Source organism: Mycolicibacterium stellerae (assembly GCF_003719305.1).
GTDB classification, from domain to species: Bacteria; Actinomycetota; Actinomycetes; order Mycobacteriales; family Mycobacteriaceae; genus Mycobacterium; species Mycobacterium stellerae.
Map to the genome: position 1 here is coordinate 343,480 of NZ_RARC01000001.1, position 55,647 is coordinate 399,126.

Here is a 55,647-nt window from a genome sequence, read left to right on the forward strand (position 1 = left end):
GCTCAGCGACAACAGCAAACACGTCTTCTTCATCGGCACCGACAACCACGTCCACGAGCTCTACATCGCCGTCGGCGGGAGCTGGGTCGATAACGACCTCACGGCGCTCACATAGCAGTAGCCATTGCGCTCGAGGCCGTTGTCCACCGACCGGTCTTGGCCGTGGACAAGACCTCCGCCACCGAGGCGCCCGCTTATCGTGGGTGGTGCGCGTCGGTCGTCGTCCGGGAAGGGGCCGCGGTGAGGGTGAAGACCGTTATCTGGGCGCGAGTCATGTTGATTCTGGCCGTCGTAGCGGTCGTGACCGCCGCCGTCGTGGCCGTCGTGCGGGTTGTGTTAAATCGCGATGGGGGTTCGGCACCTGCAGTTGCTCCGGTAGAAACAACCGAGCCGGTCCCTGTTACATCCCCTGCGGTTCCGACTGCTGCCATGGCACCGCCGCCTCCGGGGTTTCCCGACCTGGATGGGTTCACTGACGTGTCGCCGGATCACGATGTGTCTCGTTACTACCCCTTGGCAACATTCACGAGTCCGACGGGCTTGCAGTGCGCGATGTGGAGCAGCCGCGGAGATACGGCAGCATTCTGCTTCGGGGCCATTCCCGGCCTTGATCATCCCGCAAACCAGGTCTATGCAGGGGACTACAAATCATCTTTCGATCAGAACAGGCCTCCCGACACAGACAAGCTGAACGGGAAGCCGTTGGCATCAGGCGAGAAGGTGGTCTTGGGCGCCGGAGGAAACCTGATGGGTGGCGACCAGATCACCTGCGGTGTAGAAGATCTCACAGTCGCGTGCATGGTGATCAGGGGATTCCGTCAGAATCACGGCGACGGCACCGCCCAACGACACGGCTTTGTCCTCAGCCCACAAACCAGCTGGACTTTTTAGGCTCGCGGCCCGCGCACGTCACCAAAGAGACGGGCTCGTTGCAGCGATGCCACCGATCACCTAGCGGTCATCTGCCATAAGAATCGACTCTCTTGCGCGCCGAGACCCATTCGCCGCGCGAGAACGATGTCCTTTTTGGCCGGCCCGATTGTGAAAGTCGGTCTCCTACAACGAATTCTTTCAGTAAATTGACGTCTACCTGCCGTTTCTCAAACCGGTGAAGGGGATCACATGCCGGAAAAGAAAGCCATGAAAAAGGCCGCCTCATCGGGCCGTGCGACGAAAGGCACCGCATCGAAGAAGACTACAAGACGCGCCGCACCGAAGAAGGCGACACAACGACGTCTAGGCGCAGCCAACCGGCCGTTGGCGATACCCGACTTGGAGCTGCAGCAGCTGCCTCGGCCCGTCCGAGGCGACGCCATAAATTTGGGGTCGATTGCCGGGACCGGCTCAGTCACCGGCACGCTGGGTGCGGGGGGCACCGACCTATGCGAAATATCTCCCGGCGGGCAGGTTGCCCTGGCTGGTGACACGTTCGCGGGCAACGGTGCCTATCAGGGCGCGTGGAGCCCATCGATGGGCCTGCATGTCCGGCCGGGCACCCTCAACAGCAGAATCGAGTTCGACCGCTCGTTCGGCGGCAATAACACGCTCTACGCCGAGACCCAGCTTCCTGTGCCACGCGGTAGCCAATTGCCGGCCGGTACCGTCCAGGTCTACGGCATCGACTATGCGTTTGTGGCAAGGGTCGCCGACCTCCAACCCAGGGATACGCGTCTGGTACGCATCGACCCCAACAACGGGGGTTGGCCCACCGTGCCCGGGTCTGTGAGGGACGCCAGTTGGCAGGACTTCAACCAAACGCAGATCAGTGGTTACCACGCGCCGGACGGTTGGGTGTATATCGTCGCCGACGGGTTCGCCCGCGATAAAAAGGTGTTTCTTTACCGGTGCCCGCCGGCGAATTTCACCGACCGGAACAGTTGGCGCGCCTGGGGAATCATTGGCGGTGGCCCAAACTGGGGTTGGGATGTGCCCCCGACACCGCTGAGCAATGACTTCTTTGGCGAGTTGAGTCTGCGCTTGATCGAAGGCAAGGCGGTGGTGTCCGGATTCAACTGGAGCACAGGGAATGTCGAAGTTCGAGTGGCCAACGATGTGACGCAAGTGTTGGCGCCGTGGACACCGGTCACTGTTATTGCGACGCAACTAACGGTTCCGCAGAACTACGGCGGCTACATCGTTCCAGGCTCCACCCTGGACCAGGCGATCATTCTGGTGAGTCAGTGGAATACCACGACGCACAATCCGTACAACGTGCAACAGTTCGTCGCCAATCTCCATCGCTGATTCACCCGAACCGCGGGATGTTGCGCTGACCGCGCCATAGGCCTAAGACGAAGTCGGTACCGAAGCGGATCACCCCGACCGGTAACTAACGATGCCAAGGCCAGATCAGCCGTTGGTGCGTGGGTGCGCCAGGCTCAAGTCGACGCCGGCGACTACGTCGAAGATTGGCCGGCGCCAGGCTTCTCTGCGCTGCCGTCGTTCCGTTCGACTTCCGAGATATCGGCGTCGGCAGGCACATCGACAATGGCGTACGGCCCCTCTGAGATATCGGCGTCGGCACGCACATCGACATCCCAGTAGCTTCCTTGCGAGAAGAGGACGCCTTCGGCCCGACGGCGCCGGACCAGGCCGGGTTGCTGTGCACCGCCGGAATTAACCCACCTCATGAGCTCGGATGGCACAGCGTCGTATTCTCCCCCGTTCAGCCGGCGCAACAGCGTCGATCCGCCGAAGGCGCCGGTACCGACGTTGAAAACAAAACTCACCAGCGCGTCAAACTGAGATTGACTGAGCACTACCCGAGCCCGTTGGTTTACGGCACGTTCCGCGACATCGGCGTCCAGCCCCAGCAGCTCCAACCCCCGCTCTTGAGAAATCCCTTGCTTGAATTCGTTTGGCTCGTTGCCATTACACCGACCGTGATGGACGAGGTGTCCATAGCCAATCATGCAATGGCCACCGGGATCGTTATAGAGGCGAGACCTAAACCCTTCGAAGCCTGCAATGAACCGCACGCCGGCGTCACTCAGAGATTGCTCAGCCGTTACGGCTGCTGGCATGTGTGCCAGCTGCGTCAGTGCCGTCGTCAGCGTCCGACGGAGATCCTGTGCCCAGTCCGTACCGCCGTCGAACTCTGCCGTCACCGGGATCGGCTCGTCCGGATCGGATACGAGGTAACCCAGGGTTTGTTTCCAGGTTTCGTTGCCAACCTTGCCGTCGACAACAGGGCCCATCGCCGCCTGGAAAACGTGCACGGCCTGCAATGTGTTCTGGCCGAAGTCGCCATCTGGTGTCAGCCGGTCCGTGTCGCCTTGCGTCTGTTTCCAATTGTTGAGGCGGCGCGCATGCGCGCGCCGGTGCCCGTGCTTCGAAGCCTCGACGAAACCTGCGCCCGCGAGTTCTACATCGACTACCTGCACTTCACCATCGAATGGGAACACCGGTTCGATTACGCAGAATCAATCCTCTACACGCGGTTGCGCCGAGACCAATTCGTCCTCGACCTCTCCGAACACCACGGCGACGGGACCGCTGGCTCGACCGTGTGGGTACCGGTCAGCGACGTCACGGCCTTGTACAAAGGACTCCACGCCACGGGATACGACCGCATCAGTCCCGGTATCGAAGCCGATTCCCCCGGCGGACCCACCATGGAAGTCATCGACCCGTTCTCCAACACGATCCGCTTCTGCCAAGGCAAGCCATAGAACCGCAGGCATATCGACAGGTCGGACAGGGACCGTCCAGACACGATTCAATGCGTGGTGAGCGAAGATCCCACACGCGGATCTCGTCCTAGGCTGGCGGGGTGGACGCTCAGAGACCATCAAGCGGCTTGAACGCCAGTGCAGATGACCGCAAGCGCACTCTGATCATTCAGGTCGGTCTCACGGCAGCTGTGGTCGTGGTTGCCGTCGTGCTGGTGATTTGCATCGTGATGTCGTCCGGCGATAAGAAGCCTGCTGCCGCAGCCGATCATGCGAAATCGATCCGGGTGACCTCGAGCAGCCTCATCACGAAGGAGGGCAGCACGGAGCCAAAGGTCGTGGTGTCGCTCTACGAAGATTTCTTGTGTCCGCACTGCGCGAGTTTCGAGCAGGAGTTCGGCCCAACCGTCAATGAGCTGATCGACGCTGGGACCGTGGCGGTGGACTACTACATGGTGGCAATCCTGGACCGGCCGCAGAACCAGAATTATTCGTCTCGCGCCGGAAGCGCGGCTTATTGCGTCGCAGACACTTCGACGGACGCATTTCGTCGATTCCATGGAGCGCTGTACGCCAGACAGCCCAGCGAAAACTCGCCCACCTTTCCAACAGACACGCAGCTAGCCGAGACTGCGCGCCAGGCCGGCGCTGACGTGGCCGACTGCGTCAACGGCGACGACTACTCACAGATGGTGAAGAATCTAGCGGACGCAACGGGCATCACCTCGACACCCACCGTCCGGATCAACGGGCAGGATTATCAATTCACCACTCCAGAAGCGCTAGCGAGCAACGCAAAGGAGATTGCCGGCCAGTAAGCCTGTAGCGCTTCAGCGCTCCGCATGTTGTTGGCGGCAGTCGGGCTTCGCCCATCGCTTTTCATCGAGTGTGTCGAGATTCATCGAGATCAAACCCGTATCGTTCAGCTTGCACCTGAAGTCAGGCTTGCAGCTCAGGCCCAGAAATCGCGAAGGATCGCGCACCCGCAAGAATCTAGAAGTCCAAAGCCGTGTCGCAGGTTCAAATCCTGCCGGGGGCACTTTTGTGATGTATGCCGTCGGCTGGTGCTTGACGTTTTATGTCGGTTGATGGCTGACAGTGTTTCGGCTGATGCTTTACATCTACTTCGGTTGATCCTTGACACTGCCGATATGAGGGAGTTGAGCGTGGCCGAGCAGCGGTATCAGGCCGTGTTGGCGGTGATCAGTGATGGCCTGTCGATTTCGCAGGTCGGGTTACGCATTGCCGGTTGTCCCTCGGAGCGGCGATGATGCTGCAATGACTGCGGCGGCGGCGAACGCGACGATCACACCGATGAGCGTGAGACGCTCACCGATCAGCCCGACGCACAGGCCGCCAACGAGGGCTCCCAGTGCAGCCATCGTGCGATTGACCGAGCGTCTGGTGGCGTTCGCACGGCCGAGCAGCTCGTCCGGGGTCAGCGCCTGCCAGAGGCCCATATCGTTGGAGTTCTCCACGCCGGCGGCAAGGCCTTGCAGAGCCAGCGCGACGAACAAAAAGCCATGGCCGACGCCAGTCGCAGGGGCGAGTGTCACAATCACCCATGCGATCGGGAACGCGATACGCGCGAGGATGATCACCCGTCCCGATCCGATTCGGTCGCCCGACCAGGGGGCAATCGAGGCGCCGAGCAGGCTCGCGATACCGAAGACGGTCAGCAGCATCCCGAACGCAAAGGCAGTAAACCCCAGCGAGCGCAAAGCAAGAAGCGAAAGCACCGTCAGCGCAGCGCCATTGGCGAGAAACCACATGTGCGTCGATACCGCCAAAGGGCCAAGCGTGCGGTGGCGATAAGTCCATCCGAGGCCGTCGCGAATCTCCCTGCGAAGGTTGCGCGTGCGGGAGTCGGGCTGGGGCTCGTCGACCCGGATGCTCGCGTTAAGTGCCGCATCGACGAGGTAGCTGATCGCGTCGATAACGATCACCGCAGGGGCCCCCAACAGCCCGACGAGTCCGCCGCCAATCGCTGGTCCAAGCGTTTGGGCGGCTGCGTCAGCCTGATCGAGGCGGGCGTTGGCCGCGACCAGTCGCACTCGGGGCACCAGACGGGGAAGTAATGATTGAGTGGCGGCGAATCCGAAGACGGAGAAGGTGCCAAACGACAGCAGCGCGAGGACCAACATCCAGATCTGCAATTGCCCAACGAGCCACAGGACGGGGATCGCACCCAGGCAGAGTGCACGCCCCACGCTTGCCCACACCAACACGGGCTTGCGGCGCCACCGATCGGTGTACACGCCAGCGATGAGCCCAAGCACCGCATAGGGCGCGAATTGAGCTGCGTTCACGACGCCGACCTCAAACGGTGAGGCACCAAGGAACTGGACCACCAGTACCGGCATCGCGACTGCCGTCACCGGCGAACCGAACGAACTGATCGCGGAAGCCGACCAGTAGCGAAGAAACGAAGAACGCGGGACTGGACCGAAAGCGTCCCCCATCACCTCACTCTCTCACGCCACGTCACTCGATCGAGAGAACCAGCGGCCAGCGCCACCTCAACGGCCACGAGCCGCCCATCTGTGCGGTTCCTAGAAGGTTGCGAGCAGCGACGGAGGCACTGCCTCAACCACGAAGAATAAGACGTTCGGCTGGGTCGAAAGGGCTTCGAAATCGTTAGGGAACAACTCCCTCGCGGCCGGGTCTGGTTGCGGCTCGCTGATTCGCGAGAGGCGGAAACCGGCGCTGGCGAAGGCGTCGGTCATTGCATGTAGCGGCCTGCGCCAGAACGTCATCGGCACGGTCTGCCCGTCAAACGTCCAGTGGAACGAATAGCTGTTCGTTGCAAGATAGTTGGGCCACGGTTCCTGAATAATGTATGCGATAACAGGGTGTTCCACCGACACGATCAACCGGCCGCCGGGCTTGAGTACTCGCCGCAACTCGGCCAGCGTCGGCCCCCAGTCCTCCAGGTAGTGCAACACCAGCGACGCCGCTACGTCGTCGAATGTTTCATCCCCGAACGGCAGAGGATCGCGTAGGTCCACCACCTGCAGCGCCACATCCTCACCAAGTCGCCGCCTGGCTAACGCCAGCATCTCGACACTGGAGTCGATACCGGTAACGACTGCGCCACGGTCTCGCAGCGCAGCGGCCAAGGGGCCCGACCCACAGCCGGCGTCGAGGATATGGTGGCCGGCCACGTCGCCGGTGAGAGCCAACATCGCGGGACGCTCGTAGTATGCGTTCACCAGGCTGTTCTCGTTCTCCGCCGCATAAGCCTCGGCGAAACCGTCGTAGTCATTCGGCCGGACATCCATTGCCACACTGTACCTTTCAGTTAAACCGTAGCTGCCCACGTCAAAGCCGCGGCGAAGTTCGTCGACGATATGGCGCCCGTAATCCGGCGCCCGGAAGGTGTCGCCAGCATCCTTGTTTTCGAGACTGCAGCGGCGTGCATCTGATGCCTGTCACTGTCGAAGACCGTGTTTGATCAGAGGAGAGGAGAAGCCGCGCGGACAAGAAAGAAGGGCGGAAGCCCCGCCCGCTGTGGATTCTCGGTCTTCACCCTGTTGTTGGGCGCTGGCTCGTCACAGAGTTGGAGCACGAATCCGTGATCGATGACAACAGAGAGGTAGGTGGAGAGCAGTCGATGGTAGTTGCCCGCTCGGCGGACACTTTGTGGGTGCGTCGACCTCCAAAAGCCTTGGCTTAGGTAGTCGCCGATCACACGGCGTTGCCCACTTTCCGTGGTCACGGAGCTGCTGTTCGGTGCATCGAAACAGGGGTGGGGCACGGTGAACGCCAGGAAGCCTCCGGGTTTGAGCACACGTCTGATAGACGAGACCGCGCGACGGAGATCGGGAATGTTGTTCAGCGAGAGCCCGGCGGTAACTCCGTCCATCGAGTCGTTAGTGACCGTCGACAGTGTCAGGCCATCGTCGTCTCGGTATAGGGCACCGGTTGGTTGAGATTCTTCGAGTGCTTGTGCGTGGGTGATTAATAACCGCGTGGGATCGATACCAACCGCGTGAGCGCCGCGGTTAGCGAGGGCCCGGGTGACGATGCCTTCTCCGCAGCCGACGTCGAGGATGTGCAGCCCGGCAAGGTTGGCCGGTAGCGCACTTAGGAGAATGTCTCGAGACCATTCATGCATCGGCGATGAATTACGCACGAGCTCGGCATACCAGCCGGCGATGCTGTCCCAATTTTCGTCCACCAACCCCACATCCTATTCGTGTGGGCGTCATCAATTATCAGCCTCGCTCCAGACATCAGCGAGAACGACAGCTCGAGCCGGGCGTTTACGTGTTGGTTCACGGGGTCAGGACAAGGCTCACGCGGTCGTCGCGACTGTGACTTTTGAACTAGGTGGACGCGCGCCCGCGCTCTCGGGACGCAGTTCTAGAAATCCGCCATTCTTTCGGGTTCCGGACCAGTTCGCCCCTGTGGCCACCGGTTTCCGCTTCGCGGGCCACACAATCGCATCGACGGCAACGGTTCACGCCCGTCGCGTCAACAACTGGCAATACGCCACCGCGGAGCTACTGCAAATCCGTTGCAGCTGGCCACTTCGACGACAATCCCAGGAGACATTCATGACCGCACCGACGAACATCAACCCCGTCATCTTCATCCACGGACTGTGGATCCACTCCGCCTCCTGGCACCCGTGGATCGAGCTCTTCGGCCAGCACGGCTATCGTGCGTCGGCTCCCGGCTGGCCCGGTGACGCCCCGACAGTCGAGGCGACCCGGGCGAACCCCGACGCGCTGAACGACGTCGACATCGAGATGCTGGTGGACCATTACTCCCGCATCATCGGTGCCCCTGAGGTCAAACCCATCGTGATCGGCCACTCCTTCGGCGGCCTCATCGCCCAGGAGCTCCTCGCCAACGATCTCGCGGCAGCCGCCGTCGGCATCGACCCGGCGCAGATCAAGGGAGTCAAAGCACTCCCGTTCGCACAAATACGCTCGGCCTTCCCGGTTCTCGGCAACCCCGCCAACCGGCACCGCACCGTCGGGCTCACCCCGGAGCAGTTTCGCTACGCCTTCGGCAACATGCTGACCGAAGAGGAATCCGATGCGTTGCATGCCAAATGGACCATCCCCGGCCCGGGCAAGCCGCTGTTCCAAGGTGCCGCCGCGAATTTCTCACGCCACTCACCCGCCAAGGTCGACACCAACAAGGCCGACCGTGGCCCGCTACTCCTCACGTCGGGCAGCGACGACCACACCGTCCCGCTCAAAGTGACGGAAGAAGTCTTCGCCCTGTACGAAAAAGGCCCCGGAGAAACCGACCTGCACGTCTTCGAAGGGCGCGGACACTCACTGACCATCGACAGCGGTTGGAGCGACGTGGCCCACGTCGTCCTGAAATGGCTCGCGCAGAAGGGTTTCTGAGCGACGACGAACGGTCGACAGATCCGATTGATCGTTTTGATTGCCGAATCCGCTTGAGCCACTTCGACTCACAAGAACGTCGTGACCGGCGTGCGGGCCGCTGAAACCCCGCACGCCGGTCAGTGAAAAGCCACCATGCGCACCATCACCGCACCCGACAACAAACACCGACGTTGGATGCTGCGCGGCATTGCCGCCGTAGTCATCTGCGTCGCCGCCGACACCTGGCCGCACGCCATGGCAACGGCGACTGCCGAATCGGATCCGTCCTGTCCCTACGCCGAGGCGGTGTTCGCCCGCGGCACCTTCGAAGCGCCAGGCGTCGGCGACACCGGGCAGGCGTTCATCGACGCTCTCAACTCTCGCCTTGACGGCAAGAACGTCTTGCCCGCCGTCATCAGCGGACCCATGCCTGCGGCCATCGCCCCGCACGTCGCAGCCGTGACACTGTTCGGAAAGCCGTCGAACGGCTTCCTGGATCTCGTCGACCGCAGTGCTCCACCGGCGACGATCGGGAAGCTGTGCTCGGCAAAGACCATCGAACTATGCGCACCGGGCGATCCAGTCTGCGGTGGTGGCCTCAGGCGGGCTGCACACAGCGCATACAAGAGCAACGGAATGGCAGAGCAGGCTGCCGATGTCGCCGCCCGCGCCCTCTCCTCGTCCCCCCTTTTGGCCGCGGCCCAGTTCTCAGGTGACTACCTGCCTTCTTTCAGGTTCTCCGATCAATCCAGGCGGACGATGTGGTTGGCGCCAGCTTCAAGAGGAGGACGTGTAGTCGTCAGAGCCGGCGCAGAACTGCAGTGGCGCATCGTCTCCAGGCAGCGTCCTCGAGGTGAAGGAGGCGAACGGTGACCGAATCGGTGAGCACCACCAACTTCAGCACCGCCGGACTTCCGCCTGAACAACGCGTCGCCTCGTGGCAGCAATACCTTTCAGATGCGCTCGCGAATCTGCGGTGCCGATCCGTGCAGCCGACGGAATTCGAAGCCGCGACAATCAACCTGCAACTGGCTCATACTCATATAGCGCACGTCAAGACCGCGAAACCAATCGTAATCGAGCGCCACCCCAAGAAGATTCGTCAATGTCCGGCAGACGCAATCGTTCTGCAATTCGTGTTGGCCGGAGAAGCGTTCATATTTCTCGACGATGGAATTCGGACACTGCGGCCAGGTCACCTTGTGGTGTGTGACGCTGACCAGCCGTTCCTCGGCGGGTACTCGGCGGGATTCGTCGAGTTCTTGCTTGGTGTGTCCAGACAGGCATTTCACGAGCACAGCGGGCTGACGTATGTCGAAGCACCGATGTTCAAGTCGTTCTCCTCCAGACACGGCGCGATCGCCGCATCGTTGGCGCAACAGATGAGGCAGGTCCTTCGCCCGACCGATAAGCACGTGCCCGACGAAGGCGAGCTATTGCGTTTGGTCGGCGCGACGTGCAGCCCTGACGCCGAACCGCATTTCTCATCGTATTTGGCAGTCGCCCGGTCGTTCATCGATAGTCGGCTGAGCGATCCGTCACTGTGTGCGACAAAGATCGCGCAGGCAGTGGGGATCAGCCCACGCCACCTGTCACGGATCATGTCCCGCGCGGCGTCGACCGTTCCGCAATATGTGCTCGGCCGACGACTGGACGCGGCGCGAAACATGTTGGAGCAGCCGTCATTCGCAACGATGACCATCGCTGACATTTCGGCGCGCTGCGGATTTCGGTCCAGCGCCTACTTCTCCAGCGCGTTCACGGACCGCTTCGGACAGCGGCCATCCGACGTCCGTCGGAAGGCGCCCCACTATCGCATCTCCAGCCAGTTGAACCGAACCGCCTAGAGGCCGCGCCTGCCGTTCTCCTACAGCACGTCGAACCCCGCCGATCCACGACACGGCACGCTGACCGGCTACCAGTGCGGGTGCAAGTGCAACCGCTCGAACAACGCGGCGTCGAACAACGTTCGGATCGGCGTATATCGCCGCTCAGGACGGTCGGTCCCGTTGACTGCGTCACGCGTTCACACCACATTTAGCGTCCGGGCCGTGGAGTCCTTAGTCGGCGGCTCCGTTCCGCACGCTCACCCGATGTCCCATCAAATCGCCCCACCGACCGATCGCCGCCGACTGGTGGGGGGACGGGGCCTGCGAGCCGTCGACGAGACCCACCAAGCCTTCAGCCAGGGCGCCCGGGCCGACACCGGTGTGATGCACAGCGGCGACGAGTTCGTCGAACGCCTGCTGCTCGGAACATCCGCGCAGTCCCATCAGAATCCCGATCGCCACGTCGATCACCCGCCGCGACGCAGGATCCCCGCGTCGGCCCACTTCGCTCATCGGTTCTGCCCTCCTCAACACTCGCCATCCATATGTACTCCGCGCAGATGAACGCAAATCGTCGCATCGCCGCCGTCTCTCTTCAATCGTCTCTGCGGTCCATGGCGCAGTAACTGGGGTGCCCGGGGCGGTCCAGCCGTTTGATCATCGGCGGTGAGGCGGGTGTGCCGTCGGTGTGTAGTTGCCAGACGGCATGAAACTCGCTGTGACACCCGAAGCCGAACGGGAGAAACGCGCGAAAATCATCGGAGCCGAAGGTGAGGCGCGCGCAGCCGCAGCGCTGGGAGCCGAGAAGCACCACCGTGGTGTTCCTGCACGCTATGAGCGCTATCGGCAAACTCACCTCGTGTGTCACCCACGAAACGGGCGCCGTCAATCTAGAAGCCGCAGAAGGCAACGGTCACAACAGATCTGTTGACTACGTAGGCGCGCCGATGCCACGAGCAGCGATGCTCAAACCCGTGCCGTTCAGCCCCATCGGCACCACAAGATCCGCAGAACGGAGCGTAGCCCAAGCGCCGCGTACAATAGAGTTGACTGCCGTTACGCTGCGGCCCCGGACGATCAGCATGGTCGACCGGTTGCCCCCTGAACCTCGGTCTCACCGGTCCAAATCGCGGGCCGCAATTTTGATCGATCGAGGATCCCAAGTGGCCATCACTGATATCGCTGTATATACACATCTAAGCCCCTCCGACATCCAGGCCTTCGGCGACGAACTTGACCTGATTCGCCGCGACGTCGAGGACTCGCGCGGCGCACGCGACGCCGCCTACATCCGCCGGACTATCGGATTCCACCGAATCCTCGAGGCCGGTGCGCGTCTACTCATCGCCGGCAGCCGAGCGAAAGTCGGCTGGGCACTGGGCACCGCGGCGCTGGCATCTGCAAAAAGCGTGGAGAACATGGAGATTGGCCATAACGTGTCCCATGGCCAATGGGATTGGATGAACGACCCAGAGATCCATTCGACGACTTGGGAATGGGACATGGCGGCTGTCTCGTCGCAGTGGAGGTTCTCGCACAACTACCGCCATCATGTTTTCGCCAACGTGCTCGGCATGGACGACGATCTCGGCTTCGGTGTGATGCGGGTGAGCCGCGACCAGCCCTGGCAGCGTAAGTACCTTTTGCAGCCGCTGCAAAACCTGTTGCTGGCCTTGACATTCGAATGGGGTATCGCCCTGCATGGTATCGACCTAGAGCGCAATCGAGCCGAGAAAGTCACCCAGGTGAGGGCGTTGATCGACAAGATCGTCCGCCAATCGCTCAAGGATTACGTCGTCTTCCCGCTGCTCAGCAGGTCTCGATGGCGTCGAACGCTGATGGCGAACGCGTCCGCAAACCTGCTGCGCAACCTTTGGACCTACGTGGTCATCTTCTGCGGGCACTTTCCTGACGGTACGCAGAAGTTCACCCCCGACGTCCTGCAAAAGGAGACCCGACCGGAGTGGTACCTGAGGCAAGTGCTGGGTGCGGCGAACTTCAAAGCCGGCCCGCTGCTTGCCTTTTCGAGCGGCAACCTTTGTTATCAGATCGAGCACCATTTGTTCCCCGATCTCCCGAGCAATCGCTACGCCGAGATCGCTACGCGGGTGCGGCCACTTTGTGAGAGGTATGGAATCCCTTATAACACGGGTTCGCTGGGACGCCAGTACCTCTCCACGCTGCGGGCCATCCACAGACTCGCGCTTCCTGACCGCGATTCGGCCACGGCGTGCGACACGCCTCAAGTACAAGCGAAGAGTGCGGTCGCTCAGGAGCGGTTTGCCCGCCGAAGTGACCGGCATGCGCCTCGGCGGCACCGGGCATTTCGCAGTGCATCGACCGGACGAGTACTGCTTCACGATCGCCCCACCTCGCCTGGCGGCTTACTTCCCGGGGTGCACCCGGAGACCGCGGACGCCGCGACTGTCAGCGCTTAATGATCGTCGAAGGCCGACGTACGTTTCGGCCGGCGAGCCCGGCATGGTTGGCCGGGAGCTGCGCGTCAGGCTGAGAATTCCCTGTCGTTGATCTTCACCAGCAAAAGCACGACACCCTGTCATATACGAGGTGCTGCAATTGGTGAGGATTACTCCTTGCCTTCAGAGGCAATTGGGCGGCGACCATTAGCCAGTCTTAACAGGAGCTGCAGCGATTTGTCCGGACCGGGCCAGTGTTTCGTAATCATTGCTTCGCCGCTGTTATTCAGCACCATTCGTAACACCAACGCCGCGATGATGGCGTCGTCCAATTGACCCGCAACGGGGATGAAATCCGGCACGATATCAAAGGGTAAAGCCAGGTAGCCAATCAAAAGCACGATGGGCAGTTTGGTGCGAACGGGTATGGACTTTTCGCCGAGCAGTCGTTTGAAAAGCACGATGCAGTCGGGAATGAGACCGCCCCACGCCCGGGCGTCTTCGCGGCGCCCCATGAGGAGCAGCACAAGAATGAATGCCGCATAGATCAATACGGTGGCGGCCAAGATAATGAAGGCAAGCTTCACGCTCGCAGTGTAGCAAATCGGCCTTTTCATTCGAATCGGTAATTGCGGTGCAATTTTCATGGAAGAGGTTATGAAATGAGTGACAGGCTTTTCTAGACCACACAGTGAAACACCGTGACCGGCGAATTCTGGGCTATGCGGAAATTGGTGCCGCCAGCGGCAAGCCGCTGTCGTATTTTCACGGTCACCCGGGCGGTCTGGCGAATGTTTCGATGACGCCTAGCCCGTCGCGTGATGCGCTTCGCAGGTGACGTCGTTACACGCCAAGATCGTGATCGGTTCGACCCCTCCGCGCCAGAACTCGACTGTCACCTCAGCCTCATCGGCTGGTCCGCCACAGATCGGGCACCGGGCGCTCGGTGTGTCGGTGGAATCCACGAGACGGAGGTTGCCCACATCGCGTGCGCCCATGCCTTGGCTGTCGTTCTATTGCGCGAAATGACCGAGGACGTAATATTTGCGGCCCATCCGTCGTGGCCGGTTGCCTTATTCGGGACCGGAGTCTGACCGGCTCATAAGGCAGTGATCGACGGGTGCGCGTAGTCCGGGAGAACTTTCGGCAGCTTCGGCATGTCAGCGACCGAGGCGTGCGGCGACGGTCGACAGCTTCACATTGGTTTGATCCGGCCGAAACGACGTCATCGCCGATGCTCTCGGCGGCCCCGACGGCCAACCGGTCCCCCATGCGCCGGTTCCCTCCTCGCGCAGCTGGGTACTCGCATGTATCAATGTCGATTCGTCCGGGAAGGCAGCATCAAAATGGGTCGTGAAGAAGGCAGTCGCTGGGATGTCGGCACTAAGGACAACGTCATCACCCTCGAGCGTTTCGACGAGAGCAACGAACGCGTATCCGAAGACGTGTTGGAAGTTGACGAAGCACGCGATCTGGCCGCGCTCTTGACGAAGCACGCGGACAAGCTGGACTCGAAGGACTCGAAGGACTCGAAGGACTCGAAGGACTCGAAGGACTCGAGCGAGGATGACTCCGAAGAGGACGACTCGAGCGACGATTCCTCCGCCTAGGAGTCACCGGCTGGAAAGCGGTTGTCGAGCCTGCCGATCAAGCGGTCCAGATGGCGGAGCTCGGCTTCGGCGCTATGCACCGAGGCGCGTTGCCGGCGGGCGGCGTCGGATGGGCGGTCGATGAGCGCCTGCCGCTTCCCGATCTCGTGCAGCAGGAGCCTGCGTTGGGCGTGTAGCTCAACCCGAAAGTACGCCGCTTGCGCAACGTTAGCGGCGCTGTCGTCGTCGTAGCTGACTGTCACCGGGACCTCCAAATCGGGCACCCGACACCGCACGCCGCAACGGCCATCGCCGTCGCGAACGCCGCGACGTCGGCTCGGGCTTCACCCAGAATCTCAACCTGCACTGCGGCATTACATACACGCGCGCGCCAGTACGGCAAATGCTGAGGCGGACCGGGTGCGGTCGGCCCGCGCTGCCGGCGCAAACATGATGCCGCCGAACCCGTCGTAGGAGAGATCGCGCCGGACTCGACCCGGACGCAACCTTCGGAGTCGGCTGCCGGCAACGAGCGCGCAGGCGAACGCCAGACAGACCGCAACTGAAAAGTTCGGATACGTTCGCTGGGAGTCCTCGGTTCCTGCTGCTCAGGCACGTGCGCACCGATTTCCGTAGGTGGAGATTCGGCGGCGCCATGGATACTGTGCGCCTGTCAAACCTGTTGTGCTTCTTAGGAATCGGGAGTTGCCGTGAAGGTTCGCCAGTCCGCGTCGTTGCTTGCCGGGGTTTGCACGGTGTGCGTAGCGGCATCCACGTCGGTCACTCCCGTCGCCGCCGCCGCCACGCCAGAGGCGAAGACCCCCGTCGTGCGTCCCGTCGAGCTGACGGCCGCGTCGGACGTACTGGTAAACGCCGCGAACGTCGCGAGCCTGCCGCTGCAGAACTTCGTCACCGCCCTCAACGCGCTCGCCGGCGCGGCCGGCGGCGGCAACGGAACGGGCGGCGGCGGGTCCACCAGCCTCCAGGCCCTGGCCAACGTCTTGTATGCCCAGCTCGTCGCGGGCACGTTGACGTCCGCCTCGGCCACCACCGCGATCAACGCCGCCCTGGCCACCGAGCAGACCGCGCTCACCAACCTGGCAGCCACCCCGGGCAAGATCATCGCCACCGACATCGCAGCCCTCAGCGCACTTTTCGGCACTTCGAACGCCACGTCGCTCACCGCCAAGACCACCTCCGTCGAACCCGGCCTTGAGTCGGTGGCGGCCGTCACACAGGGTGACACCGGCGCCATCGTTGTCGATGCCGTCAACGTTGCAAGCCTGCCGCTGCAGAACTTCGTCACAGCGCTCAACGCGCTCGCGGGCGCGGCCGGCGGCGGCAACGGAACGGGCGGCGGCGGGTCCACCAGCCTTCAGGCGCTGCCCAACGTCCTGTACAGCCAGCTCGTGGCGGGCACGTTGACGTCCGCCTCGGCCACCACCGCGATCAACGCCGCCCTGGCCACCGAGCAGACCGCGCTCACCAACCTGGCAGCCACCCCGGGCAAGATCATCGCCACCGACGTCGCGGCCATCCAGAAGCTTGCGAGCGACTTCGGCGCCAGCACGCTGTCTGCCAACAACGCCCTTGCCACCGCACCGGCGGACAACACGCCCAAGCTCAAGGCGTCAACCGCCGTAACCAACTCAACCGTCGCGACCAACTCAACCGTCGCCGACCACAAAGACACCAAGGACACGGCCGCCGGTTCGACGACGCCAGCCCGTCACGCCGCCAAGGCCAACGACAACAACCCCGTCTCGGACGCCATCACGGCGATCAAAGAAGCCTCCAAGGGCTCCTACGTCGGCAAGCATCGCGCCGACACGGTTGGCGCGAAATCCTCCACCGACAACGGCGACAACGGCTCGAAGGATTCGACCGGGGCGGCCTGATGCCCGCGACCATGGGTTAGCCCCCTCCAAGGGTCACCTTCTCGATTCCAGCGCAGCGATCGCGTCTGCTGCGTAATGATCGTGATGACCCAAGGAGGAGCCCGTGACAGCACTTCGTGAACAAGTCTTGCGCCGTAAACCGGTGGCGGAGATGGCCGCCGAAACCGGCGCCGACACCGGAACCAGTGAGCTCAAACGCACGATCGGTTTGTGGAGCCTCTCGGCGATCGGCATCGGCGGCACGATCGGCACCGGCATTTTCTTCATCCTCAGTCAGGCGGTGCCGTTGGCGGGACCGGCGGTGATCTTCTCGTTCCTGCTTGCCGGACTCGTCGCCGGGCTGACCGCGGTGTGCTACGCCGAACTCGCGGGGGCAGTACCGGTGGCCGGCTCGTCGTATTCGTACACCTACGCGACGTTGGGCGAGTTCGTGGCCATGGGGGTCGGCGCCTGTCTACTGCTCGAATGGGGTGTGGCAGGCGCGGCGGTCGCGGTCGGCTGGTCGGAGTACCTCAACCAGTTCATCGGCAACGTCTTCGGTGTCCAGATACCCGAGGCGCTGTCGAACGCGCCGGAACAGGGCGGCATCATCAACCTGCCTGCGGTAATCCTGATCATCATGTGCGCCATGCTGTTGATCCGCGGCGTCAGCGAGTCGGCGAAGACCAACGCCGTCATGGTCGTCATCAAGATCGCGGTGCTGATCATGTTCATCGTCATCGGTGTGCAGGGCTGGAATGCTGACAACCTGGACAATTTTGCCCCGTTCGGCTTCGCAGGCATCACGGCCGCAACTGGCGTCATCTTCTTCAGCTTTGTCGGCCTGGACAGCGTCGCCGCCGCGGGCGAGGAAGCAAAAAACCCGAGGCGAAACCTCCCGCTCGCGATCATGATCGCGCTTGGCACCGTCACACTTCTATACGTGCTGACGGCGCTCGTCGGGGTGGCGGCCCAGTCGACCGAGGAGTTCGACGGTCAGGAAGCCGGGCTGGCCCAGATCCTCGAGAACGTCGTGGGTGCATCGTGGCCGGGCACCGTGCTCGCGGCGGGCGCGATCATCTCGATCTTCAGCGTGACCCTGGTGTCGATCTACGGACAGACCCGCATCCTGTTCGCGATGTCGCGTGACGGCATGATCCCCGAGATCTTCCACCGGGTGAATCCGCGCACGCTGACCCCGATCCACAACACGGTCATCGTCGCCTGCGTCATCGGCCTTATGGCCGGCCTCATCCCGATCAACTTCCTCGCCGAGATGACGAGTATCGGAACGCTGGTGGCCTTCATCGCCGTCTCGATCGGCGTGATGGTGCTGCGAAAGCGGGCGCCCGACCTGCCGCGCAGCTTCAAGGTTCCGCTGTATCCAGTCACCCCGATCCTGTCGATCGCCGGCGCGCTGTGGATCGTCTATAACTTGCGGCCAATCACGATCTACGTGTTCCTGATCTGGGTCGCCGTGGCGTTCGTGTGGTACTTCTTCTACTCGCGCCACCACTCTCATCTGGGCCGCGACGAGCACGTCGGCCTCGCCGCGGAGGGCAACCAACCGTGACGATCGTCGTTGGTTACCCGCCGAACCGGAAAGGCAAGGCGGTGCTGAACCTCGCCGCCCTACTGGCCCGTTCCAGCGGTGAGGATCTCGCCGTGTGTGTCGTCGCACCAGGGTCGTGGCTGCCCGGTCTGGTCCGGGAGGATGCCGCCTACCAGAGTCAGATCGACGATATGACCGACGGTGCGCTGGCCCAGGCCCGCTCCGAACTGCCCGCCGACGTGTCGGCGACCTTCACAACGGTCAAGGCTCGCTCGGCTCCCACCGGCTTGCTTGAGGCGGCCGAGCAGCACAAGGCCAGCATGATCGCTGTCGGCTCGTCGGCGGCCGGGCTGTTCGGCCACGTCGCGCTGAGCAGTGTCGCCGACCGGCTGCTGCACAGCTCACCGATCCCGGTTGCGTTGGCGCCCCGCGGTTTTCGATCAGGCGATACGGCCAAGTTCACCCGCGTGACGGTCGCGTACACCGGCACCGAACATTGCGATTCGATGTTGCGCACCGCTGCCGATCTGGCCGGCAAAATCGGCGCGAAAATGCGTCTGGCGTCGTTCGCCGTCCAGCACGCACCGCCCGTGACGGCCATGTTCCGGACCGAGTCGGCGGGCGTGCTCGCCGAGTGGACTACGAACATCCAGGAGTCGGCGCACCGAGTGCTTGGCGACTCGACAGAGCCGGGCGGTCACGATGTCGTGATCGGTCACGGCAGCGACTGGGAGGCTGCACTGCACGACGTCGACTGGGGAGACGGCGATCTGCTGGTGGTCGGATCGAGCGAATCGGGCCCCATTGCCCGGGTGTTCCTGGGATCTCGCGCCGCCAAGATCATCCGGCACAGCCCGGTGCCCGTCCTCGTCGTACCCCGTGAGGCGGCCGAGTCGCCGTAGTCGCGCGAACCATTCGGCCGTCGTCGATCACGGGAAGGTGCCCATACCATCACCGATGTAGATCCACGCGTCACCAGGCACCTCGGGGGCGACGACATGGCACCAGTTGCTCCGGCAGAGCTCGGGCTCGACGAGTTGAACCTGACCCGGCTGCTTGGCGATCGGAATGCCGTTGGCGTTCCGGTACTCGGTGCCGTTGCCGTCCGGCTTGTCGAAGATATCGGTGGCCATGATCACCGTCGCGGTCTTGCCCGCCTGGCCTGCCTGGCCCCCGCACTCGAGCGTGTCGGTCGACGTCCATGGGCCGGGATTCCACAGGTTGTACGGTATTTCGGGCCCCGTCGCTGTGCCGCGGGCGATGCCGTCGTCGCCGATGGTGCCCTTGAATTGGGCGGTTCCTTTGTTGTCGCGCCAGACGATGGTGAATTGGATGTCGCGGCCGGTGATGCTGCCGGTGACATCTCCGTACGTGGGATTGATCCCTCCCGAAGCTGTGCCGACCCCAGGCCCGATGCTCGACCCGTTCGCCTGCGGAAACACCGTCGTGCGCGTGCCGTCCATGTTGATGTGCAGCAGGTCCCCTTTGACCGTGCAATTGTCAGCGGCCTGCGCTGTGGGCGCCACTTGCAGTGCGGCCCCACATAGAGCGGCGGCGGCGAACGCGAACTGGGCCTGTTTCTTGATCGGTATGGCGGACATAAGAATTGCCTTTCGGTGAATTTCAAGCACACGCATTTACAGCCCGACCTGTCGGCAGTGTAAATACATTCAGCCGGTTCAATTCTGTTTTGGACTATTTGCCCGGAACGCCATCGCGATTTATCTGAATTGTCAATTAGTCAGCGGTTCCCGTCGCCGCGCGTCTCGATCACGCGCGCGGCGACATCGACGAGTTTGGTATTGCTGTCCTGCGACAGGCGGCGCAGCATCTCGAAGGCACGGACGTCGTCGACGCCATAGCGCTCCATGATGATGCCCTTCGCCTGACCGATGCGGTCGCGGGTGGACAGTGCCGACTGAAGCTCCTCCCCCTCGCGGCTGGCCAGGATCGCCGCCGCCGCATGGGCCGCCAACACGATGCCGATCGTCTCGGCTTCCCCGTCGAACGCGTGCGGCTTGAACGCGAACAGGTTGAGCGCGCCTGCGGTGCGGGCGGCGGTGTACAGCTTGAAGGACAGCCCGCTGAGAACACCGAGCTCAACCACCTCGGGCGAGTACTGCGGCCAGCGTTCTTCGGTGCGGAAATCGTCGGTGCGCACGATCACCTCGTCGAGCGCCGCCTCGACGCACGGCCCCTCGCCGTACTTCATCTGCAGTTCGTCCAGCTGGTGTGGCAGGTCCGAGGTGGCGCCGAACGAGTCCCATTTACCGCCCTTGCCGATCATCAGCACTCCGGCGCTGTCAACCCCGGGGATCAGCTCCTTGGCGGCGGCGGTGACATCGCCAAGCACCTCCTCGACGGTGCGCGGCGCAGCGGCCGCGCGCGCGAGCTCGGCCATCCGCACTGCCAGATCGTGGTTCCGCGGTTCGGTCATGATCAAAGTGTTCCCATTCGGGCATTGACACACACACGCGCTGGTCGGCGAATGACACGAAGTGCCTGATCAACGTTTGTCTTCTGCTGAGCCTGGTAATGCTGCGGGGCAGGTGGGTGCGACGGTCGACCGCCGCGCCTGCTGAGGTCTCGTCGGTTCAGACTACGAGCCGGCGGGGCCGCCCGTTTCTCTCTGATCGCCAACGCCCTCCAGTCACTCTGTTAGTTGTAGTATCGTCCGCTCATGGGCAGCTCCACAAGTGTCTGGATCCTCGGCGGCTACCAAAGCGACTTCAGCCGAAATTTGACCCGCGAAGGCCTCGATTTCGCCGACCTGACCCGCGAAGTGGTCGAGGCCACCCTCACCGCCGCGAGCGTCGACGCCGACGCGATCGGCGTCGTGCACGTTGCCAACGCGTTCGGTGAGCTGTTCGCACGTCAGGCGCACCTCGGGGCGATGCCCGCGACCGTGCACGAAGGGCTGTGGGACACACCGTCGTCGCGGCACGAGGCGGCGTGCGCGTCCGGCAGCGTCGCCACCCTGGCCGCGATCGCCGATCTGCGGTCCGGTGCATATGAGACCGCCTTGGTGGTCGGCATCGAATTGGAGAAGACCGTGCCCGGCGACACCGCCGCCGAACACCTCGGTGCCGCGGCCTGGATCGGGCACGAGGGCGCCGACGCAAAGTTCATGTGGCCGAACCAGTTCGCCCGCGTCGCCGACGAATACGACAAGCGGTACGGCCTCGACGAAACCCACCTGCGCGCGATCGCGCAATTGAACTTCGCCAACGCACGATTGAACCCCAACGCCCAGACCCGCGGTTGGACCGTCCCCGACCTGCGGGCCGGACGCGACGCAGACTCCGACCTCGGCAATCTCGACGATGAGCTCAACCCCGTCATCGACGGCAGGCTGCGCCGCTTCGACTGCAGCCAGATGACCGACGGCGCCGCGGGCCTCGTCCTTGTCACCGATGACTACCTGCGCGAGCACCCCGGTGCCCGTCCGATCGGGCGGATCGACGGCTGGGGGCACCGCACCGTGGGGCTGGGCCTGCAGCAGAAGCTCGACCGCTCCGCAGACCAGCCCTACGTTCTGCCACACGTGCGCGGTGCGGTGCTCGACGCGTTCGACCGCGCCAACGTGACCCTCGACGACGTCGATGGTTTCGAGGTGCACGACTGCTTCACACCGAGCGAATACCTCGCCATCGACCACATCGGGCTCACCGGCCCCGGCGAGTCGTGGAAGGCCGTCGAGAACGGCGAGATCGAGATCGGCGGGGCGCTGCCGATCAACCCCAGCGGCGGGCTCATCGGCGGCGGCCACCCCGTTGGCGCATCGGGTGTCCGGATGCTCCTCGATGCCGCCAAACAGGTCAGTGGCGCTGCCGGCGAGTATCAAATCGACGGGGCAAAGACGTTCGGCACGTTGAACTTCGGCGGGAGCACCGCAACAACGGTGAGTTTCGTCGTCGGATCGGCAAAGGAGTTCTGATGGATGTTGAGGTGGTCGGCAAGTTCCTGTCGACGCTGCCCGAAGACGATGACCATCCCTACCGCACCGGCCCGTGGCGGCCGCAGACCACGGAGTGGGATGCCGACGATCTCACCGCCGTCGAGGGTGAGATTCCGCGCGATCTCGACGGGGTGTATCTGCGCAACACCGAGAACCCTTTGCATCCGTCGCTGAAGTTCTACCATCCGTTCGACGGCGACGGCATGATCCACATCGTCGGGTTCCGGGACGGAAAAGCGTTCTACCGCAACCGATTCGTCCGGACCGACGGGCTGGCGGCCGAAGACGAAGCCGGTGGCGCACTGTGGCCCGGGCTGGCCGAGCCCGTGCAGGTCGCCAGGCGCGACTACGGCTGGGGTGCGCGCACGCTGATGAAGGACGCGTCGAGCACCGACGTCACCGTGCACCGCGGTACCGCGCTGACCAGTTTCTACCAGTGCGGCGATCTCTACCGCGTCAACCCGTTCACCGCCGAAACCCTTGGCAAGGAAGACTTCAACGGCGGCTTCCCGGTCGACTGGGGCGTCTCCGCACACCCCAAGGTCGACGACGCCACCGGCGAACTGTTGTTCTTCAGCTACAGCAAGCAGGCCCCGTACATGCGCTACGGCGTGGTCGACGCCGACAACAATCTGGCACACCTCACCGATATCCCGCTGCCGGGCCCGCGGCTGCCACACGATATGGCCTTCACGCCGAATTACGCGATTCTCAACGACTTTCCGTTGTTCTGGGATCCAAAGCTGCTCGAGGCCAACATCCATCTGCCCGGATTCCACCCGGATATGCCGTCCCGGTTCGCGGTCATCCCGCGCCGCGGCGGCCCGCAGGACATCAGATGGTTCGAGGCCGACCCGACGTTCGTGCTGCACTTCACCAACGCCTACGAGGTCGGCGACGAGATCGTGCTCGACGGCTTCTACGAGGGCGACCCCGCGCCGGTGGACAGCCTCACAGGTGACAGTCCCCCGCAAGCGGGAGGTGCCCCCAAGGAGAAGGCGTTCCGGTTCCTCGCTCTCGACCGGCTGCAGACCCGACTGCGGCGGTGGCGCTTCAACCTGGTCACCGGCGCCACGACCGAAGAGCAGCTGACCGAGAGCATCACCGAGTTCGGCATGATCAACTCCGCCTACGGCGGTCTCGACTACCGCTATACCTACGCCGCGACGGGAAAGCCCGGCTGGTTCCTGTTCGACGGACTGGTCAAACACGATCTTCGCACCGGCTCCGAGGAGCGGTTTGCGTTCGACGACGGCGTCTTCGGCAGCGAGACCGCGATGGCGCCGCGGTCAAGGGTCGCCGGCGGAGCGGTGCCAGCGGAGGACGACGGCTATCTGGTGACCCTGACCACCGACATGAACGACGACGCGTCCTACTGCCTGGTGTTCGACGCCGCAAGGGTGGGCGACGGCCCGGTGTGCAAACTGCTTTTGCCGGAACGGATCTCGAGCGGAACCCACTCGACGTGGGCGGACGGATCGGCACTGCGGCGCTGGCATCAGGTCGACGACGCGCCCGCCGCAATCGGGCTTTAGGTGGCGCAGCGCGAGCCCAACGCCGTCGCCCACATGCTCGGGCTGCTTGGCGACGAGTGGACGCTGCTGGTGTTGCAGCAAGCGCTCATGGGCGCCACCCGGTACGGCGATTTCCAGACCCGGCTGCCGATCTCACACTCGGTGTTGTCCAGTCGACTTCGGTCACTTGCGGAAAACGAGTTGTTGAAGCGTCGGGTCTACCAGACGAACCCGCCGCGCTCCGAGTATCTGACCACTGCGCGAAGTCGTTCGTTGTGGCCGATGCTGGTGTCGATCTGGAGCTGGGAATGCCTCTGGGTGCCGGAACACCCGGACCCATTGCCCCTCATGCACCACGCCGTCTGCGACGAGACCTTTGCTCCGGTGGTCGCCTGCGGTTCGTGCAGCGAACCCGTCAGCGAGAAAGATGTTGTCGCGCAGTGGGGCCCGAGCGGTTCGTGGCCGCGATCGATCCCTGCGGCGGTGACCCGGCGACGGTCGGCGACGAGCCAGGCCGGGCTTTTCCCGCAGACGATGACCGTGCTCGGCAATCGGTGGGCGTTCGCGATTCTGGTCGCGGCATTCGTCGGCGTCAGCCGGTTCACCGACTTTCAGACACAGCTCAACGCCCCGCCGGGCTCGATAGCCGACCGCCTCGGGATTTTTGTGGCGAACGGGGTACTGGTCGGCACGGACAACCGGTACCGCCTCACCGAGAAGGGCCGCGCCCTCTTCCCGGTGCTGATATCCGCGCTGCAGTGGGCCCAGCGATGGTTCCCCGCGCCAGAGGGTCCGGCGGTGGAGCTGACACACACGGCATGCGGCGGGCGGTTTTCCGCCGTCATGACCTGCGACAAGTGCACCCGGCCGCTGCGCGGAGCCGACATCTCGGCGGCCTAGCCGTGTGACCCACTCTTCGAGCCTGCTGGGAGATCGTGAATTCGCGTCAAAACACGATCTGTCAGCAGTTTCGGTCTAGCACTCTCGGGGTGAGAGTGCTAATATCGGCGGTGCACAGTGATTGGCTGCCCGCCGGGGTGGCGGGCTTCTGAGTCGCTATAGGAGGTGAATTACTGTGCTTCGTTTTGATCCGTTCAGTGACCTTGATGTTCTGACCCGGGGCTTGCTGACCAGCCAGACCGGATCAAATCGCGCACCCAGGTTCATGCCGATGGACCTGTGCAAGCTCGACGACCACTACGTCCTGACGGCCGATCTGCCCGGCGTCGATCCGGGCTCGGTCGACGTCGACGTGGACAACGGCACGCTGACGATCTCGGCGCATCGCACCGCCCGCAGCGACGACTCCGTCCAATGGCTGACCAACGAGCGCTTCTTCGGCAGCTATCGGCGGCAACTCTCGCTCGGTGAAGGCATCGACTCGGCCGCGATCTCCGCGACCTACGAGAACGGCGTGCTGACCGTCACGATCCCGATGGCAGAACGCGCCAAGCCGCGCAAGATCGACATCGCCCACGGCGGAGACCAGAAGAGCATTCCGACCACGGTCGACGCCGAGTAAACACACCTCGAAACTGCGGGCGGATCGCGGATCGGCACGATCTCGCGATCTGCCCGCAATCTCGGCCCACCTACGCGTTGCGGTCCAACCGGAACCGCAGATGCGTACGGACAGTCGGCCATTCGACGTCCAGAATCGAGTAGACCACGGTGTCCCGCCGCGTCCCGTCGGGCACCAGCTGATGGCTGCGCAGGATCCCGTCGAGCTTCGCGCCGAGTCGCTCGATCGCTGTGCGGCTGGCGAAATTGAAAAAGTGCGTGCGGAATTCCACTGCCACACAATTCAATACGTCGAAGGCGTGGCCCAGCATCAGTAGCTTGGTCTCGGTGTTGACGCCGCTGCGCCGCGCCGATGCGCCATACCAGGTATTCCCGATTTCGAGTCGACGGTTGGGCGCGTCGACGTTCAGGTAGCTCGACGAGCCGATCAGCGCGCCGTCGAATCGGCGCACCACGAAGGTCAACCCGGTGTCGGGCCTCTGCAGAGCGAGTCGCATGTCCACCCATTGCGAGGCGGTCTGCGGAGACGGCGCACCCGTGAACCACAGGCTGCCGACGTCACCGTCGGCCGCCGCCGCCGCGATCTCCGGGACATGCTCACGGCTAAGGGGTTCCAGCGATACCCAGCGCTCACCGGCCAACCTCACCGGCTCGACGAAGCCACTCATGATCGCCGCCCGCCAGCCGCCCACGCCGCCACCATCGCCCACACCGACAACACAATCGCAAAGCCCGTCACGACCGCACCGATGTAGAAGCCATAGCCCGCCGACACCGGGGCCTGTACATACAGCCGGTAGTACCACATCGTCAGAACGGCGATCAACACCGAGATCGCCAGCGCCGCAGAGGATGCCACCCGGGCCGACAAGCCACGCGCCGCCATCGCGCCTGCGACGATCAGCGCCGAAGCCAACAACGCGATGAGCTGACCCGCACTGAAATGCGGCGGCAACGACAGGTTTCCGACCACACCGCCGACCGCGTTGGCGTGACCACCACCCGCCGCACGGGTGGTCAGCCACGGCAGCCACACCGCCACCGCGAGGATCGCGGCGCAGAACGCGACCAGCCAGCCCGGGCTCAGTCGAACCATGTGTTGAGACTATCGGGTGTGCACCGCCGTCCAGCTCAGCGCGTGATCCGCCACGTCTTCCCAGCCGTCCAGCACCGTGATGAGGTGCGGGCTGCCGCGGAAGACCTTGAAGTCCGTCGGCGCCGACGAACGCCGGTAGCGATTGAAGTTCTCGTAGACCACCGACGCCGGCATCAGGTGGTCACGGTCACCCGCGATCAGCAGCAGCGGTGCGCGGTCGGCGTTCGCGAAGTCGACCGCACTGGCCGCCCTCGACTTCGGTAGGAGGTCGGCGGTGGACACGTCGAACAGCGCAGCGCCGGGAGCCGGTATCGCCAGCTCGGAGTGCCATCGATCGGAGCAGGCCCGCGAGATCGTGTTGGCGAAGGCGTAATGAAAATGTGCCGCGCTGATCGGCACGGCTTTCCCCCGGTTGCGTGGATCGCGCAGCCACGGCCATGCCGAACGCCACATCGACAACGGGGCCCGCAGTACGCCGCGCGGCTTCGACGGCTGAATCGCAACCCCCGCGCGTCCAAGTCCGCGGTCGAGCAGCAACTGGGTGATCAACCCACCCATCGAGTGTCCGATGATGATCGGGGCGTCGGGCAGGGACGCGACGAACGCATCGAAGTGCTCGGTGGCTTCGACCAATCCGATTCCGGGATCAGTCGGCCAGTCGGGCGCGTGCACGACGTGGCCTGCGGATCGGTACCTTTCGACCCACCCCCGCCAGCTATCGACCGACAACCACAGTCCGTGGATCAGCACAATCGGCGCCGCTTCATTCGACATCGTCTCTAGTGTGGGTCTTTCAGACGACATTGATGGCGGTAATGCGATGAGCGAACTTCCCGATTGGGCGCGGCGGCTCGACCTGTCCCCCCACCCAGAGGGTGGCTGGTTCCGGGAAACGTGGCGCAGTGCACTCACGACACCCCAGTCCGCGCTGCCGCCGGACTACGCCGGTTCGCGAAGCGCAGGGACCGCGATCCTCTTTCTGCTCATGCCCGGCCAGCAGTCGGCCTGGCACACCGTGCGCAGCACAGAACTGTGGCTCTACCATCGGGGCAGCCCGCTGCTACTGGAATTCGGAGCCGAACATGCCAGTGCCGCAACGCATTTGCTCGGCGGCGACATCAACGCGGGCGAGAGCCCGCAGCTGGTTGTGCCCGCCGGGCACTGGCAGCGGGCCTGCCCGCGCGACGACGAGCCGTCGCTGGTCAGCTGTGTCGTGGTGCCCGGATTCGACTTCGCCGACTTTGCGCTGGCCGCTCCTACCGATTGAGCAACTGCACCGCCGCGGCCACCAGCGCCGCGTTGTCGGGGGCAGTTGTGCCGTCGGGCAGCAGCACGGTGTCCTCCATCCCGATCCGAACCTGCAGACCACGCGCGCCCGCGTGTTCCAGCAGAGGCCAACAACTTTGGTCGAGGCCGTGCAGCAGCACCGGGGCGGACGATCCGGCGGCCAATACGTCGCCGAGGACATCGTCGGCGGTGGCGGTGTCGGCGTCAGGACCGAGTTCGACCATCACCCGCATACAGTGCGCGGCGATCTCCGAGGCAGCCCACGAAGCGGCCGCTTCGGCGTGGAAGATGCCCACCTCTACGCCGAGTCCCATCTTCAGCAGCAGATGAGCCAACGGCTCAGACCCCGGCTCGTGCCAGTTCACCGACGCGAAGTCGGGCAGCACCGTCCACGCTTGCACCGTGCGCAGCCGCTCGTCAGGATCCGACAGCGCCCAGAAGCCGGTCGTCACCCCTAGCGGCAGGCCAGGGGCGGCATGCCGCACCGCCTCCACCGCCGCCCCCACGACGTCGGGTTGCAGCGAGTCGACGCCGTCGGGGGTCTTGGGGTGCATATGCACCGCCCGTGCTCCCGCCTCGTGCGCGGCCACGGCCGCAGCCGCGAGCTGCGCGGGGGTGACCGGCAGATTCGGGTGCTGGTCGGGGGTGCGTGCGCCGTTGATGCATGCCTTGATGTAGGTCCTCGCGCTGTTGGGCATGACCCATCTTCACCCCTCGCGGCGCCGTTTTCCGAAGTAACGTGCTCGCATGACGGGCCACATCATTGTCTGCGGTGACGACGCGCTGGCAATGCGGATCGTCGAGGAGCTCACGACGGCCGGTGTGCATGTCGTGACGCTGCAGGACCCGAAAGGCCTGGCCGGGGCGGGGATCCTCGAAGCAGGCGCGGTGGTGTGCGTCGACGATGACGACGCGCTCAACCTCGAAATGGCACTGCTGGCACGGCAAGCCAATTCCGACGTGCGGGTCGTCGCCCGCCTCGCCAATACAGTTCTTCGCGAGGCGATGGCACAGGACAGCGGACCGGGGGCCATCCTCGACGTCGCCGACCTGGCCGCACCGTCGGTCGTCGAGGCGTGCCTGTCCCGTTCCACGCACGTGATTTCGGCGGCGGGCATCGACTTCGTCGTGTCAGGAACGGATGCGCCGCGCGACGCCACCCTGCGCGAGATGTACGGCGATCTGGCACCGGTGGCGGTGATCTACGGCGAGAGTTCGGACGAGCCGGGGGGCGTCGTGGTCTGCCCTGGACGCGACTTCTCCGTCCGCCGGGGCGACTGGACCGCGATGATCGGCACCGCCGACGAGCTCGCCGCCCAGGGCATTGCCCTTCCGAAACCCCTGCCCCGCGTCAGGGCCCGCCGGTCACCGTTGCAGCGGGTGACCGACGCCGTTCGCACGCTGCGCGACGACATCAACCCGATGTTCTACCGCGCACTGGCGGTGTCGATGACTCTGCTCCTCGGTTCGACGGTGCTGCTGCGCTTCACCTACCAACATCCGCCAGGGATGAACTGGATCGACGCGCTGTACTTCAGCACCGAGACCATCGCCACGGTCGGCTACGGCGACTTCAGCTTCATCGATCAGCCGTTGTGGCTGCGGATTTGGGGAATCGGGCTGATGTTCGCGGGCGTCACCACGACGGCGATCCTCGTTGCGTTCATCGCCGACCTGCTGTTGTCGCGCCGGTTGGCGCGTTCGGCCGGACGCAGGCAAGTCAGGCACATGCACCACCACATCGTCGTCGTCGGCCTCGGTTCGTTCGGGATCCGCGTGGCGGGCGACCTCAAGGCGGCCGGGCACGACGTGGTGGCCATCGAACGCAACGAGGACAGCCGCTACCTTGCGGCGGCAGGCGAACTCGGCGTTCCGGTGATCTTCGGCGACGCCACCCTTCGCCAGACGCTCGAGTCGGCGCGCGTCGAGGAAGCCAGCGCCATCGCGGTGCTGACTCAGGACGACATGGTGAACATCGAGGCGGGGATCGTGCTGCACGAGATGCTCGCGTCGCGAACGACGCCCGGCGTCAACCGTCCTCACGTGCCCACCGTCCTGCGGGTCTACGATCGCGCGCTGGGCGCTGCGGTTGCAAACCGGTTCACGTTCGACAATGTGCGCTCAACTGTCGAACTCGCCGCGCCCTGGTTCATCGGGGCGGCGATGGGCCTGCAGGTGTTCGGCACGTTCTCGGTGGGACAGGGATCGTTCATGGTCGGCGGCGTATACGTGAAGCTCGGCAGTGCACTCGACGGCATCCACATGACCGACATACCCACTCAGACGCGCGTCATCGCCGTCACCCGACCCGGCACCGCCGCCCGGTTGCACCCGAGGCGCGGCGACAAGCTCAGCGCGGGCGATACGGCCTACCTGGTGGGGCCGTACCGGGAACTGCTGGACACCCTGCGCAAGGGACAGAGCGCAGGCGACATGGCCCCCGCGACAGGGTAACCGTCGGAAATGCGGGTCACCTTTCCCGCCGAGCAGACGCAAAAGTACCCATTTCACGCGCGTTTCGGGTACATATGCGTCTGCTCGCGCTGGGAACGCTGCTCGCGCTAAGGCGGTGGGAACGCTAGGCGGTGACGCCGAGGACCCGCAGGGCGTTCTCCTTGAAGATCAGCGGCAGCACCTCGGGCTTCATGTCCAGCGCCTCGAAGTCGCGACGCCACCGGTCCACCTCGATGTACGGGTAGTCCGTCCCGAACAGGACCTTGGTGCTCAGCTGACGGTTGGCCGCGCGGACCAGCTGCGGCGGGAAGTACTTGGGCGACCAGCCGGACAGGTCGATGTACACGTTCGCCTTGTGCGTGGCGATCGAGATCTGCGCGTCTACCCACGGCACCGCCGGATGCGCCATCACGATCGTCAGCTCCGGAAAATCGGCGGCGACATCGTCGAGAAGCATCGGGTCGGAGTACCGCAGCTTGACGCCGTGACCGCCCGGCAGTCCGGACCCGATGCCGGTCTGGCCGGTGTGGAACAGCGCGGGCACGCCCGCATCGGCGATCGCGGAGTAGATCGGATAGTAGGCGCGGTCGTTGGGCTCGAAGCCCTGCAGGCTGGGATGGAACTTGAAGCCCTTGACGCCCAGTTCGACCTGGCGCTGCACCCCCTGCACGGCCTCCTCGCCGGTCAGCGGGTCGACGGTGCCGAACGGGATCAGCACGTCGTTGTTTCGCGCCGCGCCTTCGATCAGGTTCTCGACGGAGTTGGGCGGACGGCCCGACACCGTCTGCGAGTCGATGGTGAACACCACAGCCGCGGTGTTGCGCTGCCGGTAGTACTCGGCGACGGAGTCGACAGTGGTCGGCTCGGAGTCCAGCTTGAAGTATTGCTTGGTCGCCGTGATCAGCTCGTCGTCGTATGCGTGGTGGCCATGGTCGTCGGCCTCGACGTGGGTGTGGATGTCGATCGCGTCGACGGCGTCGAAATCGATACCGTAGTCATACTTTTCGCCGGCCATCAGTGCATCCTCCCATGCGACTCGGGCGTGATCAGTTGCGCTGCGCGCAACCAGTCACGTCGAAATCGCTGACTGGTGTAGCCCGTCAGGCCGGGGCGAAGGTGCTCCTGAACCTGTTCAGCGAATCGCGGATGTCGCCCTTCAGCGCCGCGGCGACCACCATGCCGATCGGGCCGAACAACGCGGGGCCGCCGAGATGGACGTCGAAGGTGACCGTCGACCCGTTAGCGGCCGGCTTGACCTTCCCCATCAGCTTGACCTTGACGCCGCCGACACCTTCGCCGTTCAGCGTCATGGCCTCCGACGGTTTGAAGTGGACGATGGTCCACTTGATCCGGTTCGGCATGCCCTTCACCTCGACGATCGACTCGACGACCGCCCCCTTTTCCAGGGTCTCGGGCAGCTTGCTGCGCCAAACCCGGTGAATGGTCAGCCACTCCTTGTAGCGCGACAGATCCGAGGCGCATTCCCATGCCTGCTCTGGCGGCAGTGGAACATCAACGGAGACAGACAGTTTCGCCATGTGTCAGGGCGTTTGCGGATCCGTCTTGTCGACAGCCTTCTTCGCGGCGTCCTGCACCTTGTCGACCTGGCTGGTGTATTTACCTTGAGTCTTCTTGTCGACGATGTCGCCAGCCTTGTCGATCGCGGTCTCCACCTTGTCGGCGTTCTTCGATACGACGCCCTTGACCTTGTCTAGAAATCCCATGGGCTCACCCTACAGCGCCGACGAGCGCTCGTGCGAGGAGCCGTCAGCTACCTCCAGAGCCGTCGGCCGCTCCCGGTGAGGGCACCCTGAACCCACCACAGAACCTCGATGACGGCCGCCCCGACGACGCCGATGCCCAGCGCAATCGAGGTCACCGCGAGGTTCGACGGATCCAGCATGAACATCTTCTGAGCTAGGGGAATTGAGAAAATCACGACATATGCCAGCCCGGAGACGGCGACCAACACCACCCGCCACCACTCGTAGGGCCTTGCCACCACCGCCAGCACCCACACCGCTGTCACCAGCAACGTGATCAGCGCCGCCGTCGAAGCCTGCGTCTGCTGCGTTTCGGTGGCCCCGCGCCCCTCATACGCAACGAGATACGACACGAACGTGGCGATGCCGACCACGAGCCCGGACGGAAGCGCCGACGTCATCACCCGGCGCACGAAGCCCGGATACGCCCGCTCGCTGTTGGGTGCCAGCGACAGCACAAACGCCGGAATGCCGATGGTGAACCAGGCCGCGATCGTGACGTGAATCGGCTGAAACGGGAACGGCAACGGGGCCGACCCGAAGAATTTCGACGCCAGCCCCGCAAAGCCGACCAGCATCGCCAGCAGCACCGAGTACACGGTCTTGGTGAGGAACAGGTTGGACACCCGCTCGATGTTGCCGATGACCCGGCGGCCCTCGGCGACGACGAATGGCAGCGTCGCGAACTTGTTGTCCAACAACACAATCTGGGCCACGGCCCGTGATGCCGCGCTGCCCGCGCCCATCGCGACGCCGATGTCGGCGTCCTTGAGCGCCAGCACGTCGTTGACGCCGTCGCCGGTCATCGCGACCGTGTGCCCTCGGGACTGCAACGCATGCACCATGGCCCGCTTCTGGTCGGGCCGCACCCGGCCGAAGGTGGTGCACTCCTCCAGCGTGTCGGCAAGCTGCTCCGCGTCGTCCGGCAGCTCGCGGGCATCCATCGTCTCGCCATCGAGGCCGAGCGAACCAGCGACCGCACCCACCGAAACCGCGTTGTCCCCGGAGATGACCTTGATCGAAACCTTCTGCGAGGCAAAGTAATCAAGGGTGTCACGAGCGTCGGGCCTGATCCGCTGCTCGAGCACCACCAACGCCACCGGTGTCACGGTGCCAGGCGCGTCGGCATCGTCGACCGGTAGATCACTCGACCCCAGCAGCAGCACCCGCAGGCCCTGGCTGCCGATCTGTTCGGCTTGTTCGGCGGCCGGCGTCGCCGGGCCGAGCAGCACGTCCGGTGCTCCGATCACCCAGTTGCCGTTGTCGCCGTAGGAGGTTCCGCTCCACTTCGTCGCCGACTTGAACGGTGCCGTCGCGGTCGCCGTCCAGCCCGGCGGCATCTTGTACGCCTCGCCGATCGCCTGCATGCTGGCGTTCGGGCGCGGGTCGTCGACGGCCAACTGTGCCAGCACGTTTCCGACGTCACCCTCGTCCAGCCGCTGCAGATCCGATACCCGCATACCGTTTTCGGTCAGCGTGCCGGTCTTGTCGGCGCACACCACGTCGACGCGGGCCAGACCCTCGATCGCGGGCAGCTCGTTGACCAGACACTGCCGCCGGCCAAGCCGAATAACGCCGACGGCGAACGCGACCGAGGTCATCAGCACCAGGCCCTCGGGCACCATCGGAACGAGGGCGCCGACCATGCGCAGCACCGATTCCTGCCAGCCCGCGTCGGTGGTGAAAAGCTGTGTGTAGATGATCAGCAGTCCGGCGGGCACCAGCAGGTAGGTGATGAACTGCAGGATCGTGTTGATCCCGGTGCGCAGTTCGGATTTCACCAGGGTGAACTTGCTGGCTTCCTCGGCCAGCCGCGCGGCATAGGCCTCCCGGCCGACCTTGGTGGCGCGGTACGCGCCACTGCCGGACACCACGAAACTGCCCGACATCACCGGGTCGCCCGCGTCCTTGTCGATGGGGTCGGCCTCACCGGTGAGCAGAGACTCGTCGACTTCGAGGTTGTTCTCCTCGACGATGTCGCCGTCAACGACGATCTGGTCCCCCGGCCCGAGCTCGATGATGTCGTCGAGCACCACGTCGCTGGGCAGTCGCGCCTCTGTTCCGGATTGCCTGCGCACCAACGGTTTCGCCTGCCCGACGATCGCAAGCTTGTCCAGGGTCTGTTTGGCACGCAGTTCCTGGATGATGCCGATCGCGCTGTTGGCGATGATCAGCAGCCCGAAGGCGCCGTTGATGATCGACCCCGTCGACAGCACGATGATCAGCAGCACGCCGAGGATCGCGTTGATCCGGGTGAACACGTTGGCGCGCACGATCTCGGAGACGCTGCGCGCCGCCCGCGTCGGGACGTCGTTGGTCTTGCCCTCGGCGACCCGCGCAGCGACTTCGGCGTCGGACAGCCCGGCGGCGACGACGGCCGCAGCCGCGCTGCCGGCGACCTCGGATCCGGTCATCGGGTGAATGTCCCCTTGCCCATTTCGTCGTAGTACTCCAGCGTCAACTTGTTCCCGTCGAAGGTGGCCTTGCCGATCGATCCCGGTGGGGAGTTCTCGCTGACCCAGTCGTAGGTGAAGACGTTCCCATCCCAATTGATCAGCGGCACCTTGAGTTTTGAGCCCAGCTCGAGCTGCAGATTGCCGTCTTTCCTGCTGACCCGTGCCGGCCCCCAGTACGCGTTGTTGTACGTGCCGACATAAGACGACAGCGGCGCGGATGGAGAAGGGTTCGCCGGTGGCTTCTTGCCGACCAACGAGCCGACGGGCTGCTCGTCCGGCAGGAGCAGTTGTTGGTACAGGTTGAACCAGTCCTCGCGCACCTCGCCGAACTGCACGAGATCGGCGAACTGAGCGTTGAGCGCTTCTGGCACACCGGATGCTGTGCCGTTGGTCAACGCGACGATCGCCACGTCGGCCGACGGGAGGATGACGAAGTTGGTGCCCGCCCCCAATTCGAAGCCGCCCGAATGGCTGAACTGCGTGCGTCCGGCCGATGTGGTGGACACGTTGAAGCCGTAGCCGTAGAACCCCGACCGCATCGCGGGCTCCGACGGCGGGCTCGAGACGATCTGCGGTGAGATCGCCGGCAGCAACGCCTCGGGGTGCACAATCTGCCTTCCCTCGTAAGTACCGTTGCCGAGAACCATCGCCAGCCAGCGCGCCACGTCACTCACCGATGCGCTGGCACCGCCTGCGGGCGCCTCGGGCTGCGCGTCGCGCGTGTAGAGCGGCTCATAGGAGCCGTCGATGTGGATATGGCCGATGGCGCGATTCGGCCTCGCCTCGAAGTCGGAGAACCGGAAACTCGCCGTCGACATCCCCAGCGGCTTCAGCACCGCCTCGTCGGCGAGGTCCTCCCATGACTTGCCCGCGCTTGCAGCCACCGCCTCGGCACCGGCCGTCAACCCGAAGTTGGTGTAGGCATACGAGATTCGGAACGGGTCCAGCGGTTGATCGCGGAGTCGGTCGAGCACGTAGCGGCGGTCATACCCGAGGTCCTCCAGCATGTCGCCCGCGTGGTCGGGCAGCCCGGACCGGTGGGAGAACAGGTCACCGACGTTGACCATCTTGGTGACCGCGGGATCGGAGAGCGCGAACCACGGCAGCTTCGACACGATCGCGGTGTCCCATCCGATCGCCTTCACGCCCACCTGGTGGGCCACGACGGTCGATGAGATCGACTTGGACACCGATGCCAACTGGAACACGGTGTCGGGATCCACCTTCTTGCCCGCTTTGACGTCCCTGACACCAAAACCCTTGGCGTAGATCGTTTTCCCACCGTGCACCACCGCGACCGCCATACCGGGTATACCGGTCTTGCGCATCAGCTCGTCGGCGATTCCGTCCAGCTTGGCGACGGCGTTCTCGACGGCGTTCTCCGGCAGCGGAACACCGGGCACCAGCGGCGGCAGCACATCGGACAGCGTCGGCTTGGGTTCTTCGGCGGACGGTTTCGACTCGCCGGCCGATCCGGAATCGCAGGCTGCCAACACCGATATCGCGGCGGCGGAAGCGATTAGTCGCATGCACAAGACGCTGCCTCTGATCACAGCCAGCACGCTAGCCGGTTATCGCTGCCACCACGGGTCGAACGCAGACGGCGCGCTGGGTGCCGTCGGGTCGATGCGTTCGCCTGGCCTCGGCACCACCACCTCGACGCCCGCCGGATCAGCCGCGGCAAGCAGCCGTTCGATGGGCTCGGCCCACGGGTGCGGCGCGAGCCGAAACGTGGCCCAGTGGATCGGCAGCAACAGCCCCTTTCCGGCTTCGGCGATGTCGAGGTGGGCCCGCACGGCTTCTTCGGGGTTCATGTGAATGTCCGGCCATGCGGGGTGGTAGGCGCCTACCGGCAGCAGCGACACGTCGAACGGCCCGTGATCCATGCCGATCTCGGCGAAGCTCTTCGTATAGCCGGTATCGCCGCCGAAGAACGCCCGATGTCGCGGGCCGATGATCACCCATGACGCCCACAGTGTGGTGTTGCGGGTGAGCAGCCGCCCGGAGAAATGCCGGGCCGGAGTGCACACCAGCGTCAGATCACCGATTTGATGGCTCTCGTGCCAGTCGAGTTCGACGATGCGATTGTCGGGAATTCGCCACTTGCGCAGGTGCGCTCCGACCCCCAACGGCACCACGAACGGCGCGCGCTGACTGTGCGCCAACGCGACGATCGTGTCCATGTCGAGGTGGTCGTAGTGGTCGTGGCTGATGATCACCGCATCCAACGCAGGAAGCGCCTGCAGAGGAACCGGCACCTCGTGCATCCGTTCAGGCCCGACCGTGCGGGACGGCGAGCAGCGCTTGCTCCACACCGGATCGGTCAGCACCCGGTAGCCGTCGACCTCGATCAGCGCCGAGGAGTGCCCGTACCAGCTGGCCGCGAGGTCAACCGGGGTGGTCTGGACCTTCGGCGGCACCGCCAGCGGGATGGGTTTACCCGGCCGCGCCGAGTCGCGCGAGCCGACCAACTCCCAGAGGAGCATGCGCTGCTGCTCCCGGTCCAGGCTGATCGACGACGCCGGATCGACGTTGACGAACACGCCGTCCTGGTAGTTGGGCGAGCGCCGGGCCACCGGCCAGATCTCATCGGGCCGCGCGCCGACGGCCCTCGGAGAGCCCTGCAGCGCCCGCAACACCCAGCCGCTCGCCGCGACGGTGGCCGTCCCGACGGCAAATCGCAGCGCAGCGCCCAGCATGTGCGGTCAGGCTCCCGTGAAGTTCGGCGGACGCTTCTCGATGCGGGCGACCTGTGCCTCGATCACGTCCTGGCTTCCCCAGGCCCTCTCGAACATCTGCTGGTGCTCGGGCCTCGGTTCCTCGTAGGCGCCGTCGTCGTTGAGCACGCGCTTGGCGTGCTGCAGGGCCAACGGCGCGAACCCGGCGATCTCCGCGGCCCAGGCCTGCGCATCGGCCAGTGTCCCGATCCGGTTGGCCAGCCCGGTCTGCAGCGCGACATCTGAGGTGAGCCGCTCTGCGCCGAACAACATTCCCCTTGCCCGCCCGGCTCCAACCAGTGAGGTCAACCGCCGGATACTCCAATTGTCCAGCGCCAAACCATATTTCGCGACGGGGAACTGGAAGTACGCCTCGGGTGCGACGACGCGCAGATCGCAGATCAACGACAGAATGACGCCTGCCCCGATCGCAGGTCCGTTGATCGCACCGATGACCGGTACCGGCGCCTGGTCGATCGCGAGGTTCAGCGCCTTGGCCTTGTCGGGCAGTTCCTCGGCGACACCCGCCGCGTCGGTGAGGTCGGCGCCCGAGCTGAACACGTGGCCCTGGCCGGTCAGCACGATCGCTCGGACATCCTCGGCGGCGGCCTTCTCGACCGCTTCGCGCAATCCGTCGACGAGTTCGCCGTTCAAGGCGTTGCGCCGCTCGGCGCGTTGCATCTCCAGGGTCATCACGTGGCCGTCGCGGGTCACACCAATCATGGGCCAAGCCTATATAGGGTCTTCCTGTGAGCCGGATCGGTGCCCTTGAGCTGCGGGATGCCGTGCTGGACGACGGTTCCTTCCTTAGCTGGGACGCCCCGCCAGTGCGGGTACCGAGCACCGACGAGTACCGCAGCGAGCTGGCCAGGGCCCAGGCCGCGACCGGCCTGGACGAATCGGTCATCACCGGGGAGGGCCGGGTCTTCGGCAGGCGGGTCGCGGTCGTGGCATGCGAGTTCGACTTCCTCGCCGGCTCGATCGGCGTTGCGGCCGCCGAACGGATCACCGTGGCCATCGCGCGCGCGACCGCCGAGCGACTGCCGCTGCTGGCGTCGCCGAGCTCGGGCGGCACCCGCATGCAGGAGGGCACGGTCGCGTTCCTGCAGATGGTCAAGATCGCTGCCGCCGTTGAGCTGCACAAGCGCGCGCATCTGCCGTATCTGGTCTACCTGCGGCACCCCACCACCGGCGGTGTGTTCGCGTCGTGGGGGTCGCTGGGCCACATCACCGTCGCGGAGCCGGGGGCGCTGATCGGGTTTCTCGGTCCACGCGTCTACGAGCACCTCTACGGCGGTCCGTTTCCCGAAGGCGTTCAGACGGCGGAGAACCTGCAACGGCACGGTGTCATCGACGCGGTCATCCCGTTGGACAGTCTGCGCGGCACGCTGGACCGCGCACTGAAGGTGGTCGCCGACGCACCGGGACCGCCGCCACCCGCGCCGCCGTCGGAGCCGTTGCCCGACGTGCCCGCGTGGGAGTCGGTGCAGGCCTCGCGTCGGCCGGACCGTCCCGGTGTCGCACACCTGCTGCGGCACGGGGCAACGGAGTGGGCGTTGCTGTCCGGCACTGGTTTCGGCGAGGGCGCCACGACGCTGCTCGCGCTGGCCCGGTTCGGGGGCCAACCGGCGGTGGTGCTCGGCCAGCAGCGCGTCGTCGGCGGCCTCGTCGGGCCTGTCGCGCTGCGGGAGGCCCGCCGCGGCATGGCGCTGGCCGCCGGGCTGAAGCTGCCCCTGGTACTGGTGATCGACACGGCCGGACCTGCGCTGTCCGCCGAGGCCGAGCAGGGCGGCTTGGCCGGCGAGATCGCACGATGCCTGGCCGAGCTGGTCACCCTGGATACGCCGACGGTGTCGGTCCTGCTCGGGCAGGGCAGCGGCGGACCTGCCCTGGCGATGGTGCCCGCGGACCGGGTGCTGGCGGCGCTTCACGGTTGGCTGGCGCCGTTGCCGCCAGAGGGCGCCAGCGCGATCGTCTACCGCGACGTCGACCACGCCCCGGAACTGGCTGCCGCACAGGGTGTTCGGTCGGCCGATCTGCTGCGCGACGGCATCGTCGACGTCATCGTGTCCGAGCATCCCGACGCCGCAGACGAGCCTGTCGAGTTCACCAAGCGGTTGTCGGCCACCATCGCCGGTGAGTTGCATCGGCTGCGGGCGGTGCCCGACGAGCAGCGCTTGACCGCACGGCTGGCCCGCTACCGCCGCATCGGCCTTCCCCGCGGCTGAGAAATTTCGCCGAGATCTGCACAGGGGCTGTCCCCGGGGCTCGAATCACGACCCTGGTGCAGATCTCGCCGAAGTTCTCGGCGATTAATCCGGTTGTCCGACCGCTCTGGCATTGCCGCGGGTGCGGTAGCACAGGACGGCAACGGCGACCAGCACCTCGACCATCGAGAGCACCGTCGCCGAGGTCATGATCATCGATTGCGGCACAACCGCCTCCACCTGCGCATGGGTGATGTGGTGTGAACCCGACATCGGCAGGTGCACGGCGACCATGCCCAGGTTCATCAGCGCCACCAGACACCACGCCCGCGTCGTTCCCGACGCCCACAGTTCCCATGCGCAGTACAGGCACGCACCGACCATGCCCGCGATCAGCACGGCCGCGGCGGCGCTCCCGACGTGGCCGAGCATGACGCCGTGCAGCCCCGCGGAGATCGCGGCCAGCCCCGCCGCGGTGCGGCGCGCGACGACGGAGGAGATGCCAGCGGCGGACACCTCGTCATTCTCGCAACGAAGCCCGACATCCGCGGGACAAGTCGACTACGCCGAGGAATCCAGATATCGCTGAACCGTCGGCCCGAGCCACGACACGATCTCCTCGCGTGACATGTCGACGATCGGCGGCAGCCGCAGGACGTACCGGCACAGCGCCATTCCCAGCATCTGCGACGCGATGAGCCCGGCGCTTCGCGCGGGGTCGGCGGCGTTCACCTTGGCCAGCGCCGGCAGCAGCTGGGCCGCGAAGATCTCCCGCATCCTCTGAGCCGCCACGGCGTTCGTGGTGCTCGACCGCAACAGCACGATCAGGGCTTCGTCGCGTTCCCACCGATTCATGAAATGCGCGACCATCGCCGCTCCGACGTCGCCGGCGTCGACGCTGGAAAGGTCGGGAAAGTCGAGGTCGAAGTCGGCGGCCGCGGCGAACAGTTGGTCTTTGTTGCCGAAGTAGCGCATCACCATCGACGGGTCGATTTTCGCATCGGCTGCGATCGCCCGAATGGTGGCCCGTTCGAAGCCTGACTTGGCGAATCGATCCCTGGCCGCAGCCAGGATCACCGCCTTGGTGTCCGCCGAGGATCTGCGCATGTCAACGAGTGTAGGCCAACAAGTGTTGACATTCCATAGCAGGGGGGCGCATAGTTATGCCAACAAGTGTTGGCATAACCGAAGGAGCGAATCATGAACAGCACTTTTGACACCGATGTCCTGGTCGTCGGGGCGGGCCCGAGCGGGCTGACCCTGGCCGCCTCGCTGGTGGCACGCGGCATCGCGACCACCATCGTCGACAGGCAGGCGGCGGGCGCGAACACATCGCGCGCCGGTGCCGTCAACGCCCGCACGCTCGAAGTCCTCAAAGGCCTCGACGTGTCCCGCCGGCTGGTCAAGGAAGGTGTGCAGGCGCCGCGGTTCACCGTCCGCGACCGGGCACGCACCCTGATCCCGATCGATTTCAGCGGGCTGCCGACCGAATACCCCTACACCCTGATGGTGCCGCAGTCGACGACGGAACGGCTGCTGCTCGACCGGCTTGTCGAGCTCGGCGGTTCTGTCGTCCGGCCCAAGACACTGACCTCCATCGCACAGGACGCCGACGGCGTGTCTGCTTCGTTCGACGACGGCGACGTCATCCGGGCCCGCTACGTCGTCGGCGCCGACGGCATTCACAGCACCGTGCGCGAACAGGCCGGCATCGGCTTCCAAGGTGGCGCCTACGGCGAATCGTTCGTCCTTGCCGATGTGAAGTTGGCGGGCGAGACGCCGATCGATGAGGTCGTGTTGTTCTGGGCCACGGCCGGCCTGACGGTAGTGGCACCGCTGCCCGACAACAGCTTTCGCATCGTCGCGCCCGTCGTCGACGCGCCCGAGGTGCCCTCGGCGGCGTTCGTCCAAACGATCCTCGACGGCCGCGGGTTCGGCGCGGGGCGAATGGTGGTCACCGACGTGATCTGGGGATCTCGCTTCCGCATCCACCACCGGGTCGCCGACACGTATCGCACCGGACGGCTGCTGCTGACAGGCGACGCCGCGCACGTGCACAGCCCGGCGGGCGGGCAGGGCATGAATCTCGGCATCCAGGACGCGGTCGCGCTGAGCGATGCGCTGGCCGCGGTCCTTGCGGGCGCCCCCGACTCGCTGCTCGACGACTACAGCGCTGCCCGCCGCCCGATCGCGGTCCAGGTGATCGCGCTGACGGATCGGCTGACCCGGCTGGCGACGATGCCGCGCGCCCTGCGCCCGCTGCGCAACATCGTCATCAGCATCGTCGGGCGCGTTCCCGCCGCGAACCGGGCGCTGGCCCGCAGGCTGAGCGGGCTCGTCTACCGCTGAGCCGGGCACCGCTGCGCCGGATGCTCGCGCGCGTTGAGACTGCGCTGACGGCGGAGTCCACTCGCACTTCTTCGCCGCCAGTGCAGTCTCAAGTGACCGGTTAGGCCAGCGACTCGATCCACGCCTGGTGCAGCGCGGCGTATCGGCCGTCGCTGCGGTGGATCAGTTCGTCGGGCGGGCCGTCCTCGACGATGCGGCCGTGCTCGAGGACCAACACCCGGTCGGCGACCTCGACCGTCGAAAGCCGATGCGCGATAACGAGAGCGGTGCGGTCGGACAACACCGTCTCCAACGCCCGTTGCACCATCCGCTCGCTCGGAATGTCCAGCGACGACGTCGCCTCGTCGAGGATCAGCACAGCCGGGTCGGCCAGAAAAGCGCGAGCGAACGCAACAAGCTGACGCTGGCCCGCAGACAGCCGGCCGCCGCGCTTGGCGACGTCGGTGTCGTACCCATCGGGCAGCGCGTCGATGAACCGGTCCGCGCCAACCGCCTCGGCTGCCGCGCGCACCTCTTCGTCGGTCGCGTCGGGGCGGCCGAACCGGATGTTGTCGGCGACGGTTCCGTCGAACATGAAGTTCTCCTGCGTGACCATCACGACGTGACGGCGCAACTCGCTCTGGGAGACGTCACGAAGGTCGACTCCGTCGACCGTCACCGAACCGGATGTCGGATCGTAGAACCGTGCGATGAGTTTGGCGATGGTCGTCTTGCCTGCGCCGGTCGTTCCGACGAGCGCAACGGTCTGCCCCGCAGGAACGGTCAGGTTCAGATCCGGAATCACCTGGCGGTCGCGCACATACGAGAACTGCACGTCGTGGAACACGACGTCACCGCGCACCGACGTCAGCTTCACCGGCTTCACCGGATCTTTGATGCCTGGCCGCTCGGCCAGCACGCCCGCCAGCTTCTCCAGCGCGGACGTCGCCGACTGGAATGTGTTGAAGAACTGGGAGATTTCCTGCATCGGCTCGAAAAACATGCGCAGATACAGAAGGAACGCGGTGAGAGTGCCGATGGTCATCTGACCGTGCAGTACCCGGTAGCCGCCGTAGAGCAGCACAACGCCGGTGGTGAGGTTGCCGACCAGCTTCACGCCGGGCATGAAGACGGCGAGCAGCTTCATCGTCTTCTCGTTGATGTCGCGGTAGCGGTCGGTGAGGCCTTCGAAGATCTCCTGATTGCGGGGTTCGCGCCGGTAGGCCTGGACCGCCTTGATACCCGTCATCGTCTCGACGAACTGCACGATGACAAGGGCGGCGCTCTCGCGGACCTCGCGGTATGTCTTCGCCGACTCGCTGCTGAACCACCACACCAGGCCGACGAGGATCGGGAACGCCGCCAGGCACATCAGCCCGAGTCGAACGTCCAGCACGACAAGCAGAATCGAGGTGCCGACGAGGGTGAGCACCGCGGTGATCAGGCTGTCGAAGCCGGTTTCCAGCATCTCCTCGATGGCGTCGACGTCGTTGGTGGACCGGCTCACCACGCGGCCCGAGGTGTAACGCTCGTGGAACGCGACGTCGAGCCGCTGGAAGTGACGGAACACCCGTCGCCGTAGTTCGAGCAGCACCTTCTGGCCGATGCGGCCCGAGCGGTATAGGAAGAACATCCGGCTGACGGCCTGGACAAGCACGACCGCGCACAGTGCACCCACGATCACCAGCAGGGCGTGCGCTGACCCACCGTCGACGATCGGCGGAATCCCGTGATCGATGCCGCGCTGCACGAGAATCGGAACCGAAAGGCGCGCAACGTTTTCCACGACAACGACGATGGCGAGCAGGGCCACGACTTTTCGGTACGGCCTCAGCAGCGACCCGAGCAGTGCCCGCGCTTCACGTCTGCGCGGCCGCTGCTCGTCGACCGGAAGCTCGTCGACCTGTCCTCCGTCGAAGCGGCCCCGCCACCCCTGGGTGTCGTCGGTCGCCTCTTCGACAGGTCGATTGTCGGTCGCAGTCATCGGCCCTCTGCCTCCGTCGTCACGAAGCGACGGCCGTCTCTGTCGAACGGCCCGCGCGACCTGTTCAAGGCGTCCTGCTCCTCGCGATCCTGCATCAGCCGTTTGCGGTCCTCGTCCTCCTGCCACGTACAGCTGCGTTCGGCGTCGTCGCATTCGTCGTCGGCGGCCAGCAGATAGCGGTATTGCGGCACGCCGGCCAGCAGTTGGGCGTGCGTCCCGACGTGGGTGATGGTGCCGCGGTCGAGCAGGGCAACCCGGTCGGCAAGCAGCACAGTCGACGCGCGGTGCGCGACGACGATGCCGGTGACCGCATGAAGCACCCGGCGCAGCGCCTCCTCGACGACGGCCTCGGTGTGCACGTCGAGCGCGGAGAGAGTGTCGTCGAGCACCAGGATCTTCGGCGTGGCCAGGATCGCGCGGGCCAGCGACAGCCGCTGCCGCTGGCCGCCGGACAGGCTCATCCCCTGTTCGCCGATCCGGGTGTCGAGCCCGAACGGCAGGTCGTAGACGAACTGCGCGGCGGCGACCTCGATCGCCTGTGCCAGCTCGTCGTTGGTCGCGTACGGCCTGCCCAGCCGGAGATTCTCGGCGACCGACATCGAGAACAGCGTCGGATCCTCGAACGCGGTGGCGATCGTCTGCCGAAGCGCCGAAAGCGACAGTTCGCGAATGTCTTTGCCGTCGATGCGGATTGCCCCCTCGGTGACGTCGTACAGGCGTGACAGCAGTGCGGCGAGCACCGACTTCCCCGACCCCGTCGAGCCGACGAGCGCGACCGTCTCACCGGGTTCGACGACCAGGTCGACGTGCCGCAGGGCCCAATCATCTTCGGCTGCATTCGGGAACCGGAAGCCGACGTCGTCGAGCTCGAGCCGGCTGCCCTGCGGTGTCTCAGTCGACGGGCCGTCGGCAATTTCCCTTGGCGCATCGAAGATCTCGGCGATCCGGTTGGCGGCGGTGAACGACTCCTGCATCATCGACAGCAGGAAGCCCAGCGATGCGATGGGCCAGACCAGTGACAGCATCATCGTGATGAAGGCGACGAGCGTGCCCATGGTGACGTATCCGTGGCCCGCGGCGTAGGCGCCGAGACCGAGCACGACGATCAGCGCCAGGTTCGGGATGACTTCCAAAAGCGCCCAGAACTTCGCCGACACCGAAACCCGGCGCACCTGGGTGTCGTAGAGATCGGTGAGCTGTCTGTCGAACCTGTCGTAGGCGTAGCGCTCGCGGCCGAACGACTTGATCACCCGGACGCCGAGCGCGGACTCCTCGACGTGGGTGGCCACATGGCCGGACTGGTCCTGCGCGAGCCGCGACAGCCGGGTGTTCTCCTGCTGGAAATGCAGCACCGTCAAGGTGACGGGCACGATCGACACCAACACGACGACACCCAGCGGCCAGTACATCGCGAGCAGGATGGCCGTCACCACGATGATCTGCAGTGTGTTGAGCAGAAGAAACACCATGCCGAAGGACATGAACCGGCGAATCGAGCTCAGATCGTTCATGATTCGCGACAGCAGCTGACCCGACTGCCACCGCCCGTGGAACGACATCGGCAGGATCTGCAGCCGTGCGTATAGGTCCTTGCGGATGTCGGCCTCGACTCCCATCGTGGCCCGCGAGATCAACCAGCGCCGCACGAACCACAGCACGGCCTCGGTGACACCGACGCCGATCGCGGCGAGCCCGAGCACCCATAGCCCCCGCTGATCCTGGTGTCGCACCGGCCCGTCGATGACGGCCTTAGTCATCAACGGGATCGACACGGTGGCCACCAGGCTGACGATCGCCACGGTGAGCATGGCGATCCATCGCACCCGGTACGGAAAGATGTAGGGCAGCAGCCGCCACAGATCCGAACCGGTGCGGGGCCGGGCGGGTGGCGGCCCGATCGCCGGGGAGCCCCGCAGCGTATCCACGTTCGGTTCAGTCAAAGTAATTCCAATTATCCGCCGAGCGGCAAATCATTAACGGCTGGCCCCAGAGTCTCACGCGGCTACGACATCCTCGGCGTCGGCTTGTCTGCCGAACTGGGTCTCATATAGCTCGGCGTAGCGGCCGCCGCGGGCCAATAGCGCGTCGTGATTCCCGCGTTCGACGATGCGGCCGTCCTCGACGACGAGGATCGTGTCGGCCGCCCGCACCGTGGACAGCCGGTGGGCGATCACGATCGAGGTCCGTCCAGCCAGCGCTTCGGCGAGCGCGTGCTGAACGGCGGCCTCCGACTCGGAGTCCAGCGACGCGGTCGCCTCGTCGAGCACCACGACGCGGGACCGGCCGAGCAGCAGGCGGGCGATGGTCAGTCGCTGGCGCTGCCCGCCGGAGAGCCGGTAGCCGCGCTCCCCCACGACGGTCTCGAGGCCGTCGGGCATCTCGCCGACGACATCGGCGAGCCGGGCGCGTCCCAAGGCCTCCCAGAGCTCCTCATCGGTCGCGTCTGGTGCGGCCAGCCGCAGATTCGAGGCGATCGACTCGTGGAACAGGTGGCCGTCCTGGGTCACCATGCCGACGGTTTCTTTCAGCGACGCGAACGTCACGTCGCGCACGTCGACACCGTTGAGCCGCACCGCGCCGGCGTCGACGTCGACATCGTAGAGCCGGGCCATCAACGACGCGATCGTCGACTTCCCCGCGCCAGACGAGCCGACCAGCGCCACCATCTCGCCCGGTTGAGCGGTGAACGAAACACCGTGCAGCACTTCATCTCCCCCGCGGTCGTCCAACACCGCGACCTCTTCGAGGGAGGCCAGCGAAACCTTGTCGGCCGACGGGTAGGCGAACCGCACGTCGTCGAACTGCACCGACACCGGCCCGTCGGGCACAGGCGCGGCGTCGGGCTTCTCCTTGATCAGCGGTACCAGGTCGAGGACCTCGAAGACGCGTTCGAAGCTGACCAGCGCGGTGGCAATCTCCACATGTGCGTTGGCCAGCGCCGTCAACGGCGAGTACAGCCTCGTGAGAAGCAGGGCCAACGAAACGATCGCGCCCGTCTGCAGGTGTCCGCCGATGGCCAGCACGCCACCGAGCCCATACACGAGCGCCAGCGCGAGTGCCGACATCAACGTCAGCGAGTTCATGAAGACGGACTGCAACGTCGCGGTGCGCACCCCGATCTCGCGGACGCGGCCTGCCCGCACCTCGAACTCCCTCGATTCGGTGGCCGGGCTGCCGAAGAGTTTGACCAGCGTCGCGCCGGGCGCCGAAAAGCGTTCGGTCATCTGAGTGTTCATCGTCGCGTTGTGGACGGCGGCCTCGCGGGACAGCCGCGCCATGGTCCGTCCGATCCACCGGGCGGGCAGCAGGAACAGCGGCATCAACACCAGCGACAGCACCGTCACCTGCCACGAGATCCTGAGCATGACCACGAGCGTCAGGGTCAGGGTGACGACGTTGGTGATGACGCCGGAGAAGGTGTCGGAGAAGGCGCGCTGCGCGCCGTTCACGTCGTTGCCGATTCTGCTGACCAGGGCGCCGGTGCGGGTCCGGGTGAAGAACGCGACAGGCATCCGCTGCACGTGGTCGAACACAGCGGTGCGCAGATCCAGGATCAGACCTTCGCCGATGTTCGACGACAGCCATCGAGACAGCAGAGAAACCCCTGCCTCGGCGACGGCGACCGCCGCGATCACCAAGGCCAGCGCCACGACGACGCCGGGCGCGCCCCTGCCGATCTCGTCGACGACCTTGCCCGCCAGCAGCGGGGTGGCCAGCCCGAGCAGCGCGCTCACCACGCTGACCGCGACGAACACCCCCAGCCTGCGGTGATGTCGCGCCGCGAAGCGCCAAATCCGACCAAGCAGCCTGCGGTCGAACAGCGACCGCAGATCGCCGCCCTTGGCGTGCGTCTGTCGGTACAGGGATTGCCGCGCTACCGATTCAAAGCTCATAAAGTCACCGTAAAACCTCAACAATGGATGAGGTCAACGACTTCCCGAGCGGTTGGGAGCCTAAACCCGATGATCCATCCGCGCGAGGTCCGCCTCGATGTCGGCGACCCAGTCCGGATCGATCCCCCACGGCTGCTCGACGTCGACGTGGTTGTCGAGGTCCCATAGCACGCACTGCTCGCCTGGCCGCGCGACCATCGACCACGCGATGACCGTCCGGCGAAGTTGCTCGTGCATCGGATCGGCGGTGGCACGGGTGTTCTCCGGGGCGCCGCCTTCGGGGTGGTGATGCAAAAACTGGCCGTACGCCTCGTCGCAGAACGCTGAATACCTTGCGGTGCACAGGATAAAGCCGTGCCACGCCTCATCGACGGCGTGCGACGGCATTCCGATGACCTGCTTGTCGCGCAGCGCCGCCGCGCAGCACCGCAACCATTGCCGCAAACCCTCTTCGACGAGCTCGCGCGGCTCCCACGGGCACGTCTTGAAGACAGCAAGGGGCAGATCGAGCGCTGCGACCACGGCATTCGCTCGATCCGCTGGGTTCCTGCTCCGGTGGCGTATGTGGATACTCTATGCCGCCAGGGCAAACCGCCGTAGCATTCGATCATGAATAGCACTGGCGTCGCCGTCATCGTCGGCGGTGCGCTTGCCGGCTTTGTCGCACTGGCTGTCGTCGTCAGCATGCGGCGGGCGCGGAGCCGACCGAAGACCGTCGCGCGCAAGCCCATCGGGGGTCAGACCCGCACGGACGAAGACCGCAAGACCGGCGGTAGCGCCTACCGGGCCGGTCGCGTTCAGGACCGCAGATCGCTGTGGGCCCGCCGGTACGGCGCAGGCGGGGCGTGGACAGCTGGCGCGTGGACCGCGGGGACCGGACTGCACCTGACGCAGAATCACGACGGCGTCGGCGATCCCGTCGCGCGGTGCAGCGGAAGCGCGGGAATGATCGGCGGCTGCGGGGCCGGCGGAGGGTGCGGCGGCGGCGTCGGCTGCAGCGGTGGCGGTGGCTGCGGCGGAGGTGGCGGTGGCTGCGGGGGAGGCAGCTGATGGGAGACGCAGCACTTGCGTTGGGCGTCATGGTCGCGATCAGTGCGGGAGCCGTTTGGCTGATGATACTGATCAACAAGCGGCACAACCGGATCCGCGCTGAGCGGCGTCGCCGATGGGAAGCCATGGGCCTCGGCGATCCCGGTGTGGGCGGTGCCGCGCTTGGCGGCGCGGCATATGGCGGGGGCAGCGGCGATTACTTCGGCGGCGGTGGGGCCACCGGCTGTGGAGCGGGCTGCGGCGGAGGCGGTGGCTGCGGCGGAGGTGGCGGTGGCTGCGGCGGAGGTGGAGGCTGAGGCCGCGTCACACCAACCCGAAGTACCCGATCACGCCCGCGGCGACCACCACGATCAACGGGTTGATCTTGGTGAACACGAAGATCGCCGTGCACAGCCCGGTCAGCGCGTAGGCGCGCCAGTCGTGGTCGGCAGCCCGGCTCATCACCAGTGAGGTTGCCAGGATCAGCCCGACCGTCAGCGGCGCGAAACCCTTCTCGACCGCCGCGCGCAGCCGTGACTTCTGTGCCTTCTGCCAGACCAGGGTGAGGACGTACACCAGCGTGGCCGCGGGCATGATCATCGCCACGGTCGCGACGACGCCCCCGATGATCGCGCCGGGAACACCGCCCACCTCCAAGCCGGCGCCGTAGCCGACCAGCGCGACGATCAGGATGCTCGGCCCAGGCGCGGCCTGCGAGATCGAGAACACGTCGGCGAACTGGGAATCCGTCAGCCAGTGATGGTTTCTCACCGCTTGCATGTGCATTTCGGGGAGCACCGCGTTTCCCCCGCCGATCGACAGCAGCGACAGCGAGGCGAACAGCGCAGCGAGTTGCAGATACGTGCTCACGCCACCCGCCTCCTGGGCCACGCCCAGATCAGGGCGACCGGCGCGACGATCGCGAGGGTCACCGGAAGCGGCCATCGCGCAACGCCGTTGAGCACAAAGCAGGCGAGCGCCAACAGCACCGGCACCAATGAGGTCAGGCACTTGCGGCCGGTCTGGATCACCATCGCGATCGTCATCGCCACCGCCGCCGCCGATGCGCCGTGCAGCACGCTCTTGACCGCGGGCACCTCCTTGAACCGGAAGTAGATGAAACCCATCAGCAGAACGAACACCAGCGGCACTAGGGTCAGGCCGAGCAGCGACGCGAAAGCACCGGGGACGCCCTTCATCTTGGTGCCGACGAACACGGCCATGTTCACCTGGTTGGCGCCGGGCAGTATCCGGCACATCGTCATGGCGCTGAGGAACTCCTCCTCGCCCATCCACTGCTTCTCGACCACAAGCACTTCCCGCGACCACGCGGACAGCCCGCCGCCGAACGACGCGAGCGCGATGTGGTTGAACGTCCATGCCAGTTCGAACAGGGAGACCTCGTCGCGCTCCGCGTCGATCTCATCCAACGGTTTGTGCTCCTCGCGTGCGCGGCGTGCTCACTCGTGGATGAGGTCTTTGTCGTGCGGAAAGTCGTCTTCGTGGTGAGCCGCCGAGTCGAGAGGATCCGGCGCGTCGTAGTGATGGGACAGATCCCAGTCGGCGTCGAAGACCTGCTTCAGCCTGCCGACCGCGACGGGGTCGTCGGTCATGATGCCGAGCTCGCGGCGCAGGTCGAATGCGCTTCGGTCGATGTTCATGGAACCGACGAGGGCTTTGACGTCATCGACGATGATCAACTTCGCGTGCACCCGCAGGTTTTTCTGTTTGTGAACCTTTGCCCCGAACCGGCGCAATGTCCGCAATGAGGCAAACGTATCCAGCACGTCCCAATCGCTGATGCCGTGTTTACCGCCGCACAGCACATGCACTTTAACGCCACGATCGGCGGCCGCGGCGAGCCGTTCGAGAATGACCGCATCGACGAACTTCGGATGCTGCACATCGAGCCGCTGTTGCGCCAGATCAATGAATTGGGCCATGTGGTATCGGGAATTGGAGTTACTCCACAAAAGCCCTTCCCAAGCCCCGCAGTCCCAGTCGGAATGGTTCCAGTCGGCATTGAAGACCTCGACGATCTGGGCCACGTGGTAAGGGTTGTAGGTGATCACGCCGTAGTCGCGGGTCAAGGTGAAATACTTCTCGCAGAGATTGAAAGTGGCGACCAGCGCGGCTTTCTCGTCGACCACAATGGACTTCTCATGCGTCACGTAGAACTTGTTACTCGCCCATTGGACGGCTATACCCGCGCTTCGGAATTGCTCGTAGGTGTCGTCGTTGGCCCGGTCGCCGCCCGACCTTTGGGCATTGAGCATGACCCGGACGTCGACGCCCGCCCTTTTCCTTTCGATGACTGCGGCGATCAAACTCGGCTCAGTGAATGTGAATTGTTTGACTAAGAGTGAGTCTTGCGCCGAATTGATGAATTCGACGACCGGTTCCAAGCCGTCGTCGGGTTCGACAATCAGCCGTGGGATGGGCGGGCTCATGATTTCGCAGATGCTAGCACCGGGGCATTAGCGGTGCTTTGCTATCGGGTGAACGTCGCGAACGCCGTGATGTGCCGGTGATGAGACCGCAGCAAAGGTGATAGCAAGGGCGTCTCGCGCCTATCCCCTTCACAGTGGCCGATCAGGCAAGATGGCGGACATGGACAGTGCCGCAGTTTCACCCCGGGTGCTCGTTGTCGACGACGACGACGATGTGCTCGCGTCCCTGGAGCGCGGCCTGCGGCTGTCCGGCTTCGACGTCTCGACGGCTAAGGACGGTGCCGAGGCGCTCCGCAGCGCCACCGAGACCAGGCCCGATGCGATCGTGCTGGACATCAACATGCCGGTGCTCGACGGCGTGAGCGTCGTCACCGCGCTGCGCGCGATGGACAACGACGTGCCGGTCTGTGTGCTTTCGGCCCGTAGCTCAGTCGACGACCGCGTCGCCGGATTGGAGGCGGGCGCCGACGACTACCTTGTCAAGCCGTTCGTGCTGGCCGAGCTGGTGGCGCGGGTGAAGGCGCTGCTTCGTCGCAGGGGCGCCACCGCGACATTCTCGTCGGAGACCATCTCCGTTGGTCCACTTGAGGTCGACATCCCCGGCCGTCGTGCCCGGGTAAACGGTGTCGACGTCGACCTGACCAAGCGCGAGTTCGACCTGCTAGCCGTGCTGGCCGAACACAAGACGGCCGTGCTGTCCCGCGCCCAGCTGTTGGAGCTGGTCTGGGGTTACGACTTCGCCGCCGACACCAACGTGGTCGACGTGTTCATCGGCTACCTCCGTCGAAAGTTGGAGGCCGGCGGCGCGCCGCGGCTGCTGCATACGGTTCGCGGCGTTGGGTTCGTCCTGAGGCAACAGTGATGAGCGCTCGCGCGAAGAACCGGCAACGGGTGATGAGCGCTCGCGCGAAGAACCGGCAACAGGTGATGAGCGCTCGCGCGAAGAACCGGCAATAGTGATGAGCGCCGGCGCGAAGAACCGACCGCAGTAGTCCGATGCCCCCGCTGTCCCGGTTCTTCACCCGAACACCTTCGCTGCGTACCCGCGTGGCGTTCGCCAGCATGGTCGCCGCGGCGATCATGCTCGTCATCGTCGGCACCATCGTGTGGGTTGGCATCACCAACGACCGCAAGGAGCGGCTGGACCGTCGGCTCGACGAGGCGGCCGGATTTGCGATCCCGTTCCTGCCCCGCGGCCTCGACGAGATCCCGAAGTCACCCAACGACCAGGACGCCGTCATCACCGTCCGCAAGGGCGACCAGGCGACGTCGAACTCCACCGTCGTGCTTCCGCAGCTGCCCGCAGGCTATGCCGACACCTATGTCAACGGGGTGCGCTATCGAGTCCGCACCGTCGACATTCGGGTGCCCGAGCCGATGCAGGTCGCCGTCGGAGCCACCTATGACGCCACCATCGCCGACACCAACAACCTGCATAGGCGGGTGCTGATCATCATCGGGTTCGCGATCGGGGCGGCAGCGTTTCTTGGCTGGCTGCTGGCTGCATTCGCGGTCCGGCCGCTCAAGCGCCTCGCGCAGCAGACCCGGCAGATCGACGCAGGCGACGAACATCCCGATGTCGATGTGCGGGGCGCCAGCGAGGCCGTCGAGGTCGCCGACGCCGTCAAGGGCATGCTCGAGCGCATCTGGACAGAGCAGGACCGCACGAAATCGGCGCTGGCCTCGGCACGCGACTTCTCGGCGGTCTCCGCGCACGAACTCCGCACGCCGCTCACCGCGATGCGCACCAACCTCGAAGTGCTGGCCACCTTGGACATGCCCGACGAACAACGCAAGGAGGTCATCAACGACGTCATCCGGACCCAGTCCCGTGTCGAGGAAACGCTCGGCGCACTGGAACGCCTCGCGCAGGGCGAGTTGTCGACCTCCGACGACCACGTCCCTGTCGACATCGCCGAGCTGCTCGACCGCGCCGCACACGACGCGATGCGCGTCTACCCCGATCTGGACGTGTCGCTGGTGCCCGCGCCGACCGTGATCATCGTCGGGTTACCCGCAGGCCTGCGACTGGCCGTGGACAACGCCATCGCCAACGCGGTCAAGCACGGCGGCGCCACCCGGGTACAGCTGTCCGCTGTCAGCTCCCGCGCGGGGGTGGAGATCGCCATCGACGACGACGGTGTCGGCATCCCCGAAGAGGAGCGCGACATCGTGTTCGAACGCTTCTCCCGCGGGTCGACGGCGTCGGTCTCGGGCTCGGGCCTCGGCCTGGCACTGGTGGCCCAGCAAGCCGAATTGCACGGCGGCACAGCGTCGTTACATGCCAGCCCGCTCGGCGGCGCGCGGTTGTTGTTGCGGCTGCCCGGGCCGAGTTAGCTACGTCTTATCGCGTTGCGACTTGCCGCTGTCCCAGCGGTTGAAGCCCGCCGCCCGCGCAGATGACTCGTCGCGGAACCAGACTTCGGCGATCGTCTGCTTGTAGGACGGGCTTTCGGTCGTGTGGTAGAGCATCGAGTCCTCGTTGCCCTTGATGTCGTAACCGCCGTCGGGAGCCGTCGCCGTCGCCTTCACCCGGATCGAACCCGCGCCGTACGGTTCGTCTTCGACGACACCCGCGGATCCCCCGTCCGTCAGCTTGGCCGCACCGGCGGCTCCCGCGGCCGCCGCACCGACACCTGCCGTCGCGTACTCGGGTACCTCATGGCTAACCCTGCGGATCACCAGCACGAGCGTCAGCGCCAGCCCCAGCAGGAACGCCAAGGCCATCAGCCACCCATTGACGTTTTGCATCATTGCGCCCCCAGCTCACGTGCGCCGGGAAGATCGGCCAGCGCTTCGGATTCAGATGTCGGCTTGATCGTGAGCACCGTGATCAACCACGCGACCAACGAGCCGACCACGAAGGCCGCCAGGTACCACAACCACGCAATGATGAAGTCCATGTCGATCTCCTTAGCTGACCGTGATCGCGACTCGGCGGTTCTGCGCCTTGCCCGAAGGCGTGTCGTTGGGAGCGACCGGTTCTGCTGAACCGACTCCCTTCGAGGTCACCCGGTCGGCGACGACACCCTGCGAAACCAGATAGTCCGCAACGGCTTTGGCGCGGTCGTTGCTGAGCGGGATGTTGATCGCGTCATTGCCGCTGTTGTCGGTGTGCCCGACCACCGCGACCTTGGGGTCGGGGCAGGCCTTCAACCTGTCGGCGATCTGCGTCAGCTGTTGCCGTGATGCGGGCGTCAGGCTGAATCCGGCTGTCTGGAAGTTGATCGGCGTCTTCAGCAGCGCGGTGATGTCGGCCTGCAGCGTCGCGCACGGACCCCCGGCAGTCGCAGGTGCGGGGGCAGGCGCAGGTGCCGGTGCAGCCGGTGCGGCCGGTGCTGTCGACGCCGCAGACACCGTTATCTCGTTGACGACCTTTGTCTTTGGCCAGGCGGCCTTCACCGCGGCTTCCACTTCAGACTTCGACTTCTCAGACGGCGCAGTGCCTTCGAGCGTGACGGTGTCGCCGTTGAGATCGACGTGGAAATCCGGAATGTCGATCGCTGCCCCCAGGATCGAGCCAAGCGCCGCGAAGTCCGGTGCGTTGACACCGGCCTTGACGTTCAGATTGTCGGTCAGCTCGATGTTTGGTCCGAACGCGAGCTTGAGGCTGTCGAGCAACCCGTTCTTGGTGGCGATGTCCGGTAGCTCACCCCACAGGGTAAAGCCCCTGCCGCTGCGCAGGATCGACAGCGGCGCGAAGTTCAGATCGGGTGCATCGACGGTCGGTGCGTTGACGTCGGGGGCGTTGATGCTGAGCGTCGCCGACGGATTGATGCTCGGCAGGACGAGACTGGCCTCTGCGTCCGGCTTTTTCAGGCCGGCCCATCCGATCACCGCCAGCAGCAGCGGGATTGCCAGCAACGCCAGTAACCACGCCGCGCCGGGTGGGCGCCGATAAAACTTGGCGGCAGTGCGATTGCCCGTGACCGTACGAGAGACATCGGAACCCGTCATTGGACCTCCTGGTGTCGAATAGATGGTCCGCCACCCCGGCAAACGACCGATGAACCCCTGTTTGACCAGGAGAATTTGCCGTCGAGCAGTTAGCGGACGTCCAGCAGATCGATGACGAAAATCAAAGTCTTGCCAGACAATCGGTGACCCCCGCCGGCCGGTCCGTACGCCTGCTCGGGTGGAATGACGAGTCGGCGGCGTCCACCCACCCGCATTCCGGGGATACCGTCCTGCCAACCCTGGATCAGCCCGCGCAGTGGGAATTCGATGGATTCACCGCGATTCCAGGAGCTGTCGAACTCCTCGCCGGTGTCGTACTCGACACCGACGTAGTGCACAGTCACCGTCCCGCCCGGCACCGCCTCTGCGCCGTCGCCGACCACCACGTCGTCGATGGCCAACCCGCTTGGTGCGGGCCCATCTGGAAATTCAACCTCGGGTTTCGTCGCCACGGTGGGCTACGTTACGCGTCAATCGCGATAAGTCCGACCGTCTCAGCAGGCACACTGGACCCGTGGCACCTGACAACAATCCCCTGAACCATATCCGCGAGCTGGTTGACGAGGAGCGCGAACTTCGCGCCCGCCTGCAACGGCATGAGATCAGCCCGGACGAGGAGCATGCGCGTCTGCGCGCGCTTGAGGTCGAGCTGGACCAATGCTGGGACCTGCTGCGGCAGCGCCGGGCGCTGCGGGAGACCGGCGGCGACCCGCGTGAGGCCCATCTTCGCCCACCCGACGAGGTCGAAGG

General features: G+C 65.1%; 58 protein-coding genes and 1 pseudogene (2 of these 59 cut by a window edge). 26 read left to right on the forward strand and 33 right to left on the reverse strand.

The features are described from left to right. The 3 genes from D6M19_RS01635 to D6M19_RS01645 form a co-directional block, all read left to right on the forward strand. On the forward strand, positions 1-115 hold the 3' end of the coding sequence (locus D6M19_RS01635) for a choice-of-anchor D domain-containing protein (protein ID WP_123023402.1). It extends 4,052 nt beyond the left edge of the window; only the last 115 of its 4,167 coding nucleotides appear in the window; its start codon lies off the left edge, out of view; its stop codon occupies positions 113-115. A gap of 125 nt (positions 116-240) precedes the next feature. Next, on the forward strand, positions 241-891 hold the full coding sequence (locus tag D6M19_RS34105) for a hypothetical protein (RefSeq protein ID WP_164478283.1): 651 nt from the start codon (positions 241-243) through the stop codon (positions 889-891). Between the two features lie 249 nt (positions 892-1,140). Further along, entirely contained in the window at positions 1,141-2,244 is a 1,104-nt protein-coding gene (locus tag D6M19_RS01645) for a DUF4185 domain-containing protein (RefSeq protein ID WP_234834666.1), read from the forward strand. A gap of 152 nt (positions 2,245-2,396) precedes the next feature. Here the strand turns inward: D6M19_RS01645 and D6M19_RS01650 are convergent, their stop codons facing one another. After that, a complete protein-coding gene (locus D6M19_RS01650) occupies positions 2,397-3,404 on the reverse strand; it encodes a glycoside hydrolase family protein (protein ID WP_123023405.1) in 1,008 nt (335 codons plus the stop codon). Between D6M19_RS01650 and D6M19_RS01655 the strand changes: the two genes are divergently transcribed. Together D6M19_RS01655 and D6M19_RS01660 are read left to right on the forward strand one after the other, a co-directional pair. Then, positions 3,309-3,671, forward strand: coding sequence for a glyoxalase superfamily protein (locus D6M19_RS01655; RefSeq protein WP_123023406.1), 363 nt, complete (start codon positions 3,309-3,311; stop codon positions 3,669-3,671). The two genes, D6M19_RS01650 and D6M19_RS01655, sit on opposite strands and share 96 nt — an antisense overlap. A gap of 128 nt (positions 3,672-3,799) precedes the next feature. Next, on the forward strand, positions 3,800-4,489 hold the full coding sequence (locus tag D6M19_RS01660; RefSeq protein WP_327389771.1) for a DsbA family protein: 690 nt from the start codon (positions 3,800-3,802) through the stop codon (positions 4,487-4,489). 417 nt (positions 4,490-4,906) lie between these two features. Here D6M19_RS01660 and D6M19_RS01670 read toward each other — a convergent pair whose 3' ends face one another. The 3 genes from D6M19_RS01670 to D6M19_RS01680 form a co-directional block, all read right to left on the reverse strand. Continuing rightward, positions 4,907-6,133 carry an MFS transporter gene (locus tag D6M19_RS01670; protein ID WP_123023408.1) on the reverse strand — a complete coding sequence of 409 codons (1,227 nt, stop codon included), beginning with the start codon at positions 6,131-6,133 and terminating at the stop codon, positions 4,907-4,909. 90 nt (positions 6,134-6,223) lie between these two features. Continuing rightward, on the reverse strand, positions 6,224-6,991 hold the full coding sequence (locus D6M19_RS01675; protein ID WP_234834647.1) for a class I SAM-dependent methyltransferase: 768 nt from the start codon (positions 6,989-6,991) through the stop codon (positions 6,224-6,226). A 134-nt stretch (positions 6,992-7,125) separates the two neighbouring features. Beyond that, positions 7,126-7,851, reverse strand: a complete 726-nt coding sequence (locus D6M19_RS01680; protein ID WP_123023410.1) for a class I SAM-dependent methyltransferase — start codon at positions 7,849-7,851, stop codon at positions 7,126-7,128. A 379-nt stretch (positions 7,852-8,230) separates the two neighbouring features. Between D6M19_RS01680 and D6M19_RS01685 the strand changes: the two genes are divergently transcribed. The 3 genes and pseudogenes from D6M19_RS01685 (at position 8,231) to D6M19_RS01695 (ending at position 10,866) form a co-directional block, all read left to right on the forward strand. Further along, on the forward strand, positions 8,231-9,037 hold the full coding sequence (locus D6M19_RS01685) for an alpha/beta hydrolase (protein ID WP_123023636.1): 807 nt from the start codon (positions 8,231-8,233) through the stop codon (positions 9,035-9,037). Between the two features lie 135 nt (positions 9,038-9,172). Further along, a pseudogene (locus D6M19_RS34665) lies at positions 9,173-9,700 on the forward strand (cutinase family protein); the annotation flags it as partial. Positions 9,701-10,005: 305 nt separating this feature from the next. Beyond that, a complete protein-coding gene (locus tag D6M19_RS01695) occupies positions 10,006-10,866 on the forward strand; it encodes an AraC family transcriptional regulator (RefSeq protein ID WP_234834667.1) in 861 nt (286 codons plus the stop codon). A 213-nt stretch (positions 10,867-11,079) separates the two neighbouring features. On the opposite strand, the gene D6M19_RS01700 is transcribed toward D6M19_RS01695, so the two are convergent. Continuing rightward, positions 11,080-11,361 (reverse strand): ANTAR domain-containing protein, encoded by a 282-nt coding sequence (locus D6M19_RS01700; protein ID WP_123023412.1) that lies wholly within the window; start codon positions 11,359-11,361, stop codon positions 11,080-11,082. A 650-nt stretch (positions 11,362-12,011) separates the two neighbouring features. Here D6M19_RS01700 and D6M19_RS01710 point away from each other — a divergent pair. Beyond that, positions 12,012-13,286, forward strand: a complete 1,275-nt coding sequence (locus D6M19_RS01710) for a fatty acid desaturase family protein (RefSeq protein WP_123023413.1) — start codon at positions 12,012-12,014, stop codon at positions 13,284-13,286. Positions 13,287-13,435: 149 nt separating this feature from the next. Here D6M19_RS01710 and D6M19_RS01715 read toward each other — a convergent pair whose 3' ends face one another. After that, positions 13,436-13,852 carry a YkvA family protein gene (locus D6M19_RS01715; protein WP_164478286.1) on the reverse strand — a complete coding sequence of 139 codons (417 nt, stop codon included), beginning with the start codon at positions 13,850-13,852 and terminating at the stop codon, positions 13,436-13,438. Positions 13,853-14,611: 759 nt separating this feature from the next. Here D6M19_RS01715 and D6M19_RS34530 point away from each other — a divergent pair. Continuing rightward, positions 14,612-14,875, forward strand: coding sequence for a hypothetical protein (locus D6M19_RS34530; RefSeq protein ID WP_206428415.1), 264 nt, complete (start codon positions 14,612-14,614; stop codon positions 14,873-14,875). On the opposite strand, the gene D6M19_RS01730 is transcribed toward D6M19_RS34530, so the two are convergent. Next, on the reverse strand, positions 14,872-15,117 hold the full coding sequence (locus D6M19_RS01730; protein WP_164478287.1) for a hypothetical protein: 246 nt from the start codon (positions 15,115-15,117) through the stop codon (positions 14,872-14,874). The genes D6M19_RS34530 and D6M19_RS01730 overlap by 4 nt on opposite strands. A gap of 447 nt (positions 15,118-15,564) precedes the next feature. Here D6M19_RS01730 and D6M19_RS01735 point away from each other — a divergent pair, with 447 nt between their 5' ends. The 3 genes from D6M19_RS01735 (at position 15,565) to D6M19_RS01745 (ending at position 19,185) form a co-directional block, all read left to right on the forward strand. After that, a complete protein-coding gene (locus D6M19_RS01735) occupies positions 15,565-16,752 on the forward strand; it encodes a hypothetical protein (protein WP_123023417.1) in 1,188 nt (395 codons plus the stop codon). 103 nt (positions 16,753-16,855) lie between these two features. Continuing rightward, on the forward strand, positions 16,856-18,304 hold the full coding sequence (locus tag D6M19_RS01740; RefSeq protein WP_123023418.1) for an amino acid permease: 1,449 nt from the start codon (positions 16,856-16,858) through the stop codon (positions 18,302-18,304). Then, positions 18,301-19,185 carry a universal stress protein gene (locus tag D6M19_RS01745; protein ID WP_164478288.1) on the forward strand — a complete coding sequence of 295 codons (885 nt, stop codon included), beginning with the start codon at positions 18,301-18,303 and terminating at the stop codon, positions 19,183-19,185. The genes D6M19_RS01740 and D6M19_RS01745 overlap by 4 nt, the downstream gene beginning before the upstream one ends. A 27-nt stretch (positions 19,186-19,212) precedes the next feature. Here the strand turns inward: D6M19_RS01745 and D6M19_RS01750 are convergent, their stop codons facing one another. Further along, entirely contained in the window at positions 19,213-19,884 is a 672-nt protein-coding gene (locus D6M19_RS01750; RefSeq protein ID WP_123023420.1) for a hypothetical protein, read from the reverse strand. Positions 19,885-20,024: 140 nt separating this feature from the next. Further along, positions 20,025-20,720: a GAF and ANTAR domain-containing protein gene (locus D6M19_RS01755; protein ID WP_123023421.1), complete on the reverse strand. Its 696-nt coding sequence runs from the start codon at positions 20,718-20,720 to the stop codon at positions 20,025-20,027. A gap of 243 nt (positions 20,721-20,963) precedes the next feature. Between D6M19_RS01755 and D6M19_RS01760 the strand changes: the two genes are divergently transcribed. The 4 genes from D6M19_RS01760 (at position 20,964) to D6M19_RS01775 (ending at position 25,277) form a co-directional block, all read left to right on the forward strand. Beyond that, entirely contained in the window at positions 20,964-22,220 is a 1,257-nt protein-coding gene (locus D6M19_RS01760; protein WP_123023422.1) for an acetyl-CoA acetyltransferase, read from the forward strand. Further along, on the forward strand, positions 22,220-23,776 hold the full coding sequence (locus tag D6M19_RS01765; protein WP_123023423.1) for a carotenoid oxygenase family protein: 1,557 nt from the start codon (positions 22,220-22,222) through the stop codon (positions 23,774-23,776). The genes D6M19_RS01760 and D6M19_RS01765 overlap by 1 nt, the downstream gene beginning before the upstream one ends. Positions 23,777-23,809: 33 nt before the next feature. Next, positions 23,810-24,655: a winged helix-turn-helix transcriptional regulator gene (locus D6M19_RS01770; protein ID WP_123023638.1), complete on the forward strand. Its 846-nt coding sequence runs from the start codon at positions 23,810-23,812 to the stop codon at positions 24,653-24,655. Positions 24,656-24,830: 175 nt separating this feature from the next. Further along, on the forward strand, positions 24,831-25,277 hold the full coding sequence (locus tag D6M19_RS01775; RefSeq protein WP_123023424.1) for an Hsp20/alpha crystallin family protein: 447 nt from the start codon (positions 24,831-24,833) through the stop codon (positions 25,275-25,277). Positions 25,278-25,347: 70 nt separating this feature from the next. On the opposite strand, the gene D6M19_RS01780 is transcribed toward D6M19_RS01775, so the two are convergent. Genes D6M19_RS01780 through D6M19_RS01790 form a run of 3 tightly spaced genes read right to left on the reverse strand, consistent with a single transcriptional unit; the run spans position 25,348 to position 27,146 of the window. Further along, positions 25,348-25,944, reverse strand: a complete 597-nt coding sequence (locus tag D6M19_RS01780; protein WP_123023639.1) for a GNAT family N-acetyltransferase — start codon at positions 25,942-25,944, stop codon at positions 25,348-25,350. Continuing rightward, the gene (locus D6M19_RS01785) at positions 25,941-26,372 is read right to left on the reverse strand and encodes a hypothetical protein (protein ID WP_123023425.1); all 432 of its coding nucleotides are present in this window, start codon (positions 26,370-26,372) and stop codon (positions 25,941-25,943) included. The genes D6M19_RS01780 and D6M19_RS01785 overlap by 4 nt, the downstream gene beginning before the upstream one ends. A gap of 9 nt (positions 26,373-26,381) precedes the next feature. Next, positions 26,382-27,146, reverse strand: coding sequence for an alpha/beta hydrolase (locus tag D6M19_RS01790; RefSeq protein WP_123023426.1), 765 nt, complete (start codon positions 27,144-27,146; stop codon positions 26,382-26,384). Between the two features lie 46 nt (positions 27,147-27,192). Between D6M19_RS01790 and D6M19_RS01795 the strand changes: the two genes are divergently transcribed. After that, positions 27,193-27,639, forward strand: coding sequence for a cupin domain-containing protein (locus D6M19_RS01795; protein WP_123023427.1), 447 nt, complete (start codon positions 27,193-27,195; stop codon positions 27,637-27,639). Here the strand turns inward: D6M19_RS01795 and D6M19_RS01800 are convergent. Further along, positions 27,629-28,357: a 3-keto-5-aminohexanoate cleavage protein gene (locus tag D6M19_RS01800; RefSeq protein ID WP_123023428.1), complete on the reverse strand. Its 729-nt coding sequence runs from the start codon at positions 28,355-28,357 to the stop codon at positions 27,629-27,631. The two genes, D6M19_RS01795 and D6M19_RS01800, sit on opposite strands and share 11 nt — an antisense overlap. A gap of 49 nt (positions 28,358-28,406) precedes the next feature. Between D6M19_RS01800 and D6M19_RS01805 the strand changes: the two genes are divergently transcribed. Then, complete coding sequence (locus D6M19_RS01805; RefSeq protein WP_123023429.1) at positions 28,407-30,113, forward strand: NAD-binding protein; 1,707 nt, start codon at positions 28,407-28,409, stop codon at positions 30,111-30,113. 124 nt (positions 30,114-30,237) lie between these two features. Here the strand turns inward: D6M19_RS01805 and D6M19_RS01810 are convergent, their stop codons facing one another. The 7 genes from D6M19_RS01810 to D6M19_RS01840 all read right to left on the reverse strand — a co-directional run bounded on the left by D6M19_RS01810 (position 30,238) and on the right by D6M19_RS01840 (position 37,772). After that, positions 30,238-31,128 (reverse strand): amidohydrolase family protein, encoded by an 891-nt coding sequence (locus D6M19_RS01810; protein ID WP_123023430.1) that lies wholly within the window; start codon positions 31,126-31,128, stop codon positions 30,238-30,240. 85 nt (positions 31,129-31,213) lie between these two features. Continuing rightward, entirely contained in the window at positions 31,214-31,651 is a 438-nt protein-coding gene (locus tag D6M19_RS01815) for a type II toxin-antitoxin system Rv0910 family toxin (RefSeq protein WP_123023431.1), read from the reverse strand. Between the two features lie 3 nt (positions 31,652-31,654). After that, on the reverse strand, positions 31,655-31,837 hold the full coding sequence (locus D6M19_RS01820; RefSeq protein ID WP_123023432.1) for an antitoxin: 183 nt from the start codon (positions 31,835-31,837) through the stop codon (positions 31,655-31,657). A 47-nt stretch (positions 31,838-31,884) separates the two neighbouring features. Continuing rightward, positions 31,885-34,290 (reverse strand): cation-translocating P-type ATPase, encoded by a 2,406-nt coding sequence (locus D6M19_RS01825; RefSeq protein WP_123023433.1) that lies wholly within the window; start codon positions 34,288-34,290, stop codon positions 31,885-31,887. After that, positions 34,287-35,861, reverse strand: a complete 1,575-nt coding sequence (locus D6M19_RS01830; protein ID WP_123023640.1) for a serine hydrolase — start codon at positions 35,859-35,861, stop codon at positions 34,287-34,289. Before D6M19_RS01830 ends, D6M19_RS01825 begins: the two co-directional genes overlap by 4 nt. Positions 35,862-35,903: 42 nt before the next feature. Then, positions 35,904-37,031: an MBL fold metallo-hydrolase gene (locus D6M19_RS01835; RefSeq protein ID WP_123023434.1), complete on the reverse strand. Its 1,128-nt coding sequence runs from the start codon at positions 37,029-37,031 to the stop codon at positions 35,904-35,906. A gap of 6 nt (positions 37,032-37,037) precedes the next feature. Next, on the reverse strand, positions 37,038-37,772 hold the full coding sequence (locus D6M19_RS01840; RefSeq protein WP_123023435.1) for an enoyl-CoA hydratase: 735 nt from the start codon (positions 37,770-37,772) through the stop codon (positions 37,038-37,040). A gap of 26 nt (positions 37,773-37,798) precedes the next feature. On the opposite strand from D6M19_RS01840, the gene D6M19_RS01845 reads away from it, so the two are divergent. Then, complete coding sequence (locus tag D6M19_RS01845) at positions 37,799-39,277, forward strand: acetyl-coenzyme A carboxylase carboxyl transferase subunits beta/alpha (RefSeq protein WP_123023436.1); 1,479 nt, start codon at positions 37,799-37,801, stop codon at positions 39,275-39,277. Between the two features lie 84 nt (positions 39,278-39,361). Here the strand turns inward: D6M19_RS01845 and D6M19_RS01850 are convergent, their stop codons facing one another. Next, a complete protein-coding gene (locus D6M19_RS01850) occupies positions 39,362-39,772 on the reverse strand; it encodes a hypothetical protein (protein WP_123023437.1) in 411 nt (136 codons plus the stop codon). Between the two features lie 45 nt (positions 39,773-39,817). Then, a complete protein-coding gene (locus tag D6M19_RS01855) occupies positions 39,818-40,363 on the reverse strand; it encodes a TetR/AcrR family transcriptional regulator (protein WP_123023438.1) in 546 nt (181 codons plus the stop codon). Between the two features lie 93 nt (positions 40,364-40,456). Between D6M19_RS01855 and D6M19_RS01860 the strand changes: the two genes are divergently transcribed. Continuing rightward, positions 40,457-41,605, forward strand: a complete 1,149-nt coding sequence (locus D6M19_RS01860; protein WP_123023439.1) for an FAD-dependent oxidoreductase — start codon at positions 40,457-40,459, stop codon at positions 41,603-41,605. A 100-nt stretch (positions 41,606-41,705) separates the two neighbouring features. Here D6M19_RS01860 and D6M19_RS01865 read toward each other — a convergent pair whose 3' ends face one another. From D6M19_RS01865 to D6M19_RS01880, 4 genes are all read right to left on the reverse strand, one after another. Then, entirely contained in the window at positions 41,706-43,568 is a 1,863-nt protein-coding gene (locus tag D6M19_RS01865; protein WP_123023440.1) for an ABC transporter ATP-binding protein, read from the reverse strand. Beyond that, complete coding sequence (locus D6M19_RS01870) at positions 43,565-45,493, reverse strand: ABC transporter ATP-binding protein (RefSeq protein WP_234834648.1); 1,929 nt, start codon at positions 45,491-45,493, stop codon at positions 43,565-43,567. The genes D6M19_RS01865 and D6M19_RS01870 overlap by 4 nt, the downstream gene beginning before the upstream one ends. A 69-nt stretch (positions 45,494-45,562) precedes the next feature. Further along, entirely contained in the window at positions 45,563-47,461 is a 1,899-nt protein-coding gene (locus D6M19_RS01875) for an ABC transporter ATP-binding protein (RefSeq protein ID WP_123023442.1), read from the reverse strand. 60 nt (positions 47,462-47,521) lie between these two features. Next, complete coding sequence (locus tag D6M19_RS01880) at positions 47,522-47,983, reverse strand: UCP032817 domain-containing protein (protein ID WP_234834649.1); 462 nt, start codon at positions 47,981-47,983, stop codon at positions 47,522-47,524. An 87-nt stretch (positions 47,984-48,070) separates the two neighbouring features. Here D6M19_RS01880 and D6M19_RS34535 point away from each other — a divergent pair, with 87 nt between their 5' ends. Together D6M19_RS34535 and D6M19_RS34110 are read left to right on the forward strand one after the other, a co-directional pair. Further along, on the forward strand, positions 48,071-48,511 hold the full coding sequence (locus D6M19_RS34535) for a hypothetical protein (RefSeq protein WP_206428416.1): 441 nt from the start codon (positions 48,071-48,073) through the stop codon (positions 48,509-48,511). After that, positions 48,511-48,807, forward strand: a complete 297-nt coding sequence (locus tag D6M19_RS34110; protein WP_164478260.1) for a hypothetical protein — start codon at positions 48,511-48,513, stop codon at positions 48,805-48,807. Before D6M19_RS34535 ends, D6M19_RS34110 begins: the two co-directional genes overlap by 1 nt. A gap of 7 nt (positions 48,808-48,814) precedes the next feature. Here the strand turns inward: D6M19_RS34110 and D6M19_RS01895 are convergent, their stop codons facing one another. From D6M19_RS01895 to D6M19_RS01905, 3 genes are read right to left on the reverse strand one after another with little or no spacing between them, the layout of a single operon-like run. Continuing rightward, positions 48,815-49,360 carry a chromate transporter gene (locus D6M19_RS01895; protein WP_234834650.1) on the reverse strand — a complete coding sequence of 182 codons (546 nt, stop codon included), beginning with the start codon at positions 49,358-49,360 and terminating at the stop codon, positions 48,815-48,817. Next, positions 49,357-49,920, reverse strand: coding sequence for a chromate transporter (locus D6M19_RS01900; RefSeq protein ID WP_123023445.1), 564 nt, complete (start codon positions 49,918-49,920; stop codon positions 49,357-49,359). Before D6M19_RS01900 ends, D6M19_RS01895 begins: the two co-directional genes overlap by 4 nt. 30 nt (positions 49,921-49,950) lie before the next feature. After that, entirely contained in the window at positions 49,951-50,940 is a 990-nt protein-coding gene (locus tag D6M19_RS01905) for a phospholipase D-like domain-containing protein (RefSeq protein ID WP_123023446.1), read from the reverse strand. 160 nt (positions 50,941-51,100) lie between these two features. Between D6M19_RS01905 and D6M19_RS01910 the strand changes: the two genes are divergently transcribed. Together D6M19_RS01910 and D6M19_RS01920 are read left to right on the forward strand one after the other, a co-directional pair. Then, positions 51,101-51,802 carry a response regulator transcription factor gene (locus tag D6M19_RS01910; protein ID WP_123023447.1) on the forward strand — a complete coding sequence of 234 codons (702 nt, stop codon included), beginning with the start codon at positions 51,101-51,103 and terminating at the stop codon, positions 51,800-51,802. A 134-nt stretch (positions 51,803-51,936) separates the two neighbouring features. Then, positions 51,937-53,277: a sensor histidine kinase gene (locus tag D6M19_RS01920; protein WP_123023448.1), complete on the forward strand. Its 1,341-nt coding sequence runs from the start codon at positions 51,937-51,939 to the stop codon at positions 53,275-53,277. Here the strand turns inward: D6M19_RS01920 and arfC are convergent, their stop codons facing one another. The 4 genes from arfC to D6M19_RS01935 form a co-directional block, all read right to left on the reverse strand. Beyond that, on the reverse strand, positions 53,278-53,691 hold the full coding sequence (gene arfC, locus D6M19_RS01925) for a channel accessory protein ArfC, sunset domain variant (RefSeq protein ID WP_123023641.1): 414 nt from the start codon (positions 53,689-53,691) through the stop codon (positions 53,278-53,280). It abuts the gene before it with no gap. Further along, positions 53,691-53,843 carry a channel accessory protein ArfB gene (gene arfB, locus D6M19_RS34115; protein WP_164478289.1) on the reverse strand — a complete coding sequence of 51 codons (153 nt, stop codon included), beginning with the start codon at positions 53,841-53,843 and terminating at the stop codon, positions 53,691-53,693. Before arfB ends, arfC begins: the two co-directional genes overlap by 1 nt. Positions 53,844-53,853: 10 nt before the next feature. Beyond that, positions 53,854-54,897 (reverse strand): channel-forming protein ArfA/OmpATb, encoded by a 1,044-nt coding sequence (gene arfA / locus D6M19_RS01930; protein WP_123023449.1) that lies wholly within the window; start codon positions 54,895-54,897, stop codon positions 53,854-53,856. An 89-nt stretch (positions 54,898-54,986) separates the two neighbouring features. Then, positions 54,987-55,349 (reverse strand): FKBP-type peptidyl-prolyl cis-trans isomerase, encoded by a 363-nt coding sequence (locus D6M19_RS01935; protein ID WP_123023450.1) that lies wholly within the window; start codon positions 55,347-55,349, stop codon positions 54,987-54,989. A gap of 62 nt (positions 55,350-55,411) precedes the next feature. Between D6M19_RS01935 and D6M19_RS01940 the strand changes: the two genes are divergently transcribed. Next, positions 55,412-55,647 carry the 5' portion of a DUF2630 family protein gene (locus D6M19_RS01940; RefSeq protein WP_123023451.1) on the forward strand. 13 nt of this gene lie beyond the right edge of the window, so the window shows 236 of its 249 coding nt (coding positions 1-236); its start codon is at positions 55,412-55,414; its stop codon lies beyond the right edge, outside the window.

What these genes read in the sequence shown, in the direction of transcription:
- D6M19_RS01645 (WP_234834666.1), top strand. Translation starts at nt 1,141, where the DNA reads ATGAAAAAGGCCGCCTCATCGGGCCGTGCGACGAAAGGCACCGCATCG.
- D6M19_RS01655 (WP_123023406.1), top strand. Translation starts at nt 3,309, where the DNA reads ATGCGCGCGCCGGTGCCCGTGCTTCGAAGCCTCGACGAAACCTGCGCC.
- D6M19_RS01670 (WP_123023408.1), bottom strand. Translation starts at nt 6,133, where the DNA reads ATGGGGGACGCTTTCGGTCCAGTCCCGCGTTCTTCGTTTCTTCGCTAC.
- D6M19_RS01685 (WP_123023636.1), top strand. Translation starts at nt 8,231, where the DNA reads ATGACCGCACCGACGAACATCAACCCCGTCATCTTCATCCACGGACTG.
- D6M19_RS01700 (WP_123023412.1), bottom strand. Translation starts at nt 11,361, where the DNA reads ATGAGCGAAGTGGGCCGACGCGGGGATCCTGCGTCGCGGCGGGTGATC.
- D6M19_RS34530 (WP_206428415.1), top strand. Translation starts at nt 14,612, where the DNA reads ATGGGTCGTGAAGAAGGCAGTCGCTGGGATGTCGGCACTAAGGACAAC.
- D6M19_RS01750 (WP_123023420.1), bottom strand. Translation starts at nt 19,884, where the DNA reads ATGTCCGCCATACCGATCAAGAAACAGGCCCAGTTCGCGTTCGCCGCC.
- D6M19_RS01755 (WP_123023421.1), bottom strand. Translation starts at nt 20,720, where the DNA reads ATGACCGAACCGCGGAACCACGATCTGGCAGTGCGGATGGCCGAGCTC.
- D6M19_RS01760 (WP_123023422.1), top strand. Translation starts at nt 20,964, where the DNA reads ATGGGCAGCTCCACAAGTGTCTGGATCCTCGGCGGCTACCAAAGCGAC.
- D6M19_RS01765 (WP_123023423.1), top strand. Translation starts at nt 22,220, where the DNA reads ATGGATGTTGAGGTGGTCGGCAAGTTCCTGTCGACGCTGCCCGAAGAC.
- D6M19_RS01770 (WP_123023638.1), top strand. Translation starts at nt 23,810, where the DNA reads ATGCTCGGGCTGCTTGGCGACGAGTGGACGCTGCTGGTGTTGCAGCAA.
- D6M19_RS01780 (WP_123023639.1), bottom strand. Translation starts at nt 25,944, where the DNA reads ATGAGTGGCTTCGTCGAGCCGGTGAGGTTGGCCGGTGAGCGCTGGGTA.
- D6M19_RS01785 (WP_123023425.1), bottom strand. Translation starts at nt 26,372, where the DNA reads ATGGTTCGACTGAGCCCGGGCTGGCTGGTCGCGTTCTGCGCCGCGATC.
- D6M19_RS01790 (WP_123023426.1), bottom strand. Translation starts at nt 27,146, where the DNA reads ATGTCGAATGAAGCGGCGCCGATTGTGCTGATCCACGGACTGTGGTTG.
- D6M19_RS01795 (WP_123023427.1), top strand. Translation starts at nt 27,193, where the DNA reads ATGAGCGAACTTCCCGATTGGGCGCGGCGGCTCGACCTGTCCCCCCAC.
- D6M19_RS01800 (WP_123023428.1), bottom strand. Translation starts at nt 28,357, where the DNA reads ATGCCCAACAGCGCGAGGACCTACATCAAGGCATGCATCAACGGCGCA.
- D6M19_RS01805 (WP_123023429.1), top strand. Translation starts at nt 28,407, where the DNA reads ATGACGGGCCACATCATTGTCTGCGGTGACGACGCGCTGGCAATGCGG.
- D6M19_RS01810 (WP_123023430.1), bottom strand. Translation starts at nt 31,128, where the DNA reads ATGGCCGGCGAAAAGTATGACTACGGTATCGATTTCGACGCCGTCGAC.
- D6M19_RS01815 (WP_123023431.1), bottom strand. Translation starts at nt 31,651, where the DNA reads ATGGCGAAACTGTCTGTCTCCGTTGATGTTCCACTGCCGCCAGAGCAG.
- D6M19_RS01820 (WP_123023432.1), bottom strand. Translation starts at nt 31,837, where the DNA reads ATGGGATTTCTAGACAAGGTCAAGGGCGTCGTATCGAAGAACGCCGAC.
- D6M19_RS01825 (WP_123023433.1), bottom strand. Translation starts at nt 34,290, where the DNA reads ATGACCGGATCCGAGGTCGCCGGCAGCGCGGCTGCGGCCGTCGTCGCC.
- D6M19_RS01830 (WP_123023640.1), bottom strand. Translation starts at nt 35,861, where the DNA reads ATGCGACTAATCGCTTCCGCCGCCGCGATATCGGTGTTGGCAGCCTGC.
- D6M19_RS01835 (WP_123023434.1), bottom strand. Translation starts at nt 37,031, where the DNA reads ATGCTGGGCGCTGCGCTGCGATTTGCCGTCGGGACGGCCACCGTCGCG.
- D6M19_RS01840 (WP_123023435.1), bottom strand. Translation starts at nt 37,772, where the DNA reads ATGATTGGTGTGACCCGCGACGGCCACGTGATGACCCTGGAGATGCAA.
- D6M19_RS01855 (WP_123023438.1), bottom strand. Translation starts at nt 40,363, where the DNA reads ATGCGCAGATCCTCGGCGGACACCAAGGCGGTGATCCTGGCTGCGGCC.
- D6M19_RS01860 (WP_123023439.1), top strand. Translation starts at nt 40,457, where the DNA reads ATGAACAGCACTTTTGACACCGATGTCCTGGTCGTCGGGGCGGGCCCG.
- D6M19_RS01865 (WP_123023440.1), bottom strand. Translation starts at nt 43,568, where the DNA reads ATGACTGCGACCGACAATCGACCTGTCGAAGAGGCGACCGACGACACC.
- D6M19_RS01875 (WP_123023442.1), bottom strand. Translation starts at nt 47,461, where the DNA reads ATGAGCTTTGAATCGGTAGCGCGGCAATCCCTGTACCGACAGACGCAC.
- D6M19_RS34535 (WP_206428416.1), top strand. Translation starts at nt 48,071, where the DNA reads ATGAATAGCACTGGCGTCGCCGTCATCGTCGGCGGTGCGCTTGCCGGC.
- D6M19_RS34110 (WP_164478260.1), top strand. Translation starts at nt 48,511, where the DNA reads ATGGGAGACGCAGCACTTGCGTTGGGCGTCATGGTCGCGATCAGTGCG.
- D6M19_RS01905 (WP_123023446.1), bottom strand. Translation starts at nt 50,940, where the DNA reads ATGAGCCCGCCCATCCCACGGCTGATTGTCGAACCCGACGACGGCTTG.
- D6M19_RS01910 (WP_123023447.1), top strand. Translation starts at nt 51,101, where the DNA reads ATGGACAGTGCCGCAGTTTCACCCCGGGTGCTCGTTGTCGACGACGAC.
- D6M19_RS01920 (WP_123023448.1), top strand. Translation starts at nt 51,937, where the DNA reads ATGCCCCCGCTGTCCCGGTTCTTCACCCGAACACCTTCGCTGCGTACC.
- arfC (WP_123023641.1), bottom strand. Translation starts at nt 53,691, where the DNA reads ATGCAAAACGTCAATGGGTGGCTGATGGCCTTGGCGTTCCTGCTGGGG.
- arfB (WP_164478289.1), bottom strand. Translation starts at nt 53,843, where the DNA reads ATGGACTTCATCATTGCGTGGTTGTGGTACCTGGCGGCCTTCGTGGTC.
- arfA (WP_123023449.1), bottom strand. Translation starts at nt 54,897, where the DNA reads ATGACGGGTTCCGATGTCTCTCGTACGGTCACGGGCAATCGCACTGCC.